Origin of the sequence: Ornithinicoccus halotolerans (assembly GCF_009602535.1) — a bacterium.
Lineage (GTDB): Bacteria > Actinomycetota > Actinomycetes > Actinomycetales > Dermatophilaceae > Ornithinicoccus > Ornithinicoccus halotolerans.
Map to the genome: position 1 here is coordinate 1 of NZ_WIQI01000004.1, position 55,669 is coordinate 55,669.

Genomic DNA, 55,669 nt, shown 5'->3' on the forward strand with positions numbered 1-55,669 from the left:
GCCGCTTCGGCACCCAGATCCGCCCGTCGTTGCGCAGCGACTCGCTCATCAGGGTGAGCTTGGACTGGAGCTCGCCCTCGACCGGCTCCGCCGGGGCCATGGTGACGGCGGCGTGGTCGGCCAGGTGCAGCGACACCCACCCGTCGTCGCCGGGGATCGGCCCGTGCCCCTGCCAGAGCACCTCCCCGGCGGCCATCAGCTCATCCAGCATCCCGGGGGCGTAGTCGGGCACCCGCGCCGGCAGCACGAGCGACTCCAGCGCACTGGCGGGGACCCTCGCGCCGGCCAGCTGCTCGACGGCGCGCAGCACGCCGTCGGGCCCCGGTAGCCGACGCAGCGACTGCCACTCGGGCAGGAACGCCGCGTAGTCGACCTGCTCGACCGGTTCCACCTCCTGGCGGAGCGCGGCCAGCGAGCGCCGGCGCAGCAGCCGGAGCACGTCCGGGTCGCACAGGTCAGGACCCAGCGCCCGGCCGTGGCTGCCGGTGCTGATGCCGTCTGCCTCGCCGTCGGGGTGGCCGTCCCCGGCCACGGCCCCGTCGGGACGGAGCCGCCCCGCCACCAGCCGCCCGTCGGCCACCAGCCGGCGGGCCACGTCGTGCACGACCGCAGCGCCCACGCCCAGCCGGGCTGCCAGGTCCGCGGGACGGAACGGCCCGTGGGTGCGGGCCCAGCGCACCACCAGGTCACCGAGCGGGTCCGGGACCGGCTCCAGGAACGTCGCCGGCACGCCCACCGGCAGGGCGGTGCCCAGGCCGTCCCGCAGCCGGGCGGCGTCCTGCACGTCGGCCCACCGGTCCTGCCCGGCGATCCGGACGGCGATCAGCTGCCGCTGCTCGGCCAGCGCCGCGAGCCAGCCGGGCACCTTCTCCCTGGCGGCCGGCTCGGCGCGCGCCAGCACCTCCTCCTGCGTCAGCGGACCGAGCCGGCGCAGCAGGTCGAGCACGTCCTCGGCGGCCCGGGCGGCCCGGTCCGGGTCCAGCCGCTGCAGCTCGGCCTCGGTGCGGGCCACCACCTCCGGGTCGAGCAGGTCGGCCAGCGAGGCGCCCTCGCCGCGGCCGAGCAGCTCGGCCAGCAGCGCCGGGTCCAGCGACAGCGCGGCGGCCCGCCGCTCGGCCAGCGGGGAGTCGCCCTCGTAGAGGTACTGCGCGACGTAGCCCAGCAGCAGCGACCGGGCGAACGGCGAGGCGGTCGGGGTCTCGACGGTCACCACCCGCACCGACCGGTCGGCCACCCGCCGCATCAGCGTGGTGAGCCCGCCGACGTCGTAGACGTCCTGCACCACCTCCCGGACCGCCTCCAGCACGATGGGGAAGGTGGGGTAGCGCGCCGCTACCTCCAGCAGCTGGGCCGAGCGCTGCCGCTGCTGCCACAGCGGCTGCCGCCGGTCCGGCCGGCGGCGGGGCAGCAGCAGCGCGCGGGCCGCGCACTCGCGGAACCGGGAGGCGAACAGCGCCGACCCGCCGATCTCGGCGGTGACCAGGTCGTGGACCTCCTCGGGGTCCAGCACCAGCAGGTCGGCCAGCTCGCGGTCCAGCGCCCGGCCCTCCTCCTCACCGTGGTCGGGCAGCCGCAGCACGATCCCGTCGTCGGCGGCCATGGCCTGCACGTCCGCCCCGAGCCGCTCCCGCAGCCGGGCCCCGATGCACAGCGCCCACGGGGCGTGCACCGGCGTGCCGTAGGGGCTGTGCACCACCACGCGCCAGTCGCCGATCTCGTCGCGGAACCGTTCCACCACGAGGGTGTCGTCGCCCGGGAGGTGCCCCGTCGCCTCCCGCTGCTCCGCCAGGTGGGCGAGCAGGTTGTCGGCCGCCCACTCGTCCAGCCCCCGCTCCCGGAGCCGCTCGCGTGCGGTCGCCTCGCCCGCCGCGGCCGTCTCCCGCACGAACGCCCCGACCGCCTCGCCGAGCTCGGCCGGCCGGCCCAGCGTGTCGCCCTTCCAGAACGGCAGCCGGCCCACCTGGCCCGGTGCGGGGGTGACCAGCACCTGGTCGTGGGTGATGTCCTCGATGCGCCACGAGGAGGTCCCCAGCGTGAACACGTCACCGACCCGGGACTCGTAGACCATCTCCTCGTCCAGCTCGCCCACCCGGCGCCCCGGCCCGTCGCCGGTGGCCAGCATCACGGCGAACAGCCCGCGGTCCGGGATGGTCCCGCCGCTGGTCACCGCGAGCAGCTGCGCGCCCCGCCGCGCGCTGAGCGTGTCGGCGACCCGGTCCCACACCACCCGGGGACGCAGGTCGGCCAGCTCCTCGCCGGGGTAGCGGCCGGAGAGCATGTCCAGCACCGAGTCCAGCAGCGAGCGGCCCAGGCTCGCGAACGGCGCGCTGCGCTGCAGCAGCGTGAGCAGGTCCGGCACCGGCCAGTCGTCGACGGCGACCATGGCCACCACCTGCTGGGCCAGCACGTCCAGCGGGTTGGCCGGCACGTGCAGCGCCTCGATGAGGCCCCGCCGCATCCGGTCGACCACCACGGCGGTCTGCACGAGGTCCCCCCGGTGCTTGGGCAGGAACACCCCGCGGGACACCGCCCCGACCTGGTGCCCGGCCCGCCCGACCCGCTGCAGCCCGCTGGCGACGCTGGGCGGCGACTCGACCTGCACCACCTGGTCGACGGCGCCCATGTCGATGCCGAGCTCCAGCGAGCTGGTCGCCACCACCGCAGGCAGCCGGCCGGACTTGAGGGCGTCCTCGATCTCGGCGCGGTGCTCCTTGCTCACCGACCCGTGGTGCGCCCGTGCCAGCACCGGCGGGGACCCGCCGCCGGAGCCGGCCTGCCCCATCAGCTGTGCTGGCGGGCGGCGGGGTGCGACGGCCGGCTCGGTGCCCGCCGCTCCCTCGTCGCCGGCAGCCGCCTCCTCGGCGAGCTCGTTGAGCCGGGAGGTGAGCCGCTCGGCCAGCCGCCGGGAGTTCGCGAACACCAGCGTGGAGCGGTGCGCGGCGACCAGCTCGGCGACCCGCCGCTCCACGTGCGGCCACACCGAGGCCCGCTCGGTGGGGTCCTCCGGCGGCTGCCAGCGGCTCCCGTCGTCCGTCTCCAGGTCGGGCAGCACCGGGCCGGTGCCCGCTGCCGCGACGCCGTCCTCCTCGTCCTGACCCGCCAGGCCCGCCATATCCTCAGGGGCGGGCTCGTGCCGGTCCGCCGTCGTGCCCACCAGCCCGGGGTCGGTCATGTCGGCGACGGGGACGTGCACCTGCAGGTCCCACTCCTTGACGGCCGCGGGCTGCACGGTGCGCACCGGCCGTCCGCCGGCCAGGAACCGGGCGACCTCCTCGACGGGTCGCACGGTCGCCGACAGGCCGATCCGCTGTGCCGGCCGGTCCAGCAGCGCGTCCAGCCGCTCCAGGCTCACCGCCAGGTGCGCGCCGCGCTTGGTGCCGGCCACCGCGTGGACCTCGTCGACGATCACCGTCTCGACCCCGGCCAGGGCCGAGCGCGCCTGCGAGGTCAGCAGCAGGAAGAGCGACTCAGGGGTGGTGATGAGCACGTCGGCCCCGTGCCGGGCGAAGGCACGGCGCTCCTCGGCCGGGGTGTCCCCGGAGCGCACCGCGACCGAGACCTCGGGCACGTGCTGGCCCAGCCTCCGGGCGGCGTGCCGGATGCCCACCAGCGGGGAGCGCAGGTTGCGCTCGACGTCGACGGCGAGGGCCTTGAGGGGGGACACGTAGAGCACGCGGCACCGCGGCCGCTCACCGTCCCGGGGGAGCGGGTCCGCGGCCAGCCGGTCCAGCGACCACAGGAACGCCGAGAGCGTCTTGCCGGAGCCGGTCGGCGCGACGACCAGGGTGTGCTCGCCGGCGCTGATGGCCTCCCAGGCGCCGGTCTGCGCCGGGGTCGGCTCCGGGAAGGAGGACCGGAACCACGCCCGCGTGGGCTCGCTGAACCGGTCGAGGACGCTCACCCGGCCAGCCTGCCACGCCCTGCTGACAACCGGCCCCCCGCGAGCGGGCGAGGCAGCGGTAGCGGCGGGCGCGGGCCGCTACTGGGTGTGCGGGTCGCGCTGCGGCACCAGCCGCGGCCGGTCCGGGGAGACCACGCGGTTGCCGTGGGCGCCGGTCACCGGCGGCGGGGTGGGCCGCGGCATGTCGCGCAGCTCGTGGTGCCGGGTGCGGTGCGGCGGCGCCCAGATCTTCAGGGCGACCAGGATCTTCTGCCACCAGGCGAGCTTGCGGTCGCTGCTCACGGGTGCTTCCTCCCTCGCTCGTGTCCCCGGGCCGGGGCCGCGGCACGGGGGGTGCTGTCATTGTGTCACTGGCGCGAGGACATACTGCCTCAGGTGCTGGCCGTCCTGCAGGGGTTCGGGCTGATCGCGTTCGTCGTCGCGGTCGGCTGGCTGCTGGCGCACACCGGCCTGCTGCGCGAGGGCGAGGAGCGCGTGCTGGCCACCGTCACCTTCTGGGCGGGCGCGCCGGCGCTGCTGTTCCTGCTGGTGGCCCGCTCGGACGTGCACGTGGTGTTCTCTGGCTACCTGGCCGCCACGCTCGCCGGCGCCCTCGTCAGCGGGGCGGTGGTGGTCGCGGTCTTCCGGCTGCTGCTGCGGCGCAGCGCCACCCACGCCCTCGTCAGCGGCATGTCCGCCTCCTACGTCAACGCCGGCAATCTCGGGCTGCCCATCGCGGTCTACGTGCTGGGCGACGGCTCGCTGGCCGCGCCCATCGTGCTGCTGCAGCTGCTGCTGCTGCAGCCGGCCTGGCTGGCGGCCCTCGACGCGGTCGGGGGCGACCGGACCTCGCTCAGGCGGCTGGCCACGCAGCCGCTGCGCAACCCGCTCACCGTGGCGTCGCTGCTGGGGCTCGGCGCGGCCCTCACCGGGCTGGTGCTGCCGACGGCGGTCGTCGACCCGCTGGAGCTGCTGGGCGGGCTGGCGATCCCGGCCATGCTGCTGGCGTTCGGCGCCTCGCTGCGCGGCGCGCCGCTGCCGGGCTCCGGGGGCGGCTGGCCGGAGCTGGCCGCCGTGCTCGGCGCCAAGCTGGTGCTGATGCCCGTGGTGACCGGCCTCACCGCGCTCGCCCTCGGCCTCGACCGCAGCCTGGTCGCCGCCGCGACCGTGCTCGCCGCCCTCCCGACCGCGCAGAACGTGTTCATCCTGGCCGTCACCTACGGGCGCGGGGTGCGGGTCGCGCGGGAGGCGGTCTTCGTCACCACGGTGTGCGCCCTGCCGGCGATGCTGGTGACGGTCGGAGTGCTGGGCTGAGGGCCGCTGACGTACCGTCGAGGCATGCGCCTCAGCGAGTTCGCCGCCCTGCTGGAGCAGGAGTTCGGCCGCGCCTACGGCCGTCGGCTGGCGGCCAGCCACGCCATCCACGCCCTCGGCGACCGCACCGCCGACCAGGCGGTCGAGGACGGGCTGCCCGTCCGCCGGGTGTGGGAGGCGCTCTGCGACGACCTGGACGTCCCGCCGGAGCGCCGCTACCTGGACGAGCGGCGCCGCCGCGCCTGAGCCCGCCGTCGGCAGGCGCAGCCCCGGCGGCGCCGTGACGTCTCAGACCAGGGCGCGCTCCAGCAGCGCCTCGGCGATCTGCACGGTGTTGAGGGCCGCGCCCTTGCGCAGGTTGTCGTTGCTGATGAACAGCACCAGCCCGCGCCCGTCCGGCACCGACTGGTCGGTGCGGATCCGGCCCACGTAGGAGGGGTCCTGCCCGGCCGCGTCCAGCGGTGTCGGCACGTCGGCCAGCGCCACGCCGGGCGCCTTGGCGAGCACCTCGCGGGCGCGCCCCGGCTCCAGCGGCTGGTCGAACTCGGCGTGCACCGCCAGCGAGTGGCCGGTGAAGACGGGGACCCGGACGCAGGTCCCTGCCACCGGCAGCTCCGGCAGGTCGAGGATCTTGCGCGACTCGTTGCGCAGCTTCTGCTCCTCGCTGGTCTCGCCGGAGCCGTCGTCGACCAGGTCTCCGGCCAGCGCCAGCACGTTGAACGCGATGGGGGCGTGGTAGCTGCTCGGCACGGGCAGCTGGACCGCTCGGCCGTCGTGGGCCAGCCCCTCCAGGTCCTGCTCGACCCCGGCGCGCACCTGCCCGGCGAGCTCCTCGACGCCGGCCACGCCGCTACCGGAGACCGCCTGGTAGGTCGCCACGGCCAGCCGCTGCAGGCCGGCCACGTCGTGCAGCGCCTTGAGGACCGGCATCGCGGCCATCGTGGTGCAGTTGGGGTTGGCCACGATCCGGGCGGCGCCGTCGGCCACCGCGGCGTCGAGCGCCTCGGGGTTGACCTCGCTGACGACCAGCGGGACCCGCTCGTCCAGCCGCCAGGCCGAGGAGTTGTCGATGACGACGGCGCCGGCCTCGGCGAACCGCGGTGCGTGCTCCTTGGAGGTGGACCCGCCGGCGGAGAACAGCGCGACGTCGATGCCGGACAGGTCCGCGGTCGCCACGTCCTCCACGACGACGTCGCGCGGCTGCTGCTGCGGCTGGCCGTCCCAGCGGCCCTCCCAGGGCAGGCTGCGGCCGGCGGAGCGGCTGGAGGCGAAGTAGCGGATGCTGGCCACGGGGAAGTCGCGCTCGGCCAGCAGCCGGCGCATCACGGCGCCGACCTGACCGGTGGCGCCGACGACGGCGACGTGGACGGGGCGGGGGTGCTCGTGGTGGGTCACCGGCATCACCGCCCGGTCCCGGCGTAGACGACGGCCTGGTCCTCGGCGTCCATCTCGAAGGCGGTGTGCACCGCCCGGACGGCGTCCTCGAGGTTGGCCTGGTCCACCAGGATCGAGATGCGGATCTCGGAGGTGGAGATCATCTCGATGTTGATGCCGGCGTCGGACAGCGCGCTGAACAACCGGTGGGCCACGTGCGGGTTGGACCGCAGCCCGGCGCCGACCAGCGACAGCTTGCCGGTGTGGGAGGTGTAGAGCACGTCCTCGAAGCCCATCTCGCGCTGCAGCTCGCGCAGCGCGGTGACGGTGCGGGTGCCGTCCGCCTCGGGGATCGTGAAGGAGATGTCGGTGACGCCGGTGTCCTCGTGCGAGACGTTCTGCACGATCATGTCGATCCCCACGCCGGCGCGGGTGATCGCGCCCAGCACGGTCGCGGCGGAGCCGGGCTTGTCGGGCACGCCGACGCAGGTGATCTTGCCGAGGTGACGGTCGTGGGCGATGCCGGAGATGATCGGGTCTTCCATGGGTTCCTCGTTCCCGGTGGTGGTCGATGCGGTCACGGGGCTCGCGCCGGTCGCGTGCTCGCCGGTGCCGTCGCTGCTGAGCGGGGTCAGCGGGCGGTCCACGAGGATCCAGGTCCCCTCCTTGTCGGAGAAGCTGGAGCGCACGTGCAGCGGCACCGCGAACCGCCGGGCGTACTCGACCGCTCGCAGGTGCAGGATCTTGGCGCCGTGCGCGGCCATCTCGAGGGTCTCCTCGATGCTGATGCGGGTCACCCGCGAGGCCGACGGCACGATCCGCGGGTCGGCGCTGAACAGGCCGTCCACGTCGGTGTAGATCTCGCAGACGTCGGCCGCCAGCGCCGCGGCGAGAGCCACCGCCGTGGTGTCCGAGCCGCCCCGGCCGAGGGTGGTGATGTCCTCGTCCTGGGACACGCCCTGGAAGCCGGCCACGATCGCCACGGCGCCGCTGTCGAGGGTCTCCTTGACGCGGTCGGGGGTCACGTCCAGCAGCCGGGCGCTGCCGTGCGAGGCGTCGGTGAGCAGGCCGGCCTGCTGCCCGGTGTAGGAGCGGGCGGGGACGCCCAGCTCCTCGATGGCCATCGCCAGCAGGGCCATCGAGATGCGCTCACCGGCGGTGAGCAGCATGTCGAGCTCACGCTCGGGAGGGTCGTGGGGTGAGACCTGGCTGGCCAGGTCGAGCAGTTCGTCGGTCGTGTCCCCCATCGCCGAGACGACGACGGCCACCTGGTTGCCCTCGCGGTGCGTCTGCACCACGCGCTGGGCCACCCGGCGGACGGCGTCGACGTCGGCGACGGAGGAGCCACCGTACTTCTGGACGAGCAAAGGCACTCGCCACAGTCTACGGGGGTGGGGGGCCCCGCGGGGGGTCCCGGGGTCGGGACAAAACCGGTGGGGGGTGTCACCGGGGCCGTCTATTGTTCCTGGCGTGGACGGCAGCGGGGACCCGATGATCGAGGCCAGCGGCCTGGTCAAGCGCTTCGGCGACCTCGTCGCGGTGGACGGGATCGACGTGTCGGTGCAGCGGGGCGAGGCGTTCGGGTTCCTGGGGCCCAACGGCGCCGGGAAGTCCTCCACGATGCGCATGGTCGGGGCGGTCTCTCCGCCCAGCGCCGGGGTGCTGCGGCTGTTCGGGATGGACCCCGCCACCCACGGCCCGCAGATCCGGGCCCGGATGGGCGTGGTGCCGCAGCGGGACACCCTCGACGAGGAGCTGACGGTCAGCGAGAACATCCGCATCTACGGCCGCTACTTCGGCCTCTCCCGGGCCGAGACCCGGCGCCGGGCGACCGAGCTGCTGCAGTTCGCGCAGCTGACCGAGCGGGCGGACGCGAAGGTGGAGCCGCTCTCCGGTGGGATGAAGCGCCGGCTGACGATCGCCCGCTCGCTGGTCAACGACCCCGAACTGCTGCTGCTGGACGAGCCGACCACCGGGCTGGACCCGCAGGCGCGGCACGTGCTGTGGGACCGGCTGTTCCGGCTCAAGCGGCGCGGGGTCACGCTGGTGCTCACCACGCACTACATGGACGAGGCCGAGCAGCTGTGCGACCGACTCGTGGTCATGGACGGCGGCCGGATCGTCGCGGAGGGCTCGCCCCGGTCCCTCATCGAGTGCTACTCGACCCGCGAGGTGCTCGAGCTCCGGTTCGCCGAGGAGGACCTGACCGGGCACGCCCGCGCCGTCGAGGGGATCGGGGAGCGGACCGAGGTGCTTCCCGACCGGCTGCTGGTCTACGTCGCCGACGGTGACGCCGCCTCCTCGGAGGTGCACCGCCGCGGGGTGCAGCCGCTGTCGTCGCTGGTGCGCCGCTCGACGCTGGAGGACGTCTTCCTGCACCTGACCGGACGGACGCTGGTGGACTGATGAGCACCGCCACCGACCCAGCAGTGGCGGCCCGGGAGCCGGCCCGCGCGCTGCCGCCGCGGCAGCGGTGGCGGCCGGCGTTCGAGTTCTGGTGGGTGCAGTACCTGCGCACCTGGAAGGGCAGCGTCATCAGCCGCTTCCTGATGCCGGTCATGTTCCTGGTCTCGATGGGGCTGGTGCTGGGCGACCTGGTGGACGAGCGCGCCGGGGGTGTGGAGGGGCTCCCGTACCTGCAGTACGTCGTGCCCGGCATCCTCGCCGCGCAGGCGATGTGGGTGGCGATGGGGGAGTCGACCTACTCGGTCTACGGGGCGATCCGCTGGAACCGGCAGTACCACGCGATGCTCGCTGCGCCGCTGACCGTGCGCGACGTGCTGCTGGGGCACCTGGCCTACGTCGCGCTGTCCGTCACCTTCGGCACCGTGGTGTTCGTGGGCGTCGGGGCGCTCTTCGGCTCCTGGTCCTCGCCACTGGTGCTGCTCGCGGTGCCGTTCGTGGTGCTGACCGGCATGGCCTTCAGCGTGCCGTGTTTCGCCTTCGCGGCGCAGGTGAAGGACAACACCGACCAGGGGTTCGCGCTGCTGTTCCGGTTCGTGATGACCCCGCTGTTCCTGTTCTCGGGGACCTTCTTCCCGGTCTCGCAGCTGCCGGGGCCGCTGCAGGCGGTCGCCTACGCGACCCCGCTGTGGCACGGCGTGGACGCCTCCCGGATGCTGGCGACCGGTCGCCCGGACTGGGCCGGGCTGGGGCTGCACGGCCTCTACCTGCTGGTCGTGCTGACCCTGGCGCTGTGGTGGGCCTGGCGCGCCTTCCACCGGAGGCTGGTCGTATGACGCCGTCGGCCTCCCGCGCCGCGGTACCGGAGCGGTCCGGCCGCCCAGCACCGCCGGGCCGGCCGCCCGGGCGCCGCCCGCCGAGGATGGTCTCGGCGCTGGCCCGGGCGATGCCGTTCCCGGCCGGTGCCGGCCTGGCGCGGGTGCTGGTCGAGCGCAACGTGATGGCCTACCGGCGGCTCTGGGTGCTGCTGCTGTCCGGCTTCGTCGAGCCGGTGTTCTACCTGTTCTCGCTGGGCATCGGGCTCGGTGCGCTGGTACGCACGGTCACCACCGACAGCGGCGTGGAGGTGCCCTACCCGGTCTTCGTCGCGCCCGCGCTGCTGGCGGCCTCGGCGATGAACGGCGCGGTCTTCGACTCCACCTTCAACGTCTTCTTCAAGCTGCGCTACGCCCGCCTCTACGACTCGGTGCTGGCGACGCCGCTCGGGCCGCGGGACGTCGCGGTCGGCGAGGTCACCTGGGCGCTCATGCGCGGCTCGCTCTACTCCGGCGCCTTCCTGTTGGTCGCGGCTGTGGCCGGCTTCGTGCGCTCCTGGTGGGCGCTACTGGCGCTGCCGGGGGCGGTGCTCATCGGGTTCGCGTTCGCCTCCGTGGGCATGTGGGCCACCACCTACATGCGGTCCTGGGTCGACTTCGACTACGTCACGCTGGTGATCCAGCCGCTGTTCCTGTTCTCGGCCACCTTCTACCCGCTGGCGCAGTACCCGGGGTCGGTCCGCTGGCTCGTGGAGTGGACCCCGCTCTACCACGGCGTGGCGCTGGAGCGGGCGCTGATGCTGGGCGACGTGGGGCCGGGACTGCTGGTCCACGTCGGCTACCTGCTGGCGATGGGGCTGCTGGGCGTCTGGGGCGCCTCGCGCCGGATCGAGCGGCTGCTGCTGTCCTGAGGCGCCCCGGCCGGGACCGCGCCCGCCGCCGTAGGGTGGCGCCGTGGACGAAGAAGAGCGCATCGCCCTGTTCCTGGACTACGAGAACCTCGCGCTGGGCACGCGGGACCACCTCGGGGGCATCAGCTTCCAGCTGCGCCCGGTGAGCGACGCCCTCGCCGAGCGCGGCCGGGTCGTGGTGCGCCGCGCCTACGCCGACTGGTCCTACTTCGACGAGGACCGCCGGATGCTGACCCGCTCGCACGTCGAGCTGATCGAGATGCCGCAGCGGATGGGCTACGCCCGCAAGAACGCCGCCGACATCAAGATGGCCGTCGATGCCCTGGAGCTGGCGTTCGTCCGCGACTACATCTCCACCTTCGTGGTCGCCACCGGGGACAGCGACTTCACCCCGCTGGTGCACAAGCTGCGCGAGCTCAACAAGCGCGTCATCGGCGTCGGCGTGCGGCACTCGACCTCCAAGCTGCTGCCACCGGCCTGCGACGAGTTCCTCTACTACGACGACCTGGAGGGCGTGGAGCCGGCGGGGGAGAGCGGGGAGGGCCACCGGGAGCCCAAGACCGCCCCGCGCTCGCGGGGCCAGGGTAGCCGCGTGGCGCCGCCCTCGGAGCCGGCCGCGGAGACCGTCGCCGAGGAGGAGCGGCCCGCCGTCTCCGACGTCGACGACGTGGCGGTGCTGGTGGCACAGACGGTCTCCGGGCTGCAGCGCACCGGTGGCGGGCAGGTGAGCGCTTCGGAGCTCAAGCGGACCCTGCTGCGCAAGGACCCGACCTTCAGCGAGGCCGCCCACGGCTTCCGCGCCTTCGGTGAGCTGCTGTCCCACCTGGAGCAGCGCGGCGTGGTCGAGCTCAGCGAGGGACCGGCCAAGGGGGACCCGGTGGTGACGCTGGCCGAGCTCGGGGACCGCGAGGACGCCTTCGCGCTGCTGCGCCAGGTCGTGGCCGCGGAGTCCGACGGCAAGGGGACCGGGCTGTCCGGCCTGAAGGACCGGCTGCGCCGGGAACGGCCGCAGTTCAGCGAGAAGGCGCTCGGCTACCGCTCGTTCCTGCAGTTCTGCAAGGGCGCCGCCGCCGCCGGAGTCGTGGGCCTGGCGTGGGACGACGACGCCGGTGACTACCTGCTCACCGTCCCTGACTGACCGAGTCCGCTGCCTGCCCGGCCACCGGCTGGCCGGTCCGTCGCCTCCCGGCCGCGACACGCCCCGCGTGTCGCGGCCACCCTCACCCTGCTCGTACAGAGTTACGACTAGCCTGAAGGGCAGGTGCCCGGGCGCCACCGTCGTCCACAGGCCATCGGCCGGGACGGGTGCGGTGTCGGTGCGGGGACCTAGCGTCTGACAGGACACGGATGAGACGTCGACCCCCAGGGTCGGGCGGCCGCGGTCGGTCGAAGGTAGGCGCGCTCGCCCACGATGTGAAGGAGCAGGAGATGGCCAAGGTGCCAGCGCAGCAGAATGACAAGACCAAGGCACTCGACACGGTCATGGGCCAGATCGAGAAGTCCTACGGCAAGGGCGCGGTCATGCGGCTCGGTGACGACGTCCGGCCGCCGATCAAGGTCATCCCCACCGGCTCGATCGCCCTGGACGTCGCCCTCGGCGTCGGCGGGATCCCGCGCGGGCGCGTCATCGAGATCTACGGCCCGGAGTCCTCGGGCAAGACGAGCCTGGCACTGCACGCGGTCGCCAACGCGCAGAAGGACGGCGGGATCGCGGCCTTCATCGACGCCGAGCACGCACTGGACCCCGAGTACGCCAAGGCGCTCGGCGTCGACACCGACGCGCTGCTGGTGAGCCAGCCCGACACCGGTGAGCAGGCGCTGGAGATCGCCGACATGCTGGTGCGCTCCGGCGCCCTGGACGTCATCGTCATCGACTCGGTCGCGGCGCTGGTGCCCCGCGCCGAGATCGAGGGCGAGATGGGCGACAGCCACGTCGGTCTGCAGGCGCGCCTGATGTCGCAGGCGCTGCGGAAGATCACCGGTGCGCTCAGCACGTCCGGCACCACCGCGATCTTCATCAACCAGCTCCGCGAGAAGATCGGCGTGATGTTCGGCTCCCCTGAAACCACGACGGGTGGCAAGGCGCTGAAGTTCTACGCCTCGGTGCGCCTGGACATCCGCCGGATCGAGACCTTGAAGGACGGCTCGGACCCGGTCGGCAACCGCACCCGGGTCAAGGTGGTCAAGAACAAGGTCTCCCCGCCGTTCAAGCAGGCCGAGTTCGACATCCTCTACGGTCACGGCATCTCCCGCGAGGGTGGCCTGATCGACATGGGAGTCGAGCAGGGCTTCGTGCGCAAGTCCGGGGCCTGGTACACCTACGAGGGCGAGCAGCTGGGGCAGGGCAAGGAGAACGCCCGTCAGTTCCTGCGCGACAACCCCGACATCGCCGACGAGATCGAGCGCAAGATCAAGGACAAGCTCGGGGTAGGCGTCCGCAGTGACGAGGTCCCCGAGGGGGTCGACCCGGTCACCGGCGAGGTCCCGGTCAACTTCTGAGGTTGAGCTGAGCCGATGAGCGCCGAGCAGCAGGAGCGGCTGCGCCGAGCACAGGAGGCCCTGGCCCAGGCCGAGCAGGCCGGGGCCGGGGCCTCCGCCTCACCCGGCCCCGAGCCGGTGGCGCCCGCGCGGCCCAGCCGGCGACGGGGCCGCGCCGAGGACGACGTGCCGGAGGCGGTGCGCGAGGACGACGAGCCGGACCCGTACGCCGTGGCCCGGCAGATCGTGCTCCGCCAGCTCACCATGGCGCCCCGCTCGCGCCAGCAGCTCGCGGACAAGCTGCGCCAGCGCGGCTGCGAGGATGAGGTCGCGACCGCCGTGCTCGACCGGATGGAGGAGGTCGGGCTCGTCGACGACGCCGCCTACGCGCGCATGCTCGTGCACAGCCGCCGGGAGACCAAGGGCCTCTCGGCCCGGGCGCTGGGCTACGAGCTGCGCCGCAAGGGCGTCGCGGAGCACCACATCGAGGCGGCGCTGGAGGACACCACCGCCGAGGACGAGCGTGCCCAGGCCAGGGCGCTGGCGCAGGCACGCCTCACCCGGCTGCACGGGCTCGGCCGCGACGTGCAGACCCGGCGGCTGGCCGGGTTCCTGGCACGCAAGGGGTACGGCGCCGGGGTGGCCTACGGGGTGGTTCGCGAGGTTCTCGACGAGGCTGCCGAGCACCAGCGGGACTGAGGCCCGGCAGCGCTCGGGGAGACCCCGCGGCTGCGCTCAGCAGGAGCGCGGCAGCACCGGTCAGGGCCGCTCCAGGTCGGCCTCGGTGTCCTCGTCGGTGTAGTGGATGGCGGCTTCCTCGGCGGAGTCGGGCTGCACCTGGTTCTGCTCGCTCGCCACGACGTCCTTCTCGGCATCCTCGCGCACACCCTCGTCGGGCTCGACCAGCCGGCCCACCTCCGAGCCCGCGGGGCCGACGAAGTCGTCCTCGGCAGGGATCGAGTCGGGGTCGTCGCCACCGACCCGGCCCTGCTGGTGCGAGCGCGGGGCGTCGGCGTCCAGGCCGCTCTCGTCCTGCGGGGCGCCGTAGGCGGTCTCGGGGTCGGGCCGCTCCTGCATCACGCGCTGGTCGATGGTCTCGTCCTGCGCCTGCTCGAACGGCGTGACCCCGAACGCGGTGCTCCCGTGCAACCGGTCCGGGGCGGTGTAGCCCTGCTCGACCGGGTCGGCCGGGTCGACGTCGTCGCCGGTGAGGGTGTCCGACGGCTGCAGCTGGTCCTCGTCGTCGACGCTGAAGCTCTGGCCGTGGTCCTCGATGCTCTCGGCACCAGGCTGGTCGCTCATCAGGTGTCTCCCTTCGTCGCTCTCGTTCGAGCCTAGAGGGCTGGGTATCCTGACGCGCGTGATGGGGTCGACCCGCAGGTGAGCGTGGCCATCGCCGCCGCCGTCCTGGTGGTCTTCGCCCTCGGCGCCACCCTGCAGCGGGTGGCTGGGCTGGGCCTGGGGCTGGTCGCCGCCCCGATCCTCTCGCTGCTGCTCGGGCCGGTGGTGGGCGTCACGCTCAGCAACGTCGGGGCGGTCGCCGGTGCGCTGCTGATCTGGGGCGCGATGCGGCGCTCCGTCGACTGGTCGCGGTTCTGGCACGTGGCGCCGCTGCTCGTCGTCGGCTCGGTCATCGGTGCGGCGGTGGTCCGCGCTGCCGACCCGGCCGTGCTCAACGTCGTGCTCGGCGGCAGCGTGCTGGCCGCCCTCGGCGCGTCCTGGCTGCTGCGCCGGCAGGCCGCCGTCGGGGGCCGCGGGGCCGGCTGGGGCGCCGGCGTCATCGGGGGGTTCATGAACACCACCGCGGGCGTGGCCGGACCGGCCATGACCGTCTACGCGTTGGCGACCCGGTGGGAGCACCGCTCCTTCGCCGCAACGTTGCAGCCGCTGTTCCTGTGCGCCAACGCCACCTCGGTGATCACCAAGCTGGCGGTGGGCACCGGGATCCCGCCCGGGTCGGTGCCGTGGACCGTGTGGCCGGCTGTCGTCGCGGGGGTAGCGGCGGGGGTGCTGGCCGGTGGCCTGCTCGCCCGGCGCGTCCCGCAGCACCGGGGCCGGGCGGTCGCCGTGTCGGTGGCGCTGACCGGCGGGGCGGTGGTGCTGGTGCGGGGGCTGACCACGCTCTGAGGCGGCGGCCGGCGCCACACCGGGCACCCGCGCGCGGCCACTACCCTGGTGGGTGCCATGACCACTGCAGCCGGCGCGACGCCCAAGACCTACGACGTGCGCACCCACGGGTGCCAGATGAACGTGCACGACTCCGAGCGGCTCTCCGGGCTGCTGGAGACCGCGGGCTACGTGGACCTGGCCAGCCTGGCGCCGGGGGAGCGGCCGGACACCGCGGACGTGGTCGTCTTCAACACCTGCGCGGTCCGCGAGAACGCCGCGAACAAGCTCTACGGCAACCTGGGCCAGCTGCGCCCGGCCAAGCAGCGCAACCCGCAGATGCAGATCGCGGTGGGTGGCTGCCTGGCGCAGAAGGACCGCTCCACCATCGTGGAGAAGGCGCCCTGGGTCGACGTCGTGTTCGGCACCCACAACATCGGCTCGCTGCCGGCGCTGCTGGACCGGGCACGCCACAACAAGGCCGCCGAGGTGGAGATCCTGGAGGCGCTGGAGACCTTCCCCTCCACGCTGCCGACCCGGCGCGACAGCGCCTACAGCGGCTGGGTGTCCATCTCGGTGGGCTGCAACAACACCTGCACCTTCTGCATCGTGCCCAGCCTGCGCGGCAAGGAGCGCGACCGCCGGCCCGGCGACATCCTCGCCGAGATCCGCGCGCTGGTGGAGCAGGGCGTCGTCGAGGTGACCCTGCTCGGGCAGAACGTCAACACCTACGGGGTCGAGTTCGGCGATCGGCGGGCGTTCGGCAAGCTGCTGCGCGCGTGCGGGGAGATCGAGGGGCTGGAGCGGGTCCGCTTCACCAGCCCGCACCCGGCCGCCTTCACCGAGGACGTCATCGACGCGATGGCCGAGACGCCGAACGTCATGCCCAGCCTGCACATGCCGCTGCAGTCCGGCTCGGACCGGGTCCTGAAGGCGATGCGCCGCTCCTACCGCAGCAGCCGGTTCCTGCGGATCCTCGACGCCGTCCGCGAGCGCATCCCGGACGCCGCCATCACCACCGACATCATCGTGGGGTTCCCGGGGGAGACCGAGGAGGACTTCCAGGGCACCCTCGACGTGGTCCGCGCCAGCCGATTCTCCAGCGCCTTCACCTTCCAGTACTCCATCCGCCCGGGCACCCCGGCGGCCGAGATGGACGGGCAGCTGCCCAAGGAGGTCGTCCAGGAGCGGTTCGACCGGCTCATCGCGGTGCAGGAGGAGGTCTCCTGGGCCGGGAACCGCGAGCTGGAGGGCCGTGAGGTGGAGGTTCTGGTCGCGCCCGGGGAGGGCCGCAAGGACGCCGAGACCCACCGGCTGTCCGGCCGTGCCCGCGACAACCGGCTGGTGCACTTCGCGCTGCCGCAGCGGCCCGACGTGGCGGCGCCGCGCCCGGGCGACCTGGTCACCGTGCAGGTGACCTACGGGGCCCCGCACCACCTGGTGGCCGACTCGGCGCTGCAGGGCGGCACCTACCGGGTCCGCCGCACCCGCGGTGGGGACGCCTGGGCGGCGCTGCAGGACCAGCCCGACGCCGGCCGGCCCAAGGTCGGCCTGGGCATGCCCACGGTCGGCAAGCCGGCGACGCCCACCACGCCGGTCCAGGCGCCCTGCTGCTCCTGACCGGTTCGCCCCCCGCGGTAGCGGCGGGCTGCCACGGCGCTGCGGCCCAGTGCGCCCAGTGCGTCCAGTGCCGGGTCAGCCGGTCCGCTTCTCGTAGTACTCGCTCCACTTGGCGGTGCCGGTGCGGTAGGCGTCCTGCCAGCGAGTGACCTTCTGGTCGTACGCGGCGCTCCAGTTGGCGGTCTTGGTGTCGTAGCCGTATCTCCAGATCTCCGTGCCGCGGTCGTAGAAGAACCTCCAGATCCCGGTCTTGACCTCGTACTCCAGCTCGTCGGCCAGGGCCTCGGAGATGTCCATCCCGCGGTCCTTCTCCCGGTTGGCCGCTGCCATGATCCGCTGGCCCACCTCGTCGGCCTCGCGCATGTTGGCCCGGCCCTGCTCGTTGATCGACTTCAGCGCCTCGGACCTCCACTCGTTCCAGGCGCTCATCATCCGGGAGTACTCCTCGTCCCAGTAGTCCTCCAGGTCCTGCTGGGAGCCGGCCGCGGTGAACTCGCCGCCGCCGGCCGCAGCGATGGCCTGCAGCTGCTCGGTGTCGGCGTCACCGGTCTGGAAGCCGACGACGTTGACGATCGGCTCGATGCCGCTGCCGGCCAGCTTCTTCGCGGCCGCGACGGGGTCACCCCCGCAGGACTCGATCCCGTCGGTGACGACGTAGACGATGCTGTCGGTGGCGTCCGCGGGGACGTCTGCGGCAGCGTCCCGGATGGCCATCGCCAGCGGGGTCCAGCCGGTCGGCTCGACGTTGCCGAGGGTGCCCTCCAGGCCCTCCAGGTAGGCGGCCGGCCCGTCGAAGACCAGCTCGCTGGAGGCGCAGGACTCCTCCTTGTCGACCTCCAGGTTGTTGCCCTCGTGGCCGTAGACCCGGAGCGTGACGAAGGTGCCCTCGGGCAACGACTCGACGAAGCCGAGCATCGCCGCCTTGGCCTCGTCCATGCGCGACCCGTTCGCCGAGTCGGCGGCCATCGAGCCGCTGGCGTCCAGCACGAGGGCGACGTGGTTGCTCCCGACGGCCTGGCCCTCCTCGGGCTGCTGCTCCTCGGGGTCGGCCGCGTTCTCGGCGATCGAGGGGTCGAACCGGACGGTGTCCATGACGTCCGCGGCGTAGTCCTCGTGGATCTGCGCCAGGATCGCCTGGCCCCACTCCTCGGCGGTGGTCGGGTGGTGGGACCGTGCGGCCTCGATAACGGCGTCCTGGTCGTAGCCGTCACCGGCGTAGGGACCGGGCTCGCGCAGCAGTGACCGTTCCAGGGCGGTGAGCTCGCGGGGGGCGTCGTCGAACGGGACCGGGACCACCTCCGGGGCCCGGAAGCCGCCGGCTGCCGTCGCGGTGACCCCCTCCTCGTCCGTGCCGGCGTCCGCGGTCTGCACAGCCTCGTCGGGTCCGGCGCTGGTGGCCGCCGCGGCGTCGGCGCTGGGTTCCACGGCTGCCTCGGGCGGGTCACCGCCGCCGCAACCGGCCAGCAGCGCCAGCCCGGCGGCGGCCGCGACCACCGGCCGGCCGGTCGCTCTCGTCATCCTCGCCATGGTGCGCACAAGGCCCCCTCCAGCCGTCCCCGTCCCTCGTCGCGCCACCGTCGGGCCCGACCGCACCTGAGCGTAGCGGCGGGGGGTTGGGGCCGCCGGCACGGGCCCGCTGCGACAATGCCCGCCATGACGAGGACGTCGCTGGCCACGACCGACCCCGCCGACCTGCCGGTGGCCGTCGTGGGGGCCGGGGCGATGGGGACCGGTATCGCCCAGGTCGCCGCGCAGGCCGGTCACCCGGTGCACCTGGCCGATGCCCGGCCCGGAGCCGCGGCCGGGTCGCTGCAGCGGCTCGCCGGGACGCTGCAGCGGCTGGTGGACAAGGGTCGGATGACGGCACCGGAGCGTGAGCAGGTGCTGGCGCGGTTGACCGCCCATGACGTGGCCGGCGGTGACGTCACCGCGCTGCCCCCGGTGCGGCTCGTCGTGGAGGCGGTCGTGGAGGACCTGGCGGTCAAGCAGCAGCTGTTCGCCGCGCTGGCCGGGCGCCTGGGGGAGGATGCGGTGCTGGCCACCAACACCTCCAGCCTGGACGTGTCCGCCGTCGCCGACGGCGTCCCCGCGCCGGGCCGGGTGGTGGGGCTGCACTTCTTCAACCCGCCGCCGCTGATGGCGCTGGTCGAGGTGGTGAGTGGGAGCACCACGGACGCGGGCGTGGCGGCCGACGCCGCCGCGCTGGTGCAGCGCTGGGGCAAGACACCGGTGCGGTGCCGGAGCACGCCCGGGTTCATCGTCAACCGGGTGGCACGGCCGTTCTACGGGGAGGCGCAGCGGATGGTGGCGGCCGGGGTCATGGACCCGGCCAGCGTGGACCTGGCGCTGCGGGAGCACGGCGGCTTCCGGATGGGGCCGATGGAGCTGACCGACCTGATCGGCCAGGACGTCAACCTCGACGTGGGCACCAGCGTCTGGGAGCAGACCGGGCGTGACCCGCGGTACGAGCCCACGGACTACCAGCGGGCGCTGGTGCGCGACGGCCGGCTGGGGCGCAAGACGGGCCGGGGAGTTTTCCGCTACGACGAGGCGGGCCGCCCGCTGGACGCCGAGCCGGACCGGGACCTGGTGGCCCGGCTCGTGGGCGGCCCGGTCGTCACCGACCCGGTCGCGCGCACGCTCGCGATGCTGGTCAACGAGGGGGTCGACCTGGCCCACCGCGGGGAGGCCAGCGCCGAGGACGTCGACACCGCGATGCGGCTGGGCACCAACTACCCGCGGGGCCCGTTCGGGTGGCTCGCCGAGCTCGGCGCCGGCCGGGTCCTCGGGGTGCTCGCCGAGCTCGACGCCGCCCACCCCGGCGGCCGCTACCGGCCCAGCCCGGCGCTGCAGGAGACCGTCCGGTAGCCGCCTAGGCTGGCCCCCGTGATCCCCGACGCCCCCAGCCGCCGCGAGGAGACCGCGGGCCGGGTCGCCGCGGCCGTGGCGGGTGTGGAGGCGACCGCGCTGGCCGGGTTCGCGCTGTACTACCTCTGGCAGCTGATCCAGGGCCGGGGCACCGACCCGGTCGTGGTGATCATGTCGGTGGTGACCATGGTGGTGTTCGTGGTCGGCCTCGGTTACATCGCGGTGGGCCTGTGGCTGCGGCACCCCCGCGCGCAGGCCCCGGCCATCGCGGTCAACGCCCTGCTGATGCCGTTGGGGATCGCCATGTTCCAGTTCGCGCCGGCCTGGGCGGCCGGGCTCGTGCTGGGAGCCGCCGTCGTGGGTGTGGTGGCCGGCCTGGCCATGGGCCGGATGGACTGACACGGCGAGGGCCCCGCCGGGCCCCGCGCGAGGGTTGTCCACAGCTTCGCCGGAACGGCGGCTCAAGAGTCAGCCGAAGGTGTTTTCCTGGGTGGCCCGGTCAAGGTACAAAGGCCGGGTGCTGCGGCACCGCTGCCGCGGCGCAGCCGGTGGGTGAGTCGTCGAAGGGCCAGCCGTGCAGGGCACAGCCGTAGAGACACTGGAGACCGACGTCCGGGAGCGCATCCGGCGCGACCGGGTGGACCCGGCGCGCGACGAGGCGCGGGTACGTGCCCTCGTCGACGAGGCCGTCGCCGACTACGAGGAGCGCGCCCTGCTCACCGGGCAGCCGCCGCTGGCTGACGCCCAGGAGGCCGGTCGCGCGGTGCTCGACGCGGTGGCCGGCTTCGGCCCGTTGCAGCCCTACCTGGACGACCCCTCGGTCGAGGAGCTGTGGATCAACGAGCCCTCCCGGGTGTTCGTCGCCCGGCACGGCCGCGCGGAGCTGACTCCGACCCTGCTGACCGAGCAGCAGGTGCGCGACCTGGTGGAGCGGATGCTGCGCACGTCCGGGCGGCGGGTCGACCTGTCGGCGCCGTTCGTCGACGCCGCGCTGCCGGACGGCAGCCGGCTGCACGTCGTGATCCCTGACATCACCCGCCGCCACTGGGCGGTGAACATCCGCAAGTTCGTGGTCGCCGCCGACCACCTCGACGACCTGGTGCGGCTCGGCACCCTCACCCGACAGGCGGCCGACTTCCTGGAGGCAGCCGTCGTCGCCGGCCTCAACGTTGTGGTGGCTGGAGGCACGCAGGCCGGGAAGACGACGCTCCTGAACTGCCTGGCAGCGGCCATCCCGCCCCAGGAGCGGGTGGTCACCTGCGAGGAGGTCTTCGAACTGCGACTGCCGCTCAGAGACGTGGCGGCGATGCAGTGCCGGCAGCCGAGCCTGGAGGGGACCGGGGAGGTGCCGCTGCGGCGGCTGGTCAAGGAGGCGCTGCGGATGCGTCCCTCCCGACTCGTGGTGGGCGAGGTGCGGCAGGCGGAGTCGCTCGATCTGCTGGTCGCGCTCAACAGCGGGCTGCCGGGCATGGCCACCGTGCACGCCAACAGCGCCCGCGAGGCGGTCACCAAGCTGTGCACTCTGCCGTTGCTGGCCGGGCCCAACGTCAGCAGCAGCTTCGTCGTGCCCACCGTCGCGGCCTCGGTGGACCTGGTCGTCCATGTCGCGCTGGAGGGGGACGGCCAGCGCTGTGTGCACGAGATCGTGGCGTTGCCCGGGCGGGCCGAGGGCGACGTGGTGGAGGTCGCCGACCTGTTCCGGTCGCGGGACGGGGTCCTGCACCGCGCGGAAGGGTTCCCGCCGCACGAGGAGCGGTTCCGCCGGGCCGGGCTGGACCTGGCGCGGCTCCTGGAGGCCCGGCCGTGACCGGGTCGTTCCTCGGGCTGCTCCTCGGCGTGGGCCTGGCCCTGGTGTGGTGGTCCTTATGGCCCGCCCCGGAACCGCGGTCCGGGGCGCCCGGTGCGGTGGGCCGCTACCGCGACCGGTGGCGCGACGACGTGCTGCTGGCGGGTCTGGGCGGGCTCGGGCTGTCCACCTTGGCGGCCCTGTCGGTCCTGGTCGCGGCCGTCGTGGCGGTGCTGGCGGCGGCGGTCACCGGTGTCCCGGCGATCGCCGTGGCGTTCGGTCTCATGGGAGCGGCCGCGGTCCCGGTGACGGTCCGGGCCCGGGCCCGCCGGCGCCGGGCGGAGCTGCGGGAGGTGTGGCCGGAGGCCATCGACCACGTTGCCTCGGCCGTGCGCGCAGGCCTGGCGCTGCCCGAGGCGCTGGTGCAGCTGTCGGACCGAGGGCCGGGACCGTTGCGGGAGCCGTTCGCGGCGTTCGCCCTCGACTACCGGGCGACCGGCCGGTTCGTCGACGCGCTGGACGGGCTGAAGGACCGGATGGCTGACCCGGTCGCCGACCGGCTGGTCGAGGCGTTGCGCATCGCCCGGGAGGTGGGTGGGACGGACCTGGGCCGGCTGCTGCGCACGCTGTCGGAGTTCCTGCGGGCCGACGGCCGGGCCCGGGCCGAGCTCGCCGCTCGGCAGTCCTGGACCGTCAATGCCGCCCGGCTGGCGCTCGCAGCCCCCTGGCTGGTCCTGTTGATGCTCGCCACCCGCGGCACCGCCCTGGAGGCGTACCGGGAGCCGGGCGGGGTCGTCGTGCTGGTGGTCGGTGCCGTCGCCTCCCTGCTCGCCTACCGGCTGATGCTTCGGATCGGGCGGCTCCCGGAGGAACAGCGGGTGCTGCGATGACCGCCGCGGTGGCGGCAGGCGCCGCCCTCGGCGGGACGCTGGCGGCAGGTCTGCTGCTGGTCTGGCGCGGGCTACCGCTGCCTGGCCGCACCGACTTCCTCTCCCGGGTGGAGCCATATCTGGACCCGATCGGCACCCGGGCCCGCGAGCGGGAGCTGGCCCGGCTGCCCCGGTTCGCGTCCTGGGTGCGGACCCACACGGCCGGGGCGCTGGGCCGGCTGCTGGGCGGCGACGCCGCGTTGCGGGAGCGGCTGCGGCGGGCGGGTCACGCCGAGGAGGTCGAGGCGTTCCGGGTGCAGCAGGCGCTCTGGGGCCTCGCGGGTAGCTGCCTCGCGCTCGCCCTCGGCGGAGCACTGTGGTGGGTCCGCGACGCCAGTCTGGTCGCGGTGGCGGTGGTCTGCCTGGCGGCCGCGCTCGGCGGGGCGCTGGGTCGGGACTGGGCACTGGGGCAGCAGGCGCGACGCCGGGAGCGTCGCCTCGTCGGGGAGCTGCCTGCGGTGGCCGAGCTGCTCGCGCTGGCCGTGACGGCAGGGGAGAGCACGGCCGAGGCCCTGGAGCGGGTCTCGCGGATGTCCAGCGGTGAGCTGTCCCGGGAGCTCGAGCTCTGTCTAAGCGAGGCTCGCACCGGCGCGACCCTCCCGCAGGCACTGCACGGGCTCAGCGTCCGGACCGCCAGCCCGCCGGTCACCCGCTTCGTGGACGGGCTCGTGGTGGCCCTCGAGCGTGGCACGCCGCTCGGGGACGTGCTTCGGGCCCAGGCCGCCGACGCCCGCGAGGCCGGACGGCAGGCGCTCATCGAGGAAGGCGGGCGGCGTGAGATCGCGATGATGGTCCCGGTCGTGTTCCTGGTGCTCCCCGTCACCGTCCTGTTCGCCGTCTACCCGGGTTTCTCCATGCTCCGGGTCTCGCTGTGACCCCGGACCATCTCATCCCCAACCATGAGAGGACAGCACCATGACCCGACTGCTCACCGCCCACCGTGCCCTGCGTGAGGGCTTGGTCCGCCCCGGCGTGCGGGCCCGGCTGCGGTTGTGGACCAGTGAGCCCGAGCGCGGGGACGTGCCGGGCTGGGTACTGGTCACGGTGATGACCGCGGGCCTGGTCGCCGCGCTGTGGCTGGTGGCCGAGCCGCTGCTCACCGACCTGTTCGCCAGCTCAGTGTCGGGCGTCACCGGCCAGTGACCGCGGGTGGGCGGGAGCGCGGCGCCGCGGCGGCCGACTTCGCCCTCGTCTCCGGGCTGCTCGCCGTCCTGTTCCTCGCCATGCTGCAGCTCGGCTACGCGCTGCACGTGCGCAACACGGCGACCGCCCACGCTGTGGAAGGTGCCCGGGTCGGCGCGCGCGCCGACCTGACTCCCGGAGACGGCGCCGCGCGCACCGAGGAGCTGCTGGCCACGACCCTGCAGGGCCGGTCCGGCACCCGGGTCAGCGCCGACCGTGCGCTGCTGGACAGCGGTGTGAGCGTCGTCCGGGTGCGGGTGAGCCTGCCGCTACCGCTGGTGGGACCGCTCGGGCCGCCACGGACGATGGAGGTCTCGGGCCAGGCCTACGCCGAGGACCAGTGATGCTGCGGTTGCCGCCAGGCCAGGACCGGGAGCGAGGCGGGGTGCTCGTCGAGACGGCCTTCCTGCTGGTACTGCTCACCGCGCCGGTGCTGCTGCTCGTCGGGACCGTCGCCCGGGTGCAGGCCGGCGCCTACGCGGTGACGGCCGCGGTCCGGGAGGCCGGCCGTGGGTACGCCACCGCAGACAGCCCCGACGACGCCGGCCTCCGGGCCGAGACCGCGGCGGGGGTCGTGCTCGCCTCCCACGGGTTCGGCCTCGAGGACGCCACCCTCACGGTCGGTTGCGACACCCGGCCCTGCCTGTCTCCCGGGAACCAGGTCTCTGTCCAAGGAGAGCTGCGGGTGCCGCTGCTGCTGGTGCCGGACTTCGCCCGCGACGTCCTCCCCGGGCACGTAACCGTGACGGCCTCACACCTGGAGGTCGTCGACGAGTACCGGAGCCTGCCGTGAGAACAAGCGACGGAGAGTCGGGGCAGATCAGCATCCTGCTGCTGGGGATGACCATGGTGGCCCTCACGCTGCTGCTCAGCGGGGTCGGGGCGACCGCGCTGCACCTGGGGCGGATCCACCTGCTGGACGCCGCCGACGCGGCCGCCCTCGACGCGGCCGACGCCGTGGACCTGGAGAGCGCCTATCGCTCCGGCGTGGCCGCCGGGTTGCCGCTCAGCGACGCCACCGTGCGGGAGGCCGCGCACGCCCACCTCGCGGCGCGGGAGCGGCCGACGCGGATCAGTGCCTGGCGGCTCGGGGAGGGCACCGGCAGCCCGGACGGCCGCACCGCCGTCGTCCAGCTGCACGGGGTCGTGCAGGTCCCGGCGGTGAGCGCGGTCCTGGACGCGCTCGGCGGGTCGGTGAGCATCACGGTGACCTCACGTGCGCGATCGGAGTACGTGACCGACGGCATACCGGGCGGTGGGTAGCGGCTGACCTGCGAGGTTGCCCGACAATGCGACAGGTCGCCATTCCTACGCTACCGTAGGTTACGGAAGCGAAACCTACGGTCCCGTAACACCGTGGTGCTCGACCGCTCAATTGAGGAGGCCAGTTGTCGGCTCCTACCACTCTCCCCGTCGTCATCCAGGGCGGCATGGGCGTCGCCGTCTCGTCCTGGCAGCTCGCCCGCGAGGTCAGCATGTCCGGCCAGATGGGTGTCGTCAGCGGCACCGCCATGGACGCCGTGCTGTCGCGCCGCCTGCAGGAGGGCGACCCCGGCGGCCACATGCGCCGCGCCCTCGCCCACTTCCCCTCCCCGGCGATGGCCGGGCGCGTGCTGGAGAAGTACTTCATCGAGGGCGGCAAGGCCCCTGACACCCCCTACAAGCCGGTCCCCAAGCTCACGCTGCAGACCTCCCGAGCCGGCCAGGAGCTCGCCGTCGTCGGCAACTTCGCCGAGGTGTGGCTGGCCAAGGAGGGCCACGACGGGGCCGTCGGCATCAACTGCCTCGAGAAGGTGCAGATGGCCACGCCCACCGCGCTGCTCGGCGCGGTCCTGGCCGGGGTCGACTACGTCCTCATGGGCGCCGGCATCCCCCGTGAGATCCCGAAGCTGCTGACCGACCTGAGTGCCGGCCGCGTGGGCAGCATTACCGCCGACGTCGCTGGCGGCAGCCTCACCCGCCACATCGAGGTGGACCCGGTCGACCTGCTCGGCGAGGACCTGCCGGCACAGCTGCGCCGGCCGAACTTCCTGGCCATCGTGTCCGTCGACGCGCTGGCCAACTACCTCTACCGGGACCCCGAGATCCGGCCCGACGGCTTCGTCGTGGAGGGCCCGCCGGCCGGCGGCCACAGCGCGCCGCCCCGGGGCAAGATGCAGCTGGACGAGACCGGCCAGCCGGTCTACGGCCCGCGTGACGACGCCAACCTGGCCAAGATGGTTGAGCTGGGCCTCCCGTTCTGGCTGGCCGGCGCCTACGGCACGCCGGAGCGGGTCGCCGAGGCGCTGGAGGTGGGAGCCGCCGGCGTGCAGGTGGGCACCCTCTTCGCGTTGTCGCTGGAGAGCGGCCTGACCGAGGAGACCCGCGGGCAGATGCTCGCCGGGCTGCGGGACGGGACGCTGGACGTGCGCAACGACCCGCGGGCCAGCCCCACCGGCTTCCCGTTCAAGGTGGCCTCCCTGGAGGGCACCGCCAGCGAGCAGCAGGTCTACGAGGACCGGCCGCGGCTGTGCGACCTGTCCTACCTGCGCCAGCCCTACGAGCGGGAGGACGGCGAGGTCGGCTACCGCTGCTCCTCCGAGCCGGTGCACATGTACCTGAAGAAGGGTGGCACCGAGGAGGAGACGGTGGGCCGCAAGTGCCTGTGCAACGGGCTGATGGCCAACATCGGACTGGGGCAGCACCGCAAGGACGGCTACGCCGAGGCCCGGCTGGTCACCCTCGGGCAGGACCTCGCCGGCGCCAAGCAGATGATCGGGCGCTACGTGCAGGGCTGGTCGGCGCGGCAGGCGGTCGACTGGCTGGTCGCCCGCGTCCCGGCCACCGCGCTGCGCCGCGTCCAGGTCGCCTGAGCGGCGACGGCCGGGCGGCGCGGCCGCCGCGACCGGTCACGTAGGCTTGACCCTCGTGGCTGCTGTGGACTTCGACACCGAGATCAAGCACCTGCGCACGACCATGGCGTCGGTGCGCGAGGTGACCGACCTGGACCGGCTGCAGTCGCAGATCTCCGACCTGGAGGCGCAGGCCTCCGCTCCCGACCTGTGGGACGACGTGGAGCACGCCCAGCAGGTCACCAGCCAGATGTCCCGGCTGCGGCACGAGTACGACCGCGTCGCGACCATGGAGGAGCGCATCGGCGACCTGGAGGCCATGGTCGAGCTGGGCCGCGAGGAGGATGACGCCGACACCCTCGCCGAGGCCGAGAAGGAGCTGGCCACGCTGCGTCGGGCGGTCGAGCTGCTCGAGGTGCGCACGCTGCTCAACGGCGAGTACGACGAGCGGGAGGCGGTCGTCACCATCCGCTCCGGCGCCGGCGGCGTCGACGCCGCCGACTTCGCCGAGATGCTGCTGCGGATGTACCTGCGGTGGGCCGAGCGCAACGACTATCCGACGCAGGTGCTGGACACCTCCTACGCCGAGGAGGCCGGCCTGAAGTCGGCCACCTTCGAGGTGAAGGTGCCCTACGCCTTCGGCACCCTCTCGGTCGAGGCCGGCACCCACCGGCTGGTGCGGATCAGCCCGTTCGACAACCAGGGCCGCCGGCAGACCAGCTTCGCCGCCGTCGAGGTGGTCCCGCTGATCGAGTCGACCGACCACATCGAGATCCCGGAGACCGAGCTGAAGATCGACGTCTTCCGCTCCTCCGGTCCCGGCGGCCAGTCGGTCAACACCACCGACTCGGCGGTGCGGATGACCCACATCCCGACCGGGGTGGTGGTCTCGATGCAGAACGAGAAGTCCCAGATCCAGAACCGTGCCGCCGCGCTGAGGGTGCTGCAGTCCCGGCTGCTACTGCTCAAGCAGCAGGAGGAGGACGCCGCCCGCAAGGAGATGGCCGGCGACATCAAGGCCTCCTGGGGCGAGCAGATGCGCTCCTACGTGCTGCACCCCTACCAGATGGTCAAAGACCTGCGGACCGGTCACGAGGTCGGCAGCGCAGCCGCGGTGCTGGACGGCGACATCGACGCCTTCATCCAGGCCGGCATCCGCTGGAAGCGCGGCCGGGAGCGCCGAGAGAGCTGAGCACCACGGCCCGCTTCCCGGTAGCGGCCGCCGTCACCGGGTGATAATCACCCGCCGGCCGTCCCGCATCGCCCCGGTCGCCCAGAGCCGGTTCATCGCGCCCGTCGAGACCCGGCAGCAGCCGTGCGAGGCCGGCCACGGCGGGATGCTCCCCGAGCCGTGCACCGCCCAGCCCTTGTAGAAGTACTGCGGCCGGTACAGCGCACCCAGCGGTCCGTACTGCCACCCGGCCGAGTAGGTCCAGTAGACCCGGAACCAGCCGGTCGGGGTGTAGGCCCGGTGCCGCCGGCCGTTCCACCAGTAGTAGCCGCCGTGACCGGTCGAGGTGTTCAGGACCGTGCGGGTCCGGCCGTACCTGACCTCCAGCAGCAACTGACGGGACAGGTCCACCTCGATGTGCCGGCCATGGGGGTGGGCAGGCCGCGGCACGACGCCCCGGTCGAGGACGCCGCGGGTAACGGGCCCCACCACCCCGTCACGGGCGACGCCGCCGGCCTTCTGCACGGCCCACACCGCCTGCTGCGTCAGGTGCCCGAAGACCCCGTCGGCCCGGCCGCACCAGTAGCCCAGCCGGTTCATCGACCGCTGCAGCGCCAGCACGCCGCTCCCGCGGTCCCCGCGTCGTAGCAGCTGGCTGCCCGCCGCGGCCGGCGGCGCCGTGACCGTCGCGCCCGCCAGCGCCAGCCCGACACCGGCAGCCCCACCCGCCAGCACCGTGCGCCGGTCGAGGCGGGCATGCGTCATCGCATCCAGAGACATAGCACTCCCTCTCCCCTCGTCGGGCCGCCCCTGCCGCGGCCCTCACCCAGCAGGACGCGGGGCACCGGGACGCCGGTTGGCGGGGACCGGTCACGATCCGGTCACGAAGCCGCAACGCCGGTGTGACCTGGATGTCCACGGTCACACCGAGCCCGCGTGTCACACTCGTCACTGCCCGCAGGCCCCTGCTGCGGGTGGCCGGCGCCTTCGCCCCGGGTGACCGGCCCCGCGCGCCAGAAGGGTCAGTGTCCGGTTGCGATGATTGCCTTCGAGAACGTCACGATGCGATACGCCAAGGGCGACCCCTTGGCGCTGCAGGAGGTCGACGTCGAGATCGGCCGCGGCGAGTTCGTCTTCGTCGTCGGTGCCTCAGGCTCGGGCAAGTCCACGCTGATGCGGCTGATCATCCTGGAGCACGAGGCCACCGAGGGTCGCGTGCTCGTCGCCGGGCACGACCTGTCGCGGCTGCCGGCCCGGCGGATCCCGGCGCTGCGGCGCCAGATCGGGATCGTCTTCCAGGACTTCCGGCTGCTGTCCGGCAAGACGGTGTACCAGAACGTCGCCTACGTGCTGCAGGTGCTGGGCAAGCGACGCCACACCATCAAGCAGCTGGTGCCGGAGACGCTGGAGCTGGTGGGCCTGCAGGACAAGGCCAAGCGGCTGCCGCACGAGCTCTCCGGCGGTGAGCAGCAGCGGGTCGCGATCGCGCGCGCCATGGTCAACAAGCCGCCGATCCTGCTGGCCGACGAGCCCACCGGCAACCTGGACCCCACCACCAGCACCGAGATCGTGGCGATCCTGGAGCGGATCAACCGCACCGGCACGACCGTGGTGATGGCCACGCACGACACCTCCATCGTCAACACCTTCCGCAAGCGCGTGGTGCAGCTGCGCGACGGGCGCATCGTGCGGGACCAGGCCGGGGGCGAGTACGAGGCCATCGAGGTCGAGGGGGTGGCCGCCCGATGAAGCCCGGCTTCCTCGCCGGAGAAGTCGGCAACGGCCTGCGGCGCAACACCGCCATGGTGATCTCGGTGGTGCTGGTCACCATGGTCTCGCTGTTCTTCCTGGGGATGGGGCTGCTGGCCCAGCGCCAGGTCGACACCCTGCAGGGCTACTGGTACGACAAGGTGCAGGTCTCGATCTTCCTGTGCACGGAGGACACCGCCGAGGTCGCCTCCTGCGCGGGTGGCGGCGTGACCGAGGCCCAGCGCGAGCAGCTGGCCAGTGACCTCGACGGGCTGCGCCCACTGGTGCAGGAGTACTGGTACGAGTCCAACGAGGAGGCCTACCAGCGCTTCCGCGAGCAGTTCCGCAACTCCCCGGTGCTGGACAACGTGCCCCGCGAGGCGATCCCGGAGAGCTACCGGGTGCAGCTGTCCGACCCGACCAAGTACGAGGTGGTCGCCAGCGCCTTCCAGGGCGCCCCGGGCGTGGAGAGCGTGGAGGACCAGCGGGAGGTCGTGGACAAGCTGTTCACGTTCCTCAACGCCGTCAGTCTGGCCGCGGTCGCCCTGGCCGGGGCGATGGTGATCTGCGCGGTGCTGCTCATCAGCACCACCATCCGGCTGACCGCCTGGAGCCGACGCCGGGAGACCACGATCATGCGCATGGTCGGGGCCTCCGCCTTCACCATCCACCTGCCGTTCATCGTGGAGACGCTGCTGGCCACGGTCGTCGGCGCCGCCCTCTCCGTGGGCCTGCTGTGGGCGATGGTCCACTACGGGATCGCCGGCTTCCTCACCGAGCTGCTCGCCGGACAGGGCGGGATGATCGGCCTGATCGGCACGAGCGACCTGTGGCTGGTCGCCCCCTTCCTCGTCGGCGGCGCGGTGCTGCTGGCGATCGTCACCTCCTGGCTCGCCCTCATCCGTCACGTTCGCGTCTGAGAGGACCGATCATGCGCCCCCGCCCTCCCCGCACCACCCGCACCCGGCTGACCGGCGCGCTGGCCCTCGCGCTCAGCGCGGGCCTGGTGCTGTCCGCCCCGGCGCTGGCGCTGGACGACCTGCGGGACCGGATCGACAGGGTCGAGCGCGAGCAGCAGCAGAAGCGCGGCCAGCAGCAGGGCGTGCACGAGGACATGGCAGGGATCGAGGACCACCTGCACGACACCTCGAAGGCGCTGCAGGCCGCCAGCGACCGGCTGGACCGCATCACGGGTCGGGTGGCCCAGGCCGAGAAGGACCTGACGCGCGCCGAGGACGACCTGGCGCGGGCCGAGGACGACCTGGCGCAGGCGGAGGCCGAGGTCGTGGCGGCCGAGGAGGAGGCCGAGCGGATCCAGGGTGAGCTCGAGGTCGCCTACGCCAACGAGGCCAAGCTCGAGGCGAGCATCGAGCAGAACGCCGAGGAGCAGCAGGCCACCCGGCAGGCGGTCGGGGCGATCGCCCGGCAGAGCTACAAGAGCGGCGGCCTGGGCAACCTGTCGATGACCCTGGAGGTGCTCGCGGGGGAGGGCGACGTCGTCCAGGAGATGGCCATGGCCCGCACCGTGATGCGCGTCCAGGACAGCACCATCGAGAAGCTGGCCGTCCAGGAGGCCCAGAGCGTGGCCGAGCAGGACCGGCTCGCGGGGGTGCGCCGGGAGATCGCCATGCTGCTGGCCGAGGCCGAGGCGACGCTGGAGCGCAAGCGGCAGGCCCTCGCCGCCGCGGAGGAGGCCCGCGCCGCGGCGGAGCGGGCCCGCGCCGAGATCGAGGAGCGCAAGGGCGAGCTGGAGCGGCGCCGGGCCGAGCAGCTGACGGCCACGAAGGCGCTGGCGAAGGAGAAGCAGAAGCTGGAGCAGGAGCTGGCCGTCGCTGAGGAGGAGTCGGCCGCGCTGGAGCAGGAGCTCGCCACGCTCGCGCGGGAGAAGCACGGCCTTGTGGTGAAGAAGGAGGCCGAGGAGCGGCGCCGTGCCGAAGAAGAGGCCCGGCGCCGCGCCGAGGAGGAGGCGCGCCGCCAGGCCGCGGAGGAGGCAGCGCGCCAGGCCGCTGAGGAGGCAGCTCGCGAGGCGGCCCGAGAGGAGGCCCGGCGGCAGTCCGCCGCCCAGCGCAACAGCTCCCCGGCACCCCCACCGGCGCCGGCACCCCCGCCGGCGCCGAGCCCCCCGCCCGCGCCGGACCCGTCCGGACCGCTGGCCCACCCGGTCAGCGCGTCCACCAGCAGCGAGTTCGGCTGGCGGATGCACCCGATCCTGGGCTACGAGCGGCTGCACGCCGGGCTGGACTACGCCGCCGGCTGCGGGACGCCGGTCACGGCGGCGGCCGACGGCACCATCATCATGTCCACCCACACCTCCGGCGGCGGCAACAAGTTGGTCGTCGACCACGGCGTGCTGGGTGGCGTCAACCTCACCACCTCCTACCTGCACCTGCAGGGCTTCGCCCGAACCTCGGGCTCGGTCAGCAAGGGCCAGGTGATCGGCTACGTCGGCAGCACGGGGAACTCCACCGGCTGTCACCTGCACTTCGAGACCCGGGAGAACGGCACACCGGTCAACCCCCGGAACTGGCTGTGATCTGAGCCGTCCCGCCGGGTACCCTGGGGCGGCTCAGCACCGACCGAGGGACGAAGGAGGGACCGTGGCCACGAAGCCGAAGGACGGCAGGCAGCTCGTCGCGAGCAACCGCAAGGCGCGCCACGAGTTCCACATCCTCGACACCCTCGAGGCAGGCCTGGTGCTGACCGGGACCGAGGTGAAGTCGCTGCGGCAGGGCCGGGCCTCCCTCGTCGACGGCTACGCCACCGAGTACGGCGGCGAGCTGTGGCTGGAGGGCGTGCACATCCCCGAGTACACCCAGGGCACCTGGACCAACCACGCCGCCCGGCGGCGGCGCAAGCTGCTGCTGCACCGGGAGGAGCTGGAGCGGCTGGTCGCGACTGCCGACCAGAGCGGCTACACGATCGTGCCGCTGTCGCTGTACTTCAAGGACGGCCGCGCCAAGGTCGAGATCGCGCTCGCCAAGGGCAAGAAGCTGCACGACAAGCGGCAGACGATGCGGGAGCGGCAGGACCGGATGGAGGCCGAGCGGGCGATGTCGGCCCACCTGCGACGGCACGGCTGACCCGGCCCGGCGCCGGCGGTGCGCGCCTGCACGTGGGAATGCCCTGGAGGGCGCGGCCGTTGACCCGATAGCATGGCGGGTCCCGGGTGCGCCCGGGACGTTTTTGACAACTGGACAGTGTGACGTGCCCCCTCTTGGGGGTGATCGGTTTCGACGTTGTACGGCAAGTCAGGGGAAGCGGGTCGAGAAGGCAAGGTCATCTCGTTAACGTCCCTTGCACAACCAATAGGTGCCGATTCCAAGCGCACCGACTTCGCCCTCGCCGCCTGAGCGAGCCACGAAGTCCGTCAGCCTGAGCTAGTTCCCGACTCAGTGCCTGGCGTCAGCTAGGGAACTCGCTGCGTGACCATGTCGAGGGGTCACGCGGGACTCTTACTCGACTGGGCCTGTCAGGGAACGTGTGCGTGCGAGCCCTGGGGCCGAGAAAAGCCATAGCGCACTGCACCCGGAGAAGCCCTGGTTTCCCGGCAGCGGACGCGGGTTCGATTCCCGCCACCTCCACCACGCGGCACGTCACACTGTTCAGTTTTCCCGGTCAGAACGCCCTTCTCTGCTGAGCAAGTGCGCAGTTCAGCTGCATCACCGTCGGCCGACGGGGAAGGGTGCGGTCGTCAGTTCCTCGGACACCTGCCAGACGCGGCGGGCCTCATCCTCGCTGCGGAGGCGGGAGTAGAGCGTCTGCTCGGCAGGTGCGCCGCTCAGGTGGCCAGGACCCTTGGGTCCGTAGAACCGTCCAGTCTTCGCGTGGGGGGAGGTCGCGGCGTAGAGCGCGGGGAGCGCTGCGCTCTCCGGGGTGCCGGCGAGGATGCCTCGGGCGGACAGCCAGCGGATCGCGCGCACGCTCCAGGTGTCCCCGGCGCGTCCCAGCTCCGGGCGGGCGGACAGCAGGCTCGTGGGAGCGACACCGGGGTGGGACAGGTTGCTGGTGATGCCCCAGCCGTTGGCCTCACTGCGTCGACCCAGCTCGAGGCCGAAGAGGCCGAAGGCGATCTTCGACTGGCTGTAGGCGCGCATGCCGTCGTACGAACGCTCCCAGTTCAGGTCCTCCCAGTTAATGGAGTTCCGGTTCGCCGCGACGCTGACCTGTGACGTGACGTGCGCGCGACCGGCGCGGAGCAGGGGCAAGAGGTGCGCGACCAGGGCGACGTGGCCGAGGTGGTTGGTGCCGAGCTGGAGCTCGAACCCGTCGACGGTGGTCTGCCGGTCCGGTGGGGTCATGACGCCGGCGTTGTTGATGAGCAGGTGGACGGGGTTGCCCTCGCCGCGCAGCGTCTCGCCGAAGGCCGCGACGGACTCCAGGCACGCGAGGTCCATCGGGTGCAGCGATACGGACGCGGAAGGGGCCGTTGTGCGGATGGTCGCGAGGGCTGCCTCGCCCTTGCGCTGGTTGCGGACGGGCAGCACGAGGTCGGCGCCCGCGGCGGCGAGCCGGGTGGCGATGCGGAGGCCGATCCCGTCGTTGCCACCGGTGAGGACCGCCCGCGTGCCGGTCAGGCTCGGGACGGTGATGTCGAGAGGTCTGCGTGCCATTGGTGTGCTCCCAGGTCGTGGTGGTGACACGACCCTGACGCCGATGGCGAGCGGTAACCAGGACCCGTCAGTCAGTGGCTACCCGGGTAGCCGCGCTGTAGAACTGTCAGGACGACTGGAGGAGGGCGCATGGTGATCGACCGACCCGGCGTGGCGGCGTTCCTGCGCCACCGTCGCGAGGCGCTGCAGCCTGAGGACGTCGGCCTGCCGCGAGGGCGGCGTCGTCGAACCGGCGGCCTGCGCCGCGAAGAGGTCGCGGGCCTCTGCCATATGTCGACGGACTACTACGCCCGCCTCGAGCGCGGTACCGGGCCGCAGCCGTCGGAGCAGATGCTCGCATCGATCGCGCAGGGCTTGCACCTGTCGGTCGCCGAGCGCGACCACCTGTTCCGGCTGGCGGGGCACCGGCCGCCCGGACGGGGGGCGCCGAGCGAGCACATCAGCCCCGGGCTGCTGCGCATCTTCGATCGCCTGCAGGACACGCCCGCCGAGATCGTCACCGAACTCGGCGAGACGCTGCGCCAGACCCCGCTCGGCGTCGCGCTCACCGGGGAGACGACCAGCTTCGCCGGGCCTGCCCGCAGCATCGGATACCGCTGGTTCACCGACCCGTGCAGCCGCCGCCTCTACGCCCCGGACGACCACCCCTTCCTGTCACGGCTGTGGGTCTCTGGGCTGCGCGAAGTCATCGCGCTTCGAGGCCGCCCGTCGCGCGCGGCCGCGCTCGCGGACGACCTCCTCGAGCGGAGCGAGGAGTTCCGCACGATTTGGGACCGGCACGAGGTGGGGGTCCGGCCCTCCGAGGTCAAGCGCTTCGCGCACCGTGAGCTCGGGACCCTCGAGCTCACCTGCCAGACCCTGACCGATCCCGCACAGTCGCACTCGCTGCTGGTCTACACGGCCGTACCCGGGACGGAGAGCGACGAGAAGCTGCGGCTGCTCTCCGTCATCGGCGCACAGCCGCTCAACTGACGACGGCGGCGGCCCGGCGATCGCTCAAGCTCACCACCCACGACACCCCACGTTTGCGACGCCCCCGAGGGTCGACCTCCGCGCGCGAGAGCCGGACGTCCGCGCCTGCCTGGGGGTGCGCGCGAGGGCGTTCGACGTCTGGGAGTGACGAGCGGCTCTAGGCTTTGGCAATGTTCGCTCGCTTTGTGTTGGAGCATGTGGACCTGGATGAGGTCTCGGTGCGTGTACGGCACGGAGGCGTCGGTGCCCCGGTGGTGCTGTTGCACGGACATCCCCGGACCCACACCACCTGGCATGAGGTCGCACAGCGACTCGCTGCCGAGCACGTGGTGGTGTGCCCCGACTTGCGGGGGTACGGCGGCTCGACGCTGCCCCCTGATGCTCCCGACCACGCGCAGTCCAGCAAGCGAGCCATGGCCCGCGACGTCGTTGAACTGCTGGCCCGCCTCGGTCATGACCGGTTCGCCGTGGTGGGGCACGACCGAGGCGCCCTCGTTGCCATGCGTACCGCTATGGACCACCCTGATCGGGTCTCCCATCTGGTAGTCATGGATGGGTTGCCGCTCATCGAGCACCTGGACCGGACCGACGCCAGATTCGCCCGGGCATGGTGGCACTGGTGGTTCCTGGGCCAGACCGAGAAGCCAGCCGAACGCGTCATCAACGCCGACCCGGACGCTTGGTACCGCATCCCGCCTCCGGAAGCCATCGGCTCCCTGAACCACGCGGACCTCTGTGCTGCGTTGCGGAATCCCGCCGTTGTGCACGGCATGTGCGAGGACTACCGAGCCGGCCTTGCCATCGACCGGGACCATGATGAGGCTGACCGCGCCGCCGGACGTCGCATCGCCTGTCCGACGCTGTTGCTCGAATCGGCCAGGGACGACATCGACATTCACGGGGACCCCACCGCCATCTGGGAGCCGTGGCTACAGCAACCGCTGCGTCACCAGATCATCGACTCTGGTCACCATCAAGCAGAGGAAGCGCCCGAACAGGTTGCCGAAGCTCTCATGGAGTTCCTTGCCACCGCCTAGGCGAGCCACTGCATCCGGAGCACACGCCCGCTAGGGCCGGTGTCGGGTATAGCCACTCCGCCACTGCTCGTGGCTTATGGACTTCCTTCTTCTCCGTTGTGGGCACGGTGCGGCCGCGTCTTGGCACGAGGTCGGCCCCCGGCGCTTACGACGTGGCGATGAGAACGGTGGCACCGAGGGCTGCGAGCAGGCCTACCGACTGGCGGAGGTGGAGCCGTTCGCTGAGCAGGAGGAGTCCGACGAGGACAGGGACCACCGGATAGAGGGAAGAGAGTACAACGGTGGTCGTGATGAACTCGGTGCGGAGGGCGAAGAGGTAGGCACTGAGTGCTGCGGCGGCCAGGGCGCCTGCCCCGAGGCTGAGGGCCAGAACGCTCGCGTGCGGTGCGCCTTGCGGGCGCCATTCGACGGGCTCACGCATGAAGGTGACCGCTGCGATCAGGACGGCGGCGATCGCCGTGACCCTGCCGCTCAGGATCGGCCACAGTCCGGCTTCCATGGTGTCGGAGCGGGCCAGGCAGAGGTACTGGATGGCGATGCCGCCGCTGGCGGCGAGCCCGTCCAGTACCGAGGCACGTGACACGGCCAGCGATCCGCCCGAACCCCGGCCGATGAGCCACAGTGCGGGTATCGCGATCGCGACGCCGAGCCAACCAAGTGCCGGCGGCCGCTCGCCGAGCGCGACCGCTCCCACCAGCACGGGGATGGCCACTCCTCCCACCGCGCTCAGCGGCACGACGACCGACATCGAGCCGTGACGCAGCCCTCGGAAGAGGAACGCCATCGCCAAGCCGGTGCCGATTCCCGAACCCGCACCCCAGATCAGGTCGGTCAGCTGGGGCGATGAGTGGAGACCGAGCAGCACCACGCCGGTGATGCACAGGCCGCCGATCTGTCCGATCAGCGCCACCCGTACCGGGGAGAGGCGCCGCGCGGCCAGACCTCCGATGACGTCGGAGACCCCGTAGCTCAGCGCCGACAGCAGTGCGAGGGCGATGCCCACGACTCACTGCTCCAGGTCGCGCTCGGCTTGTCCCACCGGGCACAACGCAGCGGTGGTGCAGGTGTGGCGGTCGCACAACCGGCACAGGAAGCTCGAGCGTCGGTCCTCTGCGAACATCCGTGCCAGCAAGGTCTCGAGGATTGCTGTCAGACCGGCACGTTCGGACGTGTCCAGGTCGGAGAGCAGGTTGGCCAGCTCGCGGGCTCGCGCCTCCAGGACCCGGCGTACTACCTGCCGGCCGGCGTCGGTCAGCTCGACCGGCACCGTTCGCCCGGCCCCTGTTCGCCGGCGGACCAGGCCGGCCGTCGACAGGCCGTCGACCATGCGCGCCGCTGCGGGCTGTGTGAGACCCACGTCTCGGCCCAGCTCGGAGACGCTCATGCTGCCCACGTGATCCAGAACGACGAGCGCGGCTGCGCCACTGGTGCTCGCGCCGCTGGCCTCACGGACTTGAGCCAGCATCGATCCCGAAATGCCCAGGGCCGCTGCGCCAAGAAGGTTCGCCAAGCGGGCTAATTCATGCATGACTCATGCATACTCGGTTGGCGGTGTCGGCCGCAACCCGTCCGGACGCACGACCCGGTCCCGGCGCCTCGACGAGGGACCGGGACCGGGGCGTTGCTGTGCCATGGGCCGCCGGCGCCGAGCCGGCGGCGGGTGAACTACGGAACCTCGACCGGTCCGGCGGCGCCCGCCCGCTGTCGCACGGCCGGGCGGTCGGCCCGGTGCTCGTGCAGCGCGAGGGCCGTGACGCTGGCAACCACGACGACTAGGCCGCCCCAGCGCAGCGGGGTGAACTCCGCCCCGAGGAACGCCACGCCCACCACGGCGGCCGTCACGGGGAACATCAGCTCGGCCAGCGTGGCGCGGGAGGCCGCGGTCCGTCGGAGCCCCACGTAGTAGAGGGCGAGAGCGGCCGCACCCGGGATCAGCGCCAGCAGCAGGACGAGCGGGATCAGCCGTAGCGGCAGTGCCAGCCCAGCGCCGGACAGTGCCACGATGGCCAGCGCGGCCGGCGCGCCGAAGGCGAACCGCAGCACCAGCGTGCTGCGCGGACCCAGTGCCGTGTCGACGTAGCGGCCCAGCACCGTGCCCGCCGCCCACAGCGCGGCGGCGCCCAGCGCCAGCAGTGCGGCCTGCAGGTCGGCGACGCCCACGTCGAACGGGCGCGGGAAGCTGAGGAACCAGGCACCCACCAGGGCGGGCACCGCGAACAGCGCGTACCGCGGACGGAGCCGCTCGCGCAGCACCGCCGCGGCCAGGGCGAGCGCCAGCAGCGGCTGCAACTTCTGCAGTACCTGCGGCGTGACGGGGTCACCCAGGGCGAAGGCGGCGGTGAACAGCGTGGTCGCCAGGGCCGAGGAGCCGGCGCCGATGACGACCGCGGCGGTGCGGACCGGGGCAGGGGCACCGCGCCACGCCCGCAGCGCCGGCACCAGCCAGGGCAGCGTCAGCAGCACCAGGGCGAGGTGCTCGTAGAGGACGATCGTGGCGGCGTCCAGGTGCGCGGCCAGCGGGTCGCGCATCAGCGCCGAGGTGCCCCACAGCGTGGCGGCCAGCGCCACCAGCCAGGTGAGGTCCCGGCGCCCAGTAGGCGCCGGAGGGGTCACGCCTCCCGGCCGGCGGCGGCCTGGTCCTGCTGCTGGGCCAGCTGGGCGTGGACGTCGTCCATGTCCAGGGCGCGGACCTGGCCGATCAGCTCCTCCAGCGCCTGCGCCGGCAGCGCGCCGGGCTGGGCGAAGACCAGGATGCCCTCACGGAAGGCCATGACGGTCGGGATCGAGGTGATCTGCGCGCCCGCGGCGAGCGCCTGCTGGGCCTCGGTGTCGACCTTGCCGAAGACGATGTCGTCGTGCTTCTCGGCCGCTTCCTGGTAGACCGGCGCGAACGACCGGCACGGGCCGCACCAGGAGGCCCACCAGTCCACCAGGACGATGTCGTTGCCGGTGATCGTCTGCTCGAACGTCTCGGCGGTCAGCTCGACTGTGCTCATGGCGGGGGCAACGACGCGTCGGCCCCGGTGATTCCCCCGCCGCCACAGCCTGCCCGGCCACCCCGGCGTGCTGGGGAGGGCGGGAGCGGGCCGATACGTCACAATGACCGGCATGAACTCCGGTGTGCCGTCAGTCTCCAACTCGATCACCGTCCGACTGGAGCTGCCGGCCAGGGCTACGGCCGTCAGCGAGCTCACCAGCGCGGTGGAGAAGGCGGGCGGGATGGTCACCGCGGTCGACATCGCCGACTCCGGGACGCAGCGGCTGCGAGCGGACCTCACCATCGCCACCCACGGCTCGGACCACGCCGACGAGGTCGTGACGGCGATGCGGCAGGTGCACGGTGTGGAGATCGGCAAGGTCAGCGACCGGACCTTCCTGGTGCACCTCGGCGGCAAGCTGAGCGTCGAGTCCAAGCTGCCGATCCGCAACCGCGACGACCTGTCCCTGGTCTACACCCCCGGCGTGGCCAAGATCTGCCAGGCGATCGCGGAGAACCCCGAGGACGCCCGCCGGCTGACCATCAAGCGCAACACCGTCGCGGTCGTCACCGACGGCAGCGCCGTGCTGGGGCTGGGCAACATCGGGCCGCTGGCGGCGATGCCGGTGATGGAGGGCAAGGCGGCGCTGTTCAAGCGGTTCGCCGACATCGACGCCTTCCCGATCTGCCTCGACCTCACCGACACCGATGAGATCGTGCGCACCGTCAAGGCGCTGGCGCCCGGCTTCGCCGGCATCAACCTGGAGGACATCTCTGCTCCGCGCTGCTTCGAGATCGAGCGTCGGCTGCGCCGGGAGCTGTCGATCCCGGTGTTCCACGACGACCAGCACGGGACCGCGATCGTCGCGCTGGCGGCGCTGCGCAACGCGCTGCGCGTGGTCGACAAGACGCTCGACGGCGTCCGGATCGTCATGTCGGGGGCCGGTGCGGCGGGCACCGCGATCCTGCGGCTGCTGATGCGTGCCGGCGCCCGCGACATCGTGGTCGCCGACGTCAACGGCGTGCTGCACCCGCGCCGCCCCGACATCATGAGCGGCGAGGACGGCACGCTGGCCTGGATCTCCTCGCAGACCAACTCGCAGGGGCTGACCGGCACGCTGAAGGACGCGCTGGAAGGCGCCGACGTCTTCATCGGGGTGTCGGCCGGCAACATCCTCACCGGCGAGGACATCGCCCGGATGGCCGACGACGCGGTGGTCTTCGCGATGGCCAACCCGGTGCCGGAGGTCGACCCCGCGGCGGCCGCCCAGCACGCGACCGTCGTGGCCACCGGCCGCAGCGACTTCGCCAACCAGATCAACAACGTGCTCGTCTTCCCGGGCGTCTTCCGCGGGCTGCTGGACGCCCGCGCCCACCACGTCAGCGACGACATGCTGCTGGCGGCGGCGGTGGCCCTCTCCGACGTCGTCACCGACGACGAGCGCAACCCCACCTACATCATCCCCAGCGTCTTCAACCCCCGGGCCACCAAGGCGGTCGCCGAGGCCGTGCAGCAGGCGGCCGTGGAGGCAGCCGGCAGTGAGTGAGCCCTGGCGCACCACCGCCTGGACGTCCTGGTGGGTGATGCTGCTGGTCCAGCTCTACGGCCTCTACGGTCCGGTGGTGGAAGGACCCGGGGGGCCGCTCTCCCTGGACAAGCTCGGTCACGTGCTCATGTTCGGGGTAGCGGCCGCCGTCGCCGCCGCGCTGCGCAGCCGCGCCGCGCTGACGGTCGTGGTCCTGCACGCACTGGTCTCCGAGCCGCTGCAGGCAGTGCTGACGAGCACGCGCCAGGCGGACGTGCTGGACCTGGCGGCCGACCTGGTCGGGATCGTCCTCGGCGTGGGCGTGGTGGGGTGGTGGCAGGTCCGGGCCGAGGACCGCTCCCAGGAGCCGGTCCGGTGAGCGGGCCCGAGCTGCCGGGCCCGGCCGCTACCCCCTCGGGCCCGGAGCGGGTCACCGGGCGGCTGCTGGTCGCGACCCCGCTGACGGGGGAGTTCTTCCGCCGCAGCGTCGTGCTGGTGCTGCACCACGACGAGGACGGCGCCCACGGCCTGGCGCTCAACAAGCCGATGGACGCCGAGGTGGCCGCCGTGCTGCCGGACTGGCAACCGCACGTGACCGCCCCGACCCAGCTGTTCCAGGGCGGGCCGGTGGGGATGGACACCGCCATGGGACTGGTCGGGGTCCCCGGTGACCACCGGGCGGATGAGGAGCCGATGGGGGTCTCTCTGCTGTTCGGTGGCCTCGGGCTGGTCGACCTGGACGTCCCGCCGCCGCTGGTGATGCCGGAGCTGTCGGGACTGCGCATCTTCGTCGGCTACTCCGGCTGGGGGGCCGGGCAGCTGGACGCCGAGCTCGCCGAGGGCGCCTGGTACGTCGTGGACCTGGAGCCGCGCGACCCGTTCCGGCCTGACCCGGACCAGATGTGGCAGCAGGTCCTGGCCCGGCAGCGCAGCACGCTGTCGCTGCTGGTCACCCACACCGACCGCCCCGAGCTCAACTGACCGGCGCGGTGCCGCCGTATGCTTGGGGCATGAGCGAGCCACTGGACGCCCCGGAGGCCCCCACCGGTCCGTCCACCCGCACCAGCCTGCTGGAGCGGGAGGACACCAGCACCGAGCAGCAGCTGAGCGAGCCCGGCGACCATGAGCGCTTCGCGCACTACGTGCGCAAGGAGAAGATCATGGAGAGCGCCGTCAGCGGCGAGCCGGTGACCGCGCTCTGCGGCAAGGTCTGGGTGCCCGGGCGGGACCCCGAGCGGTTCCCCGTCTGCCCGACCTGCAAGGAGATCTACGAGGGGCTGCGGGCGCCGCAGGACGGCGGAGAGTAGCCGGCCGGCAGGTCGGCGCCGCGTCACCGGCGGGTCCGTCACCGGAGGGGCCCGCCGGTTCCTTATCCTGATCGGCGATGTCCACCTCCGCCGCCTCCCACCTGCCACCTGCCTATCCGGAACGAGCGGCCTGGGGGACCGCGGGCAAGCTGCGCGCCTGGCAGGCCGCGGCGCTGGAGCAGTACCGGACCGAGCGGCCGCGTGACTTCCTGGCCGTCGCCACGCCAGGTGCCGGCAAGACGACCTTCGCGCTGCGGGTGGCCACCGAGCTGCTCGACCGGGGGGAGGTCGAGCGCGTCACGGTCGTCGCGCCGACCGAGCACCTGAAGGTGCAGTGGGCGGAAGCCGCCGCCAAGGTCGGGATCCGCATCGACCCCCACTTCGCCAACGCCCAGGGCCGGCACGGCGGCGACTTCCAGGGCGTGGTGCTGACCTACGCCGGCGTGGCCAGCAAGCCGCTGCTGCACCGCGCCCGCACCGAGGCGGCCCGCACGCTCGTCATCCTCGACGAGATCCACCACGGCGGGGACGCGCTGAGCTGGGGGGAGGCGGTCCGGGAGGCCTTCGAGCCGGCCACGCGCCGGCTCGCGCTCACCGGCACCCCGTTCCGGTCCGACACCGCCGCGATCCCGTTCGTCCGCTACGAGATGGACGAGGAGGGCGTGCTGCGCTCGCAGGCCGACTACACCTACGGCTACGCCGAGGCGCTGCGCGACGGCGTGGTGCGCCCGGTGCTGTTCCTCGCCTACGGGGGCAACATGCGCTGGCGCACCCGAGCGGGTGACGAGATCGAGGCACGGCTGGGGGAGCCGGTGACCAAGGACGTGACCGCCCAGGCGTGGCGCACCGCCCTGGACCCTGCGGGGGAGTGGGTCCCCTCCGTCCTGAGCGCCGCGGACCGGCGGCTGACGGAGGTGCGTCACCACGTGCCCGACGCCGGAGGTCTGGTGATCGCCACTGACCAGGCCACGGCTCGCGCCTACGGTCGGCAGCTGCAGGCCCTCACCGGTGAGAAGCCCACCGTGGTGCTCTCCGACGACGCCGGCGCCTCCCGCCGGATCGAGGACTTCGCGCACGGCAGCTCACGGTGGATGGTCGCGGTCCGGATGGTCTCCGAGGGCGTCGACGTGCCACGGCTGTGTGTCGGCGTCTACGCCACCTCGACCTCGACGCCGCTGTTCTTCGCCCAGGCGGTCGGCCGCTTCGTGCGGGCCCGCCGCAGGGGCGAGACCGCCTCGGTGTTCCTGCCGAGCGTCCCCCTGATCCTCCAGCACGCGGGCTCCCTGGAGCTCGAGCGCGACCACGCGCTGGACAGGGGGCGCGGCGGGGAGGAGGACGGGCTCTGGAACCCCGAGCAGGCAGAGCTGGAGCACGCCCAGCGCACCGAGTCGACCCCAGACGACCAGGGCAGCTTCGAGGCGCTGCAGTCCGACGCGCAGTTCGACCACGTCCTCTTCGACGCCGAGCAGTACGGGCTCGGGGCGGTGCCGGGGAGCGGCGAGGAGCAGGACTATCTCGGGCTCCCGGGACTGCTGGAGCCGGAGCAGGTCAGCCACCTGCTGCGGGAGCGACAGCGCAAGCAGCAGCGCGGCGACGGCGGCCGGGCCGCGGCCCAGCAGGTGTCGGCTCACCGGGCGCTGGCCGAGCGCCGCAAGGAGCTCAACCGGCTGGTCGCTGCGTACGCCCGGAAAAGCGGCCAGCCGCATGCGATCGTGCACGCCGAGCTGCGGCGGACGTGCGGCGGTCCCGAGCTGGCCACCGCCACGACCGAGCAGGTCACCGACCGCATCGAGACGATCCGGCGCTGGTTCGTGGGACGTCGGTGACCTAACCTGCTGCCGCACGGGCACCGGCGTTGCTACCGTGCCGATCGTGAGCGACACCACACGCCCCAGTGGGGCGGACCCGCAGCGCGACCATGGACGAGCTGCCGTCGAGACCGCGCAGACCCTTGACCGTGGGCTGCAGGTCCTGCAGCTGCTCGGCGCGCCCGGCGGCCACGGCGGACTGACGATGAGCGAGCTGGCCGACGACCTCGGCGTGGGCCGCGCGGTCGTCTACCGGCTGGTGGCCACCTTGGTCGGCCGCGAGTTCGCGGTGCGGGGTCCGGACGGCCGGGTCCGGCTGGGCCCGGCGATGGCACGCCTGGTCGCGAGCGTGCGCCCGGTGGTCGTCGAGGCCGCCCGACCGGTGCTGCGCCGCCTGGCCGAGGAGCACGGCGCCACCGCTCACTTCACCGTTGTCGACGGGCCCGACGGCACCGATGCCCTGGCGGTGCTGGTGGTCGAGCCCACCTGGACCGACTTCCACGTCGGCTACCGGGTCGGCAGCAGGCACCCACTGACGCAGGGCGCGGCGGGACGCGCGCTGCTGGCCGGCAGGGAGGACAACTACGGCGTCATCGCCACCCACGGCGAGCTGCAACAGGGCGCCCACGGGCTCGCCGCCGCCGTGCCCGGCCTGTCCGGGGTCGAGGCCTCGGTCGGGCTGGTGGGCATGTCACCGTTCGACGAGGACCTGGTCGGCGCCGCGGTGGTAGCGGCCGCTGAGGAGATCTCCGCGATGCTGCGCGGGCAGCCCGACAGCCGGTAGCAGCTCCGGGCGCCGCTCGGTCACTCGCGCTGCACGAGCGGCATCAGCCGGGAGGGGATCCGCCGGGAGAGGGCGATCACCGTCGAGGAGCGCTCGACGAGCTGGTGCCCCACGACCTCGTCGATGACTCGCTGGAGGTCGGCGTTGTCGCGGGCCACCACCCGCAGCATCAGGTCCCCGTCGCCGGTGATGGTGTGGGCCTCGAGCACCTCGGGGATCGCCTCGAGGTGCCGGAGCACCGGCTCGGGTCCCATCCCTTGGCTGATCTGCAGGGTGCAGAACGCGGTGACGGGGTAGCCCATCGCCGCGGGGTCCAGCTGCGGCGCGAAGCTGGTGATAACCTCGCGCGTCTCCAGCCGGTCCAGCCGGCTCTGCACGGTGCCGCGGGCGACCCCGAGCCGGCGGGAGGCGCCCAGCACGCCGATCTGCGGCTCGGCGTCGAGCAACGTCAGCAGGCGGCGCTCCAGGTGGTCCAGGTCGGCGGCTGTCATAGGGCAGAGTGTCTAGCAGAAATGCCGATGCGGGCAACATAATGCGCAGACTGATCACTGATCGTGGCTACTGTTGCCCAGGTGGCGGCCACAGGTGCAGGCTCGGAGACATGACTGATTCGACCTTCACGCTCACCAACCAGGAGCGCGAGGCTCAGCTGGAGCTGGACCAGCTCCAGCAGCTCGTCGGCCTCGTGCCCTACGACGAGAGGCAGGACGTCTTCCCCGTCACCGGCTGGGACGCGATCGTCTTCGTGGTCGGCAACGCGACCCAGGCCGCGCACTTCTACCAGTCCGCGTTCGGTATGGAGCTGGTCGCCTACTCCGGCCCAGAGACCGGCAACAGGGACCACAAGGCCTACGTGCTGAAGTCCGGCTCCATCCGGTTCGTTCTCAAGGGCGGTGTCGACCCGGACAGCCCGCTGCACGACCACGTCCGCCGTCACGGTGACGGTGTCGTCGACATCTCGCTCGAGGTGCCCGACGTGGACCGCTGCGTCGAGCACGCCCGCAGCGTCGGGGCGACCGTCGTGCAGGAGCCGGAGGACCTGCGCGACGACTACGGCGCGGTGCGGATCGCGGCGATCGGTACCTACGGCGAGACCCGCCACACCCTCGTGCAGCGTGGTGACTACTCCGGCCCCTACCTGCCGGGCTACGTGCCGCGCCGGTCCGAGTACACCAGGCGCGAGGGCGCACCGAAGCGACTGTTCCAGGCACTGGACCACATCGTCGGCAACGTCGAGCTCGGCAAGATGGACGAGTGGGTGGAGTTCTACCGCAGGGTGATGGGCTTCTCCAACATGGCCGAGTTCATCGGCGACGACATCGCCACCGACTACTCGGCACTGATGTCGAAGGTGGTCGCGAACGGCAACCACCGGGTGAAGTTCCCGCTCAACGAGCCGGCGGTCGGCAAGCGCAAGAGCCAGATCGATGAGTACCTGGAGTTCTACCGGGGCCCGGGCGCCCAGCACTTGGCGCTGGCTACCAACGACATCCTGCGCACCGTCGACTGCATGCGCGCCGAGGGCGTCGAGTTCCTGGCCACGCCCGACAGCTACTACGAGGACCCGGCGCTGCGGGAGCGCATCGGTGAGGTGCGCGTGCCGATCGAGGAGCTGCAGAAGCGGGGCATCCTGGTCGACCGGGACGAGGACGGATACCTGCTGCAGATCTTCACCCGTCCGGTTCAGGACCGCCCGACCGTCTTCTTCGAGCTGATCGAGCGGCACGGCTCCCTCGGCTTTGGCAAGGGCAACTTCAAGGCGCTGTTCGAGGCGATCGAGCGAGAGCAGGCCAAGCGCGGCAACCTCTGAGAACGAGGGAGTGAGCGAACCCCCGGATGCCCGCTGGCGTCCGGGGGTTCGCCGTTGTGCTCAACGCCGGCTGGTCGCTGCCGGCTGCCGGGGCGTCGCCCCCGGTGCCGTGGCCTCGCCGGTCAGCTTGCGTAGCAGCTCCTCCAGCCGGTCCTGCTCGGCGGTGGTGAGCCGGTCGATGGGGAAGGTGCTGTCGCGGACCTGCTGCTCGAGCTGCGCGCGACGGCGCTCGCCCGCGGCCGTCAGCGTCAGCAGCTTCACTCGGCGGTCCTCGCCTGGGACCCGCTGCACCAGGCCGAGCGCGTGCAGCTGGTCCGCGATCCCGGTGATGTTGGAGGCGTCACAGGCCATCTGGTCGGCGAGGCTGCGCATCGGCATCGGCTCGACCAGCGCGAAGAGCGCACGAGCCTGCGTCGGGGTGAACCCCTGCTCCGACACCGCCTCGGCGAACGCCGCCCGGGAGGCGTCGGCTGCGGCGATCAGCAACCCTCCCAGGACCTTGCTGCGCTCGCGGTCGCTCATGCCCTCACAGTACCTGACGAGTCGATGGTTGACTTAGTCAAGTAACGGCCTCATGCTGGGGATACTTGACTAGCTCGACTATTGAGGAGGCTCAGCATGTCTGCGGCAACTGTGACCACACTGTTGCCCGCCGCGTTGTGGTGGGCGGGAGTCCGTCGGGCGGTGGCGTCCTGATGGGGCACCGTGGCCTGAACGAGATGGAGCGCCGGTTCGCTGCGGCGCCCCCACCGCGCGCCCTGGCCCGGATCGCCACGGTGACCGACGACGGTCAGCCGCACGTGGTGCCGGTCGGCTGGTCGTGGGATGACGAGAGGCAGCTGTTCGTGCTCGGGGGGCGGGACGTCCCGCACACGGTCCGCGCCCGCCATGTCCGTCGCCGGGGACAGGCCGCCATCGTCATCGACGGCTTGGCTGACGGCCCTGGGTGGTCCCCGTGGGGCCTGGTCGTCAACGGGCGCGCCCGGGTGGACGACGGAGAGGGGGCCATCCTGCTGCACCCGGACCGAGTGCGTTCCTGGAATCTGGAGAGCGTCACCGAGTCCTGACCACCGGGGCGGTGTCCGGTCGACGGCCGCACCCGCAGGAGGGGATGCCAGCCGCCGACCGGTCCGGCAGGCCTGGCCCCGCATGGTCTGGCTAGGCGCTGAGGTCGAAGTCGACGTAGATGCGCCGTGGTGGGTGATAGATGCGGGCGATGTGGCGGCGGGGTGGGCCGGTGGGGGGTAGATGGTCGAGCACGGGTGGGGGTCGGCTGTCGTGGTGGTGCCCCGTGGGGGTGGTGACGCGGGTGTGTTGTCGGGACCCGGGGGTGCCCGGTGGGGGAATGCCGAGCAACCGGGCGAGCTGGTCCTCCAGTGGGGCCGGCGGGGGCGCGCCGGTGCTGGGGGTGCTACTGAGGGTGTGGTGGTGCCAGCCGGGGGTTTCCTTGGCGTGGTTGCAGGCCCGGCACAGGCCTTGGCCGTTGCTGTCGCTGGTGGGTCCGCCGACGGTGTGCGGCACGGCGTGGTCCAGGTGCCGGATGGGGGCGTCGCAGTAGGGGGTGCGGCAGGTCTGGTCGCGTGCGACGAGGTAGCGGCGCAGCGCCCCGGTGAACAGCCGCCGCCGAGGGTCCTGGTCGGCCAGGGAGCCGGTGACCGGGTCGGTGTACAACCGCCGCAGCCACACCCGCGCCCGGGTTGCCAGCTCCTCACCACCGCCGCCGTTGCCGCTGCCGCTGCCGCTGCCGCTGCTGCTGGTGGGGTGCTCGTGGGTGGGTGGGGTGAGCAGGTCGCGGGCGTACTGGGCGGGGATGGGCCCGTACCCGGTGAGCCGGGCCGGTCCGGGGTGGCCGGTGAACAGCGTGGTGTCGGTGATGACCAGGCCGACCTCGATGGGTACGTCGGCGGCGCGGGTCTGGCCAGTGATGCGTTCGACGAAGGTGTCGGCCTTGATCTGGTCCAGGCTGCGCTCATCTCCGGCCGAGCGCAGCGCCTTGGCGTGCTCATCCAGCGCCCGGTAGCAGGCCACGCCCTGGGCGGCGGGCACGAACGCCGAGACGATGCTCATCACATCCGGGGCCGGCCGGGTGGACACTCGCCGGTCCTTGGCCGCCCGCCGGCCTCGGGAGACGAACGCGGACGGGTCCAGCCGGTAGGCCGCCGACCTGGCGGCTGCGGCCAGCCGAGCCTGCGACAGCGACCCCAGCCGCGGCGCCAGCTCGGCATCGACCCGGGCCCGGTCCTCCCGCGACAGGCACGCGGTGGCCTGCACCACCAGCGTGGCCCCCCACTCGGTGATCTGCCCCCGGCTGAGCGCGGCATGGGTGTGCGGCATCTCAGCCACTAGCGCCTTGGCCAACCCCAGATGCCGGCTGCCCCGGTACGGGGACTCCCGCCGCGCCAACGCCACCTGATGTCCCACCGACGTCCCGACCCGCTCACCGGGAGCCAGCCGCGCCTGCCCGGCGGCCTGCGCAGCCTCCAACGCCACACTGTGCCGGGCCTGCGCCGCAGCCGCGGCCCCCTTCAACGACTCCAGCGCCGAGATCACCTCCACCAGCGCCGCCTCGTCCAACCCCGCCCCGTCCGAGCCAGCCAGCCGCTCCACCCAGCCAGCCACCTCCGCAGCCGCCACCCCAGCAACGGGCCCGGCACCAGCCAACCCCGGCCCCGGCGCCGTCGGTCCGGGCTCAGGCGCCCCGCCGGACGCCCCGGCCGCGAACCCAACACCGTTGCTGGACATATGTCCAGTTTAGAATCGCACGCACGTGCGAGTCAAGGGTTGTGGAAGCCGCGTGTCAGTCCTCCGTGAGGACAACCTCAGCCGGGCGGGGCAGCGGCGGTCGTCCGGTCTCGACGCAGCGCCCTCCCCATGCCGAGCGCCCCGATGGAGGTCATCGCCAAGATGGCGGCGAAGAGCACGCCGATGACCAGGGGGTCTCACCGAGCCCGGCCTGGAGCGAGAGCGCCAGGGACGGCACGAAGCCACCGACCATGCCCGCGAGGTTGTAGGAGACCGCCACCCCGGAGTACCGGTAACGCCCCTCGAACAGCTGGCTGAACAGCGGGCCGATAGGGCCGTAGGGCAGGCCGAGCAGGCCGATCCCGATCGCGATGGCGATCGCCGCCAGCCACACCTGGCCGGAGCCCAGCATGAGCGCGAGCGGGGCCGCGCACAGGACCGCGATGAGTCCGCCGCCGCAGACCACCTTCCACGGCGTGTACCGGTCCGCGAGCCGGCCGCCGACGAGGATCCCCCCGGCTTCCAGCGCCGCCCCGGCCATCGTGGCGACCAGCACCACCCACGCCGCCATCCCGAGCACCTCGGTGCCGTAGTTGACGGCGTAGGTGGTCATGAGGAAGAAGCCGCCGGAGGCGAAGAGCGCGGTGGCGACCACGAGCAGCACCCGACGCCACGCCTGCTGGAACAGTTCCACCACGGGAGGCCGGTGCTTCTCCTGGCTAACCTCCTCGCGAAGCACCTCGCGGAACACCGGGGACTCCTCGACCCGGAGTCGTAGGTAGATCGCGACGGCCAGCATGGGGAACGCCAGCAGGAACGGGATCCGCCAGCCCCAGGCCTCGAACTGCTCGGTCGGCAGCAGCGTGACCAGCGCGACGACGCCGGAGGAGGTGACCGTCCCGATCGGTGAGCCGAACTGCGGCATCGCGCCGTAGATGGACTTCTTCTCGGGAGGGGCGTGCTCCACGGCCATCAGGACCGCACCGCTCCACTCGCCGCCGAGGGAAAGCCCCTGCACGAACCGGAGGGCTGCGAGCAGGATGGGGGCTGCTACCCCGATCGTGTCGTAGGTCGGCAGCAGTCCGATGCAGCCGGTGGCGCCACCGATCACCACGATGGTGATGATCAGCGTGCGCTTGCGGCCGATGCGGTCGCCCAGGTGCCCGAACAGGACGCCGCCGAGCGGGCGGGCGATGAATCCGATCGCGAAGGTGAGCAGCGCAAGGACGGTGCCCGCGACCGGGTCGAGCTCGGGGAAGAACAGCGTGTTGAAGACCAGCGCCGCCAGCAGCCCGTAGAGGAAGTAGTCGTACCACTCCATCGACGTGCCCAGCAGCGCCGAGACGGCGACCCGCCGAAGCTCTCGCGCATCGACCGTGTAGGCGCGAGAGTCGACCTCCGTCCACTCGGTGCGCGCCGGGGTCACGACCGCACGGCCTCCAGGGTGGCCGCCCAGGCGCGCACGGCCTCGTCCACCTGGGCCTCGGTGACGACCAGGGCCGGGATGAAGCGCACGACCTGCCCCCAGGGGCCGCAGGTCAGCAGCAGCAGCCCCTGGTCGACGGCGGCCTTCTGCGCGCGGGTCGCGGCCGTGCCGTCCGGGTTGCCGTCGGCGTCGCGGAACTCACAACCCAGCATCAGGCCCAGCCCGCGCACGTCGGTGATGGCGTCGTGGTCGGCCGCGACCTTCTCCAGGCCGGCACGCAGCTGCTCCCCGCGGGCGGCCGCGTTCTCCACCAGCCCCTCCTCCTGGATCACCTCGAGGGTGGCGATGGCCGCGGCGCAGGCGACCGCGTTGCCGCCGTAGGTGCCGCCCTGGGACCCCGGGAACGCCTTGCTCATCAGCTCTTCCGAGGCGGCGATGGCCGACAGCGGGAAGCCGGAGGCCAGCCCCTTGGCGGTGATCAGCACGTCCGGGGTGACGCCGAAGTGGTCGTGGCCCCAGAACCGCCCGGTGCGGCCCCAGCCGGTCTGCACCTCGTCGGCCACCAGCAGGATGCCGTGGCGGTCCGCGCGCTCGCGTAGCCCCTCCAGGAAGCGCTGGTTGGCCGGGACGTAGCCGCCCTCGCCCAGCACCGGCTCCACGAAGAAGGCCGCCGTGTCGGCCGGGTTGGACATCGTCTGCAGTGTGTAGTCCAGCTGCTTCAGCGCGAAGTCGGTGGCCTCCTCCTGGGTCCACCCGAAGTGGGTGGGGTCCGGGAACGGGCTCACGTGCACGCCGGCCATGAGGGGGGAGAAGCCGGTGCGGAACTTGGTGCCCGAGGTGGTCATCGACGCTGCGGCGACCGTCCGCCCGTGGAAGCCGCCGTGGAAGACGATGACGTTGGGGCGCCCGGTCGCCTGCCGGCTGAGCCGGAGCGCCGCCTCGACGGCCTCACTGCCGGAGTTGGCGAAGAACATCCGGTCCAGCCCGGCCGGGAGGACGCTGTCCATCCGCTCGACCAGGTCCAGCAGCGGCCGGTGCATCACCGTCGTGTACTGGGCGTGGATCACCTTGCCGATCTGCTCCTGGGCGGCGGCGACCACCTTGGGGTGCGAGTGGCCGGTGCTGGTGACACCGATCCCGGCCGTGAAGTCCAGGTAGCGCCGGTCCTGTTCGTCCCAGAGCTGGGCGCCCTCGCCGCGTGCCGCGACAACGGGGGTGGCCTGCAGCAGGATGGGGGACAGGTGTGCCATGGTGAACCTCCGGACAGTCACTTGGTAGATTGTCGACAATCAGACGCCACTGTAGGGCACGCGTCACCACAGATCGAGGAGGGTCGTAGCAATGTCGCTGACTGAGGACAAGGCGGCGAGCAGCACGGGGGCCGACGACATCGTCGAGCGCGTCCCCACCGGCCTGCTCATCGGGGGGGAGTGGACCGAGGCCAGCGGCGGGGCCACCTTCGAGGTCACCAACCCCGCCACCGGCGAGGTGCTGCGGTCGGTCGCCGATGCCGCCCCCGAGGACGGGATGCGCGCACTCGACGCCGCGGTCGCGGCCCAGGAGTCGTTCGCGCAGGTGCCGGCCCTGGAGCGGCACGGGATGCTGATGCGCGCCTTCGAGCTGCTGCACGAGCGCAAGGACGCGCTGGCCCGGCTGATGACCCTGGAGATGGGCAAGCCGCTGACCGACTCGGCGGGGGAGATCGTCTACGCCGCGGAGTTCTTCCGGCACTTCGCCGGCGAGGCGCTGCGCATCGACGGCGGCTACCAGGCCTCCCCGCAGGGCGGCGGCCGCTTCCTCGTGGCGCGGCAGCCGGTGGGCCCCTCGCTGCTCATCACCCCGTGGAACTTCCCGATGGCGATGGGGACCCGCAAGCTGGGGCCGGCGATCGCGGCCGGCTGCACCAGCGTCATCAAGCCCGCCCACCAGACGCCGCTGTCCATGCTGGCGCTGGGGGAGATCCTGCTCGAGGCAGGGGTGCCGGCCGGTGTCGTCAACATCGTCACCGCGATGGACGCCGGCGGGGTCATGGAGCCGATGATCCGCTCCGGCCAGGCCCGCAAGCTTTCCTTCACCGGATCCACCAAGGTCGGCAAGATCCTGCTGGAGCAGTGCGCCTCCACGGTGATGCGCACCTCGATGGAGCTGGGCGGCAACGCGCCGTTCCTGGTGTTCGAGGACGCCGACCTGGACGAGGCCGTGGCGGGCTGCCTGCAGGCGAAGATGCGCAACATGGGCGAGGCCTGCACCTCGGCCAACCGCATCTACGTCCACGAGTCGATCATCGAGGAGTTCGGCCGCCGGCTCGCCGAGAAGATGGGCCAGATGCGGGTCGGCGACGGGAGCGAGGACGGCGTGCAGGTCGGACCGCTCATCGACACCGACGCCCAGGACAAGGTCGACGCCCTGGTGCGCGACGCGCTCGACCGGGGGGCAAACGCCCTCACCGGCGGGGAGCGTCCCGACGGGCCGGGCTACTTCTACCCGCCGACGGTGCTGACGGGCGTGTCGATGGAGGCGCGCATGGCCAGCGAGGAGATCTTCGGCCCGGTCGCGCCGCTGACGCCGTTCACCGAGGAGGACGAGGTCGTGGCGATGGCCAACAACACCCGCTACGGGCTGGCCTCCTTCGTCTACACCAACGACCTGCGCCGCGCGCTGCGCGTCGCCGAGCGGATCGAGTCCGGCATGGTCGGGCTCAACCAGGGCGTGGTCTCCAACCCGTATGCCCCGTTCGGCGGGATGAAGGAGTCCGGGCTGGGCCGCGAGGGCGGCAGCGTCGGGATCGAGGAGTTCCTCGAGGTCAAGTACATCGGCATCACGACCGGCTGACCCGGCGCAGGCCAGGAGCGCTCGCCACTGGCGCGGGGACACGGTGTCCGCGGCGGCTAGTGCTCCTCGGCCAGCTCCTGCTCGCTGAGGGCGACCAGCTCGGTCACGGCGTCGGCCATGTGCTGCACCAGCAGCGCGTCGGCCCGGTCGGCGTCCGCCGTGGCCACCGCGTCGGCGATGCTGCGGTGCTCGCGCACCCGGGCGCGGTCGTTCTCGTAGGTGCTGCCCAGAGCGTGGATGCACAACCGCGCCTCGGCGGCCTGGGTCAGGTGTATCCGGGAGAGCCGCTCGCTGCCGGCGTGCGCGACGAGGGTCTCGTGGAAGCGGATGTCGGCCTCGGCCACGCTGCGGGAGTCGCCCTCCTCGGCGGCGGCCTCCATGTCGTCGACGACGGCGTGCAGCTCGACCGCCGCCCCCTCGTGGTGGTGCCGGGCGATGGTGGTCGCGGCGGCGCAGCGCTCGGTCGCCTCCCGGGCCAGGTACATGTCCCGCACGTTGTCCGGCGTCAGCTCGACCACGAACAGGCCCCGGTTGCGGATGGAGGTGAGCAGCCCCTCCTGGGTGAGCCGCTGCAGTCCCTCACGAAGCGGCCCGCGGCTCACTCCGAGCGCGCGGGCCAGGTCTGCCTCGTGGAGCTGGGCCCCGGGCGGGAACTCGCCCGCCGCGATGGCGTCGCGCACCCGGGAGGCGATCATGCTGGGGGTCGACTGCTGCACCACCGGTTGCAGCGCCGACGGGTCCGCGGTGACGGCACCCATCAGGAGGCCACCACCCGGTCCGCCACCGAGGCCGTGCCGGTGCCGGCGCGGAACAGCGTGCCCAGCCCCGGGAGCGGCGGGACCTCGCCGAGGAGCCGCAGCCCCTCCCACACGGTGACCTGGTTGGCGGTGAGCACCGGCATGCCGGCGGCTGCCTCGAGCTCCTCCAGCCACGCCAGCGTGTGCATGGCGGTGTCCGGCACGAGCAGCGCCTCGGCGCCGGCCCGGTCGGCGCCGCCGACCAGCTCGAGCACCTGCTCGCGGCCCAGCGTGCCGACCTCGGCCGCGGTGATGATGCCGTGGCTGCCCATCGACGTGACGGTCGCGCCGGCCCGCTCCAGGAAGGTGACGAAGTGCTCGGCGACGTCCTCGGGGTAGGAGGCGGCCACCGCCACCCGCTCCAGGCCCAGCGCGCGCACCGCACGGGCGAACGCGAGCGAGGTGGAGGAGGCCGGCAGGCCGGTCAGCTCACCGAGTGCCTCGACCTGGGCGTGGGCGCCCTCCCACCCGAAGACGAAGCTGCCGGAGGTGCAGGCCCACACGACGGCGTCCGGCTGGTGGGTCGACACCAGCTGCCGCGCGGCGTCGGCCAGGCGCTCGCGGCCGCCCAGGTCGAGCAGGGCGTCCACCCGGTGGGCGTCCTCGCCGACGGAGCTGATGACGACCGGCAGCTCGACGCGTCCGCCCAGCCGCTGTTCCAGCGCTGGGTAGTCGTCCTCGGCGCTGTGGCCGGGGTAGAGCAGTCCGATCCGTGACACGTGAGGTCCTCCCTCGCCGGCGCCGCCGTCAGCGCCGGCTGTCCGATTGTCGACAATCATAGTGGCTCCGCGAGCAGGTTGAGCGCAGCCAGCGCGTAGGTGCGTGCCGCGGTCCGCAGCTCCTCGACCCCGACCGACTCGTCGGGCCGGTGTGCCTGGTCGGCGACCGAGCCGGGCCCCAGCACCACCGTGGGCACGCCCCACTGCCGCGCGACGAACCCGCCGTCGCAGGCCGCCGTCCACCCGGCCAGCGGCAGCCCGGGCCCGCCGGCGTCGGCCAGCGCGCCGTCGACCGCCCCGACGAACGGGTCACCCGGGTCGGTGCGGAAGCCGGGCATGTCCATCGGTGAGGTCACCTCCCAGCCGAGCCCGCGCTCCTCCAGCCCGAGCCGGGCCAGCCGCTCGCGCACCGCGGCCAGGACCTCCTGGATGCCCTCCTCGGGCAGCAACCGGCGGTCCACCCCGATGCGGCAGCGGGCGGCGACGATGGAGCCGCCCTCGCCGCCGTGGACGGTCCCCACGTTCACCGTGGGAGGGCCGACCAGCGGGTCCGCCCGCCCCGCGAGCTCGCCGTGCCAGCGCTCGAGGTCGGTGACCACGGCGGCCGCCCCGTAGATGGCGTTGCGCCCGTCCGAAGGACGGCCCGCGTGCGCGGCCTGGCCGTGCACGTCGATGGTGAGGTAGCAGGCGCCTCGGGCCGCGATGACGGTCTGCAGGTCGGTGGGCTCGGCGACCACGCAGCCGAGCAGCGCCGGCGCTTCCTGGGCGACGTAGCGGCGGATGCCGATGCCCTCCTGCTCCTCGTCCGCGAGCGCGGCGAGGTGGACCGGCCCGGAGAGCCGCACCCCGCAGCGGCCCAGCGCGTGCATCGCCACCAGGCAGGCCGCCAGGCCGCCCTTCATGTC

At 72.8% G+C, this 55,669-nt stretch carries 56 protein-coding genes and 1 other RNA gene (1 of these 57 cut by a window edge); 37 read left to right on the forward strand and 20 right to left on the reverse strand.

Annotated elements, in window-relative coordinates:
- Together GFJ45_RS01595 and GFJ45_RS01600 are read right to left on the reverse strand one after the other, a co-directional pair.
- A partial coding sequence (locus tag GFJ45_RS01595) for an Lhr family ATP-dependent helicase (protein ID WP_153393400.1) occupies positions 1-3,901 on the reverse strand: 3,901 nt, incomplete at its 3' end.
- Positions 3,902-3,979: 78 nt separating this feature from the next.
- Positions 3,980-4,183, reverse strand: a complete 204-nt coding sequence (locus GFJ45_RS01600) for a hypothetical protein (RefSeq protein ID WP_153393403.1) — start codon at positions 4,181-4,183, stop codon at positions 3,980-3,982.
- 93 nt (positions 4,184-4,276) lie between these two features.
- On the opposite strand from GFJ45_RS01600, the gene GFJ45_RS01605 reads away from it, so the two are divergent.
- Together GFJ45_RS01605 and GFJ45_RS01610 are read left to right on the forward strand one after the other, a co-directional pair.
- Positions 4,277-5,194: an AEC family transporter gene (locus GFJ45_RS01605; protein WP_153393407.1), complete on the forward strand. Its 918-nt coding sequence runs from the start codon at positions 4,277-4,279 to the stop codon at positions 5,192-5,194.
- Between the two features lie 24 nt (positions 5,195-5,218).
- Entirely contained in the window at positions 5,219-5,440 is a 222-nt protein-coding gene (locus tag GFJ45_RS01610; protein WP_153393410.1) for a DUF3046 domain-containing protein, read from the forward strand.
- A gap of 42 nt (positions 5,441-5,482) precedes the next feature.
- Here GFJ45_RS01610 and GFJ45_RS01615 read toward each other — a convergent pair whose 3' ends face one another.
- Both GFJ45_RS01615 and GFJ45_RS01620 read right to left on the reverse strand, forming a co-directional pair.
- The gene (locus GFJ45_RS01615; RefSeq protein ID WP_228386345.1) at positions 5,483-6,589 is read right to left on the reverse strand and encodes an aspartate-semialdehyde dehydrogenase; all 1,107 of its coding nucleotides are present in this window, start codon (positions 6,587-6,589) and stop codon (positions 5,483-5,485) included.
- A gap of 5 nt (positions 6,590-6,594) precedes the next feature.
- Positions 6,595-7,941 carry an aspartate kinase gene (locus GFJ45_RS01620; protein ID WP_153393416.1) on the reverse strand — a complete coding sequence of 449 codons (1,347 nt, stop codon included), beginning with the start codon at positions 7,939-7,941 and terminating at the stop codon, positions 6,595-6,597.
- Between the two features lie 118 nt (positions 7,942-8,059).
- Between GFJ45_RS01620 and GFJ45_RS01625 the strand changes: the two genes are divergently transcribed.
- The 6 genes from GFJ45_RS01625 (at position 8,060) to GFJ45_RS01650 (ending at position 13,874) form a co-directional block, all read left to right on the forward strand.
- Positions 8,060-8,974, forward strand: coding sequence for an ABC transporter ATP-binding protein (locus tag GFJ45_RS01625; protein ID WP_153393610.1), 915 nt, complete (start codon positions 8,060-8,062; stop codon positions 8,972-8,974).
- On the forward strand, positions 8,974-9,807 hold the full coding sequence (locus GFJ45_RS01630; RefSeq protein WP_153393419.1) for an ABC transporter permease: 834 nt from the start codon (positions 8,974-8,976) through the stop codon (positions 9,805-9,807). Before GFJ45_RS01625 ends, GFJ45_RS01630 begins: the two co-directional genes overlap by 1 nt.
- Complete coding sequence (locus GFJ45_RS01635; protein ID WP_228386347.1) at positions 9,804-10,697, forward strand: ABC transporter permease; 894 nt, start codon at positions 9,804-9,806, stop codon at positions 10,695-10,697. Before GFJ45_RS01630 ends, GFJ45_RS01635 begins: the two co-directional genes overlap by 4 nt.
- A gap of 43 nt (positions 10,698-10,740) precedes the next feature.
- A complete protein-coding gene (locus GFJ45_RS01640; RefSeq protein ID WP_153393422.1) occupies positions 10,741-11,835 on the forward strand; it encodes an NYN domain-containing protein in 1,095 nt (364 codons plus the stop codon).
- Between the two features lie 290 nt (positions 11,836-12,125).
- Positions 12,126-13,196 carry a recombinase RecA gene (gene recA, locus GFJ45_RS01645; protein WP_153393425.1) on the forward strand — a complete coding sequence of 357 codons (1,071 nt, stop codon included), beginning with the start codon at positions 12,126-12,128 and terminating at the stop codon, positions 13,194-13,196.
- 15 nt (positions 13,197-13,211) lie between these two features.
- A complete protein-coding gene (locus GFJ45_RS01650) occupies positions 13,212-13,874 on the forward strand; it encodes a regulatory protein RecX (protein WP_153393428.1) in 663 nt (220 codons plus the stop codon).
- 60 nt (positions 13,875-13,934) lie between these two features.
- On the opposite strand, the gene GFJ45_RS01655 is transcribed toward GFJ45_RS01650, so the two are convergent.
- Positions 13,935-14,477: a DUF5709 domain-containing protein gene (locus GFJ45_RS01655; RefSeq protein ID WP_153393431.1), complete on the reverse strand. Its 543-nt coding sequence runs from the start codon at positions 14,475-14,477 to the stop codon at positions 13,935-13,937.
- A 78-nt stretch (positions 14,478-14,555) separates the two neighbouring features.
- On the opposite strand from GFJ45_RS01655, the gene GFJ45_RS01660 reads away from it, so the two are divergent.
- Positions 14,556-15,302 carry a sulfite exporter TauE/SafE family protein gene (locus GFJ45_RS01660; RefSeq protein ID WP_153393434.1) on the forward strand — a complete coding sequence of 249 codons (747 nt, stop codon included), beginning with the start codon at positions 14,556-14,558 and terminating at the stop codon, positions 15,300-15,302.
- A 57-nt stretch (positions 15,303-15,359) separates the two neighbouring features.
- Positions 15,360-16,901, forward strand: coding sequence for a tRNA (N6-isopentenyl adenosine(37)-C2)-methylthiotransferase MiaB (gene miaB / locus GFJ45_RS01665; protein ID WP_153393437.1), 1,542 nt, complete (start codon positions 15,360-15,362; stop codon positions 16,899-16,901).
- 75 nt (positions 16,902-16,976) lie between these two features.
- Here the strand turns inward: miaB and GFJ45_RS01670 are convergent, their stop codons facing one another.
- On the reverse strand, positions 16,977-18,419 hold the full coding sequence (locus GFJ45_RS01670; RefSeq protein WP_194288457.1) for a vWA domain-containing protein: 1,443 nt from the start codon (positions 18,417-18,419) through the stop codon (positions 16,977-16,979).
- Positions 18,420-18,554: 135 nt separating this feature from the next.
- Here GFJ45_RS01670 and GFJ45_RS01675 point away from each other — a divergent pair, with 135 nt between their 5' ends.
- The 11 genes from GFJ45_RS01675 (at position 18,555) to prfB (ending at position 27,689) form a co-directional block, all read left to right on the forward strand.
- Complete coding sequence (locus GFJ45_RS01675; protein ID WP_228386349.1) at positions 18,555-19,769, forward strand: 3-hydroxyacyl-CoA dehydrogenase NAD-binding domain-containing protein; 1,215 nt, start codon at positions 18,555-18,557, stop codon at positions 19,767-19,769.
- 18 nt (positions 19,770-19,787) lie between these two features.
- Entirely contained in the window at positions 19,788-20,168 is a 381-nt protein-coding gene (locus GFJ45_RS01680; RefSeq protein ID WP_153393446.1) for a hypothetical protein, read from the forward strand.
- 175 nt (positions 20,169-20,343) lie between these two features.
- The gene (locus tag GFJ45_RS01685) at positions 20,344-21,576 is read left to right on the forward strand and encodes a CpaF family protein (protein ID WP_153393449.1); all 1,233 of its coding nucleotides are present in this window, start codon (positions 20,344-20,346) and stop codon (positions 21,574-21,576) included.
- Positions 21,573-22,445 (forward strand): type II secretion system F family protein, encoded by an 873-nt coding sequence (locus GFJ45_RS01690; protein ID WP_153393452.1) that lies wholly within the window; start codon positions 21,573-21,575, stop codon positions 22,443-22,445. Before GFJ45_RS01685 ends, GFJ45_RS01690 begins: the two co-directional genes overlap by 4 nt.
- Entirely contained in the window at positions 22,442-23,359 is a 918-nt protein-coding gene (locus GFJ45_RS01695; protein WP_153393455.1) for a type II secretion system F family protein, read from the forward strand. Before GFJ45_RS01690 ends, GFJ45_RS01695 begins: the two co-directional genes overlap by 4 nt.
- Positions 23,360-23,399: 40 nt before the next feature.
- Complete coding sequence (locus tag GFJ45_RS01700) at positions 23,400-23,627, forward strand: hypothetical protein (protein WP_228386350.1); 228 nt, start codon at positions 23,400-23,402, stop codon at positions 23,625-23,627.
- A complete protein-coding gene (locus GFJ45_RS01705) occupies positions 23,624-24,010 on the forward strand; it encodes a TadE family protein (RefSeq protein ID WP_153393458.1) in 387 nt (128 codons plus the stop codon). The genes GFJ45_RS01700 and GFJ45_RS01705 overlap by 4 nt, the downstream gene beginning before the upstream one ends.
- Positions 24,010-24,459: a pilus assembly protein gene (locus GFJ45_RS01710; RefSeq protein ID WP_153393461.1), complete on the forward strand. Its 450-nt coding sequence runs from the start codon at positions 24,010-24,012 to the stop codon at positions 24,457-24,459. The genes GFJ45_RS01705 and GFJ45_RS01710 overlap by 1 nt, the downstream gene beginning before the upstream one ends.
- Positions 24,456-24,929, forward strand: coding sequence for a hypothetical protein (locus GFJ45_RS01715; protein ID WP_153393464.1), 474 nt, complete (start codon positions 24,456-24,458; stop codon positions 24,927-24,929). Before GFJ45_RS01710 ends, GFJ45_RS01715 begins: the two co-directional genes overlap by 4 nt.
- 125 nt (positions 24,930-25,054) lie before the next feature.
- Entirely contained in the window at positions 25,055-26,518 is a 1,464-nt protein-coding gene (locus GFJ45_RS01720) for a nitronate monooxygenase (RefSeq protein ID WP_228386352.1), read from the forward strand.
- Positions 26,519-26,573: 55 nt separating this feature from the next.
- On the forward strand, positions 26,574-27,689 hold the full coding sequence (gene prfB / locus GFJ45_RS01725; RefSeq protein WP_153393467.1) for a peptide chain release factor 2: 1,116 nt from the start codon (positions 26,574-26,576) through the stop codon (positions 27,687-27,689).
- Between the two features lie 33 nt (positions 27,690-27,722).
- Here the strand turns inward: prfB and GFJ45_RS01730 are convergent, their stop codons facing one another.
- Entirely contained in the window at positions 27,723-28,448 is a 726-nt protein-coding gene (locus GFJ45_RS01730; protein ID WP_228386354.1) for a L,D-transpeptidase family protein, read from the reverse strand.
- Positions 28,449-28,706: 258 nt separating this feature from the next.
- Here GFJ45_RS01730 and ftsE point away from each other — a divergent pair, with 258 nt between their 5' ends.
- The 5 genes from ftsE (at position 28,707) to ssrA (ending at position 33,001) form a co-directional block, all read left to right on the forward strand.
- Positions 28,707-29,417: a cell division ATP-binding protein FtsE gene (gene ftsE / locus GFJ45_RS01735; protein WP_153393470.1), complete on the forward strand. Its 711-nt coding sequence runs from the start codon at positions 28,707-28,709 to the stop codon at positions 29,415-29,417.
- Positions 29,414-30,337 carry a permease-like cell division protein FtsX gene (ftsX, locus tag GFJ45_RS01740; protein ID WP_153393473.1) on the forward strand — a complete coding sequence of 308 codons (924 nt, stop codon included), beginning with the start codon at positions 29,414-29,416 and terminating at the stop codon, positions 30,335-30,337. Before ftsE ends, ftsX begins: the two co-directional genes overlap by 4 nt.
- A gap of 11 nt (positions 30,338-30,348) precedes the next feature.
- Positions 30,349-31,950: a M23 family metallopeptidase gene (locus GFJ45_RS01745; RefSeq protein WP_153393476.1), complete on the forward strand. Its 1,602-nt coding sequence runs from the start codon at positions 30,349-30,351 to the stop codon at positions 31,948-31,950.
- A gap of 64 nt (positions 31,951-32,014) precedes the next feature.
- Positions 32,015-32,497 (forward strand): SsrA-binding protein SmpB, encoded by a 483-nt coding sequence (smpB, locus tag GFJ45_RS01750; protein ID WP_153393479.1) that lies wholly within the window; start codon positions 32,015-32,017, stop codon positions 32,495-32,497.
- A 136-nt stretch (positions 32,498-32,633) separates the two neighbouring features.
- Positions 32,634-33,001: a transfer-messenger RNA gene (gene ssrA, locus GFJ45_RS01755) on the forward strand.
- 75 nt (positions 33,002-33,076) lie between these two features.
- Here ssrA and GFJ45_RS01760 read toward each other — a convergent pair.
- Positions 33,077-34,027, reverse strand: a complete 951-nt coding sequence (locus GFJ45_RS01760; RefSeq protein WP_153393482.1) for an SDR family oxidoreductase — start codon at positions 34,025-34,027, stop codon at positions 33,077-33,079.
- Positions 34,028-34,156: 129 nt separating this feature from the next.
- Between GFJ45_RS01760 and GFJ45_RS01765 the strand changes: the two genes are divergently transcribed.
- Together GFJ45_RS01765 and GFJ45_RS01770 are read left to right on the forward strand one after the other, a co-directional pair.
- Positions 34,157-34,999: a helix-turn-helix transcriptional regulator gene (locus GFJ45_RS01765; protein WP_194288458.1), complete on the forward strand. Its 843-nt coding sequence runs from the start codon at positions 34,157-34,159 to the stop codon at positions 34,997-34,999.
- Between the two features lie 170 nt (positions 35,000-35,169).
- On the forward strand, positions 35,170-36,036 hold the full coding sequence (locus GFJ45_RS01770) for an alpha/beta fold hydrolase (RefSeq protein ID WP_153393485.1): 867 nt from the start codon (positions 35,170-35,172) through the stop codon (positions 36,034-36,036).
- Between the two features lie 145 nt (positions 36,037-36,181).
- On the opposite strand, the gene GFJ45_RS01775 is transcribed toward GFJ45_RS01770, so the two are convergent.
- The 4 genes from GFJ45_RS01775 to trxA form a co-directional block, all read right to left on the reverse strand.
- Positions 36,182-37,039: an EamA family transporter gene (locus GFJ45_RS01775; protein ID WP_153393488.1), complete on the reverse strand. Its 858-nt coding sequence runs from the start codon at positions 37,037-37,039 to the stop codon at positions 36,182-36,184.
- A 3-nt stretch (positions 37,040-37,042) separates the two neighbouring features.
- Positions 37,043-37,546 carry a MarR family winged helix-turn-helix transcriptional regulator gene (locus GFJ45_RS01780; RefSeq protein ID WP_228386356.1) on the reverse strand — a complete coding sequence of 168 codons (504 nt, stop codon included), beginning with the start codon at positions 37,544-37,546 and terminating at the stop codon, positions 37,043-37,045.
- Positions 37,547-37,701: 155 nt separating this feature from the next.
- Entirely contained in the window at positions 37,702-38,649 is a 948-nt protein-coding gene (locus GFJ45_RS01785; RefSeq protein WP_228386358.1) for a DMT family transporter, read from the reverse strand.
- On the reverse strand, positions 38,646-39,032 hold the full coding sequence (trxA, locus tag GFJ45_RS01790) for a thioredoxin (protein ID WP_153393494.1): 387 nt from the start codon (positions 39,030-39,032) through the stop codon (positions 38,646-38,648). The genes GFJ45_RS01785 and trxA overlap by 4 nt, the downstream gene beginning before the upstream one ends.
- Positions 39,033-39,144: 112 nt before the next feature.
- On the opposite strand from trxA, the gene GFJ45_RS01795 reads away from it, so the two are divergent.
- The 6 genes from GFJ45_RS01795 to GFJ45_RS01820 all read left to right on the forward strand — a co-directional run bounded on the left by GFJ45_RS01795 (position 39,145) and on the right by GFJ45_RS01820 (position 44,438).
- Positions 39,145-40,560, forward strand: a complete 1,416-nt coding sequence (locus GFJ45_RS01795) for an NAD-dependent malic enzyme (RefSeq protein ID WP_153393497.1) — start codon at positions 39,145-39,147, stop codon at positions 40,558-40,560.
- Positions 40,553-40,918: a VanZ family protein gene (locus GFJ45_RS01800; protein WP_153393499.1), complete on the forward strand. Its 366-nt coding sequence runs from the start codon at positions 40,553-40,555 to the stop codon at positions 40,916-40,918. The genes GFJ45_RS01795 and GFJ45_RS01800 overlap by 8 nt, the downstream gene beginning before the upstream one ends.
- Complete coding sequence (locus GFJ45_RS01805) at positions 40,915-41,520, forward strand: YqgE/AlgH family protein (RefSeq protein ID WP_228386359.1); 606 nt, start codon at positions 40,915-40,917, stop codon at positions 41,518-41,520. Before GFJ45_RS01800 ends, GFJ45_RS01805 begins: the two co-directional genes overlap by 4 nt.
- Positions 41,521-41,549: 29 nt before the next feature.
- Positions 41,550-41,846 carry a DUF3039 domain-containing protein gene (locus GFJ45_RS01810; RefSeq protein WP_153393502.1) on the forward strand — a complete coding sequence of 99 codons (297 nt, stop codon included), beginning with the start codon at positions 41,550-41,552 and terminating at the stop codon, positions 41,844-41,846.
- A 77-nt stretch (positions 41,847-41,923) separates the two neighbouring features.
- Positions 41,924-43,672: a DEAD/DEAH box helicase gene (locus tag GFJ45_RS01815; protein ID WP_153393505.1), complete on the forward strand. Its 1,749-nt coding sequence runs from the start codon at positions 41,924-41,926 to the stop codon at positions 43,670-43,672.
- A 46-nt stretch (positions 43,673-43,718) separates the two neighbouring features.
- Positions 43,719-44,438, forward strand: coding sequence for an IclR family transcriptional regulator (locus tag GFJ45_RS01820; protein ID WP_194288465.1), 720 nt, complete (start codon positions 43,719-43,721; stop codon positions 44,436-44,438).
- A gap of 20 nt (positions 44,439-44,458) precedes the next feature.
- Here GFJ45_RS01820 and GFJ45_RS01825 read toward each other — a convergent pair whose 3' ends face one another.
- Positions 44,459-44,929 (reverse strand): Lrp/AsnC family transcriptional regulator, encoded by a 471-nt coding sequence (locus GFJ45_RS01825; protein ID WP_153393511.1) that lies wholly within the window; start codon positions 44,927-44,929, stop codon positions 44,459-44,461.
- Positions 44,930-45,039: 110 nt separating this feature from the next.
- Here GFJ45_RS01825 and hppD point away from each other — a divergent pair, with 110 nt between their 5' ends.
- Complete coding sequence (hppD, locus tag GFJ45_RS01830) at positions 45,040-46,248, forward strand: 4-hydroxyphenylpyruvate dioxygenase (RefSeq protein ID WP_153393513.1); 1,209 nt, start codon at positions 45,040-45,042, stop codon at positions 46,246-46,248.
- 60 nt (positions 46,249-46,308) lie between these two features.
- On the opposite strand, the gene GFJ45_RS01835 is transcribed toward hppD, so the two are convergent.
- Entirely contained in the window at positions 46,309-46,770 is a 462-nt protein-coding gene (locus GFJ45_RS01835) for a MarR family winged helix-turn-helix transcriptional regulator (RefSeq protein WP_153393515.1), read from the reverse strand.
- A 173-nt stretch (positions 46,771-46,943) separates the two neighbouring features.
- On the opposite strand from GFJ45_RS01835, the gene GFJ45_RS01840 reads away from it, so the two are divergent.
- Entirely contained in the window at positions 46,944-47,315 is a 372-nt protein-coding gene (locus GFJ45_RS01840; protein ID WP_153393517.1) for a pyridoxamine 5'-phosphate oxidase family protein, read from the forward strand.
- A 91-nt stretch (positions 47,316-47,406) separates the two neighbouring features.
- Here the strand turns inward: GFJ45_RS01840 and GFJ45_RS01845 are convergent, their stop codons facing one another.
- The 3 genes from GFJ45_RS01845 to GFJ45_RS01855 form a co-directional block, all read right to left on the reverse strand.
- On the reverse strand, positions 47,407-48,855 hold the full coding sequence (locus GFJ45_RS01845) for an HNH endonuclease (protein WP_194288459.1): 1,449 nt from the start codon (positions 48,853-48,855) through the stop codon (positions 47,407-47,409).
- 286 nt (positions 48,856-49,141) lie between these two features.
- Positions 49,142-50,416: an MFS transporter gene (locus tag GFJ45_RS01850; RefSeq protein ID WP_153393521.1), complete on the reverse strand. Its 1,275-nt coding sequence runs from the start codon at positions 50,414-50,416 to the stop codon at positions 49,142-49,144.
- Positions 50,413-51,666, reverse strand: a complete 1,254-nt coding sequence (locus GFJ45_RS01855; RefSeq protein ID WP_153393523.1) for an aspartate aminotransferase family protein — start codon at positions 51,664-51,666, stop codon at positions 50,413-50,415. Before GFJ45_RS01855 ends, GFJ45_RS01850 begins: the two co-directional genes overlap by 4 nt.
- 91 nt (positions 51,667-51,757) lie before the next feature.
- Here GFJ45_RS01855 and GFJ45_RS01860 point away from each other — a divergent pair, with 91 nt between their 5' ends.
- Positions 51,758-53,248, forward strand: coding sequence for an NAD-dependent succinate-semialdehyde dehydrogenase (locus tag GFJ45_RS01860; RefSeq protein WP_153393525.1), 1,491 nt, complete (start codon positions 51,758-51,760; stop codon positions 53,246-53,248).
- Positions 53,249-53,304: 56 nt separating this feature from the next.
- Here the strand turns inward: GFJ45_RS01860 and GFJ45_RS01865 are convergent, their stop codons facing one another.
- The 3 genes in view from GFJ45_RS01865 to GFJ45_RS01875 are tightly spaced (at most 56 nt apart) and all read right to left on the reverse strand, a layout consistent with a single transcriptional unit that may run on beyond the window.
- Positions 53,305-54,006: a GntR family transcriptional regulator gene (locus tag GFJ45_RS01865; RefSeq protein WP_153393528.1), complete on the reverse strand. Its 702-nt coding sequence runs from the start codon at positions 54,004-54,006 to the stop codon at positions 53,305-53,307.
- Entirely contained in the window at positions 54,006-54,764 is a 759-nt protein-coding gene (locus GFJ45_RS01870) for a maleate cis-trans isomerase family protein (protein ID WP_153393532.1), read from the reverse strand. The genes GFJ45_RS01865 and GFJ45_RS01870 overlap by 1 nt, the downstream gene beginning before the upstream one ends.
- Positions 54,765-54,820: 56 nt before the next feature.
- A protein-coding gene (locus tag GFJ45_RS01875) for a M20 family metallopeptidase (protein ID WP_153393535.1) crosses the window boundary here: on the reverse strand, positions 54,821-55,669 show its 3' portion. The gene runs 393 nt beyond the window's last position; only the last 849 of its 1,242 coding nucleotides appear in the window; the start codon falls outside the window, past its right edge; the stop codon is at positions 54,821-54,823.

Coding starts and splice junctions, on each gene's coding strand:
- GFJ45_RS01855 (WP_153393523.1), bottom strand. CDS start 51,666: ATGGCACACCTGTCCCCCATCCTGCTGCAGGCCACCCCCGTTGTCGCG.
- GFJ45_RS01860 (WP_153393525.1), top strand. CDS start 51,758: ATGTCGCTGACTGAGGACAAGGCGGCGAGCAGCACGGGGGCCGACGAC.
- GFJ45_RS01695 (WP_153393455.1), top strand. CDS start 22,442: ATGACCGCCGCGGTGGCGGCAGGCGCCGCCCTCGGCGGGACGCTGGCG.
- GFJ45_RS01745 (WP_153393476.1), top strand. CDS start 30,349: ATGCGCCCCCGCCCTCCCCGCACCACCCGCACCCGGCTGACCGGCGCG.
- GFJ45_RS01710 (WP_153393461.1), top strand. CDS start 24,010: ATGCTGCGGTTGCCGCCAGGCCAGGACCGGGAGCGAGGCGGGGTGCTC.
- GFJ45_RS01650 (WP_153393428.1), top strand. CDS start 13,212: ATGAGCGCCGAGCAGCAGGAGCGGCTGCGCCGAGCACAGGAGGCCCTG.
- ftsX (WP_153393473.1), top strand. CDS start 29,414: ATGAAGCCCGGCTTCCTCGCCGGAGAAGTCGGCAACGGCCTGCGGCGC.
- GFJ45_RS01865 (WP_153393528.1), bottom strand. CDS start 54,006: ATGGGTGCCGTCACCGCGGACCCGTCGGCGCTGCAACCGGTGGTGCAG.
- GFJ45_RS01760 (WP_153393482.1), bottom strand. CDS start 34,027: ATGGCACGCAGACCTCTCGACATCACCGTCCCGAGCCTGACCGGCACG.
- GFJ45_RS01835 (WP_153393515.1), bottom strand. CDS start 46,770: ATGAGCGACCGCGAGCGCAGCAAGGTCCTGGGAGGGTTGCTGATCGCC.
- GFJ45_RS01840 (WP_153393517.1), top strand. CDS start 46,944: ATGGGGCACCGTGGCCTGAACGAGATGGAGCGCCGGTTCGCTGCGGCG.
- trxA (WP_153393494.1), bottom strand. CDS start 39,032: ATGAGCACAGTCGAGCTGACCGCCGAGACGTTCGAGCAGACGATCACC.
- GFJ45_RS01770 (WP_153393485.1), top strand. CDS start 35,170: ATGTTCGCTCGCTTTGTGTTGGAGCATGTGGACCTGGATGAGGTCTCG.
- GFJ45_RS01630 (WP_153393419.1), top strand. CDS start 8,974: ATGAGCACCGCCACCGACCCAGCAGTGGCGGCCCGGGAGCCGGCCCGC.
- miaB (WP_153393437.1), top strand. CDS start 15,360: ATGACCACTGCAGCCGGCGCGACGCCCAAGACCTACGACGTGCGCACC.
- ftsE (WP_153393470.1), top strand. CDS start 28,707: ATGATTGCCTTCGAGAACGTCACGATGCGATACGCCAAGGGCGACCCC.
- GFJ45_RS01625 (WP_153393610.1), top strand. CDS start 8,060: ATGATCGAGGCCAGCGGCCTGGTCAAGCGCTTCGGCGACCTCGTCGCG.
- hppD (WP_153393513.1), top strand. CDS start 45,040: ATGACTGATTCGACCTTCACGCTCACCAACCAGGAGCGCGAGGCTCAG.
- GFJ45_RS01815 (WP_153393505.1), top strand. CDS start 41,924: ATGTCCACCTCCGCCGCCTCCCACCTGCCACCTGCCTATCCGGAACGA.
- GFJ45_RS01765 (WP_194288458.1), top strand. CDS start 34,157: ATGGTGATCGACCGACCCGGCGTGGCGGCGTTCCTGCGCCACCGTCGC.
- GFJ45_RS01670 (WP_194288457.1), bottom strand. CDS start 18,419: ATGACGAGAGCGACCGGCCGGCCGGTGGTCGCGGCCGCCGCCGGGCTG.
- GFJ45_RS01730 (WP_228386354.1), bottom strand. CDS start 28,448: ATGTCTCTGGATGCGATGACGCATGCCCGCCTCGACCGGCGCACGGTG.
- GFJ45_RS01825 (WP_153393511.1), bottom strand. CDS start 44,929: ATGACAGCCGCCGACCTGGACCACCTGGAGCGCCGCCTGCTGACGTTG.
- GFJ45_RS01635 (WP_228386347.1), top strand. CDS start 9,804: ATGACGCCGTCGGCCTCCCGCGCCGCGGTACCGGAGCGGTCCGGCCGC.
- recA (WP_153393425.1), top strand. CDS start 12,126: ATGGCCAAGGTGCCAGCGCAGCAGAATGACAAGACCAAGGCACTCGAC.
- GFJ45_RS01610 (WP_153393410.1), top strand. CDS start 5,219: ATGCGCCTCAGCGAGTTCGCCGCCCTGCTGGAGCAGGAGTTCGGCCGC.
- GFJ45_RS01655 (WP_153393431.1), bottom strand. CDS start 14,477: ATGAGCGACCAGCCTGGTGCCGAGAGCATCGAGGACCACGGCCAGAGC.
- GFJ45_RS01675 (WP_228386349.1), top strand. CDS start 18,555: ATGACGAGGACGTCGCTGGCCACGACCGACCCCGCCGACCTGCCGGTG.
- GFJ45_RS01700 (WP_228386350.1), top strand. CDS start 23,400: ATGACCCGACTGCTCACCGCCCACCGTGCCCTGCGTGAGGGCTTGGTC.
- GFJ45_RS01810 (WP_153393502.1), top strand. CDS start 41,550: ATGAGCGAGCCACTGGACGCCCCGGAGGCCCCCACCGGTCCGTCCACC.
- GFJ45_RS01795 (WP_153393497.1), top strand. CDS start 39,145: ATGAACTCCGGTGTGCCGTCAGTCTCCAACTCGATCACCGTCCGACTG.